The organism is Xenorhabdus siamensis, assembly GCF_037996745.1.
In the GTDB taxonomy this organism is placed as follows: Bacteria; Pseudomonadota; Gammaproteobacteria; order Enterobacterales; family Enterobacteriaceae; genus Xenorhabdus; species Xenorhabdus indica.
In genome coordinates, this window is record NZ_JBBMXE010000011.1 from 57,672 (window position 1) to 115,342 (window position 57,671).

The following is a 57,671-nucleotide window of genomic DNA, read 5'->3' on the forward strand; positions in this document are numbered from 1 at the left end:
TTCCGGTGCGGCTATTCGCATGGAAGGACAATTATCAGTTTTTACCTATCAAACAGGAGAACCTTGCTACCGCTGCCTGAGCCGGTTATTCGGTGAAAATAACCTGACTTGTGTTGAAACAGGTGTAATGGCACCACTCGTAGGCATAATTGGTTCGTTGCAGGCAATGGAAGCGATTAAATTGCTGACTCAATACGGTGAAGTGGCCAGAGGCAAAGTATTATTGTTCGATGCGATGACAATGCAATTTCGTGAGATAAGATTGCTTAAAGATCTCTGGTGTGAGGTATGCCAGCACAGCGAGTAACTGGCCCCGTTGTTAATCTACGGGGCCTGAAAAAAAGGGGGAGTTACTCAACAATCCCCTGACTTCTTAGATACTCATCATAAGTACCTTTAAAATCAATGACCTTATCGGCTTTAATTTCCAGAATACGGCTGGCCAATGAGCTGACAAATGCGCGGTCATGAGACACAAAAATCAACGTGCCTTGATAAAGTTCCAACGCAAGGTTTAGTGATTCAATAGATTCCATATCCAGATGGTTGGTTGGCTCATCCATCACCAGAATATTTGGTTTATGCATCATTAGCTTGCCAAACAACATCCGACCTTTTTCTCCACCAGACAATACGCCGACTTTTTTCCTGATATCATCCTGAGTGAACAGTAAACGTCCCAGCACGCTACGTACTGCCTGCTCATCATCACCTTCACGCTTCCACTGACTCATCCATTCAAATACAGTCAGGTCACCATCAAAATCACTGGCGTGATCCTGTGCATAATAGCCAATAGCGCTATTTTCAGACCATTTAATCGTACCGCTGTTTGGTTCAGCTTCACCAATCAAAGTCTTCAGCAATGTTGTTTTACCGATACCGTTCTCACCAATCACCGCCATTTTTTCGCCAACTTCTATCAGCAAGTTCAGATTCTTAAACAGTACCCCATTGTCATAACCTTTAGTCAGACCTTCTAATTCCAGCGCATTACGGAACAGTTTTTTCTCCTGTTCAAAGCGGATATATGGATTCTGGCGACTGGAAGCTTTTACTTCTTCTAGCTGAATTTTATCAATCTGACGGGCACGTGAAGTGGCCTGCTTAGATTTAGAAGCATTAGCACTAAAACGGCTGACAAATGCCTGTAATTCAGCAATCTGGGCTTTTTTCTTGGCATTGTCTGCCAGCAAACGTTCACGTGCCTGAGTGGCTGCCACCATGTATTCATCGTAATTGCCGGGGAACAGACGCAATTGACCATAATCCAGATCAGCCATATGAGTACACACTGTGTTCAGGAAATGGCGGTCATGGGAAATGATAATCATCGTACTATCGCGCTCGTTCAGTACTTGTTCCAACCAACGGATAGTATCGATATCCAGGTTGTTGGTTGGTTCATCAAGCAGCAAAACATCAGGATTAGAAAATAGCGCCTGTGCCAGCAAAACACGTAATTTCCAACCCGGTGCAACTGCACTCATCAAACCATAATGCTGTTCTACCGGAATACCAACGCCAAGCAATAATTCTCCGGCACGTGCTTCCGCGCTGTAACCATCCATTTCACCATAAGCGACTTCCAGATCAGCAACACGATAACCATCTTCTTCGCTCATTTCTGCCATGGCATAGATACGGTCACGTTCCTGCTTCACTTGCCACAATTCCGTATGCCCCATGATGACTGTATCCAATACAGTGTATTCTTCAAAGGCAAACTGATCCTGACGCAATTTACCTAAGCGTTCATTCGGATCAAGACTGACATTGCCGGAGGTCGGTGTTAGATCTCCCCCCAAGATTTTCATAAAAGTTGATTTACCCGCTCCGTTGGCACCAATCAGGCCATAGCGGTTACCGTTACCAAATTTGACAGAAATGTTTTCAAATAGAGGCTTACTGCCAAACTGCATAGTAATGTTGTTTGTACTTAACACAACGTTTGCTCTTATAGTGAATAAAAAAGGAATTTAGAAAAATCGTTAGTTATCTATTATGCCACAACAAGCAAAAAGTATCGCCAGTATGCTTCTATCGCTACTTCAAACAGTCATTTCAAAAAGATTGTGTTTCAATGTCATTTATGTTTGAAAATCAGGTTCAGAGAGTGGGTATCTGGAATTTTGTTGCCAGCTCTCGTGAAGATAAAGTAGAAATCGTTGGTACAAAAGGCAAAATAACCTTTGCAACATTCGGTGATTCCCCAATTTCATATTACGATGAAAACAATACACTGCACCAGTTCCATTTTGAAAATCCCACACACATTCAAATGCCATTAATCCAGACAATAGTGCATCAATTACAGGGAGAAGATATCTGCTCTTCTAATGGCATATCTGCTTCACGAACCAGTTGGGTTATTGATAAAGTTCTAAAAGAATATAGAGCTGAACTACACCCTAAAACCAAATAATCATTATTCTATCCGGCATGATCTAATCTAATTAAATTACGGAGCCATCAATATGAAAATATTAGTAATAGGAGCAACAGGAAATATAGGAAAGCACATTATCAGTAATATCAAAAAATATCATCCATTACTGATTGATAACCCTACAGATCTTGAAATTCTTCAAGCCAGCCGTAATTCATCTGAATATCTGCTTGATATTTTCGATACTCAACAATTAGATCGTTTTTTATCTAAAAATAAAATGTTTGAAGCTATTGTCTGTGCATTCGGTAAAACCCACTGGACGAAACCAGAAAAGCTGAGTGACTATGAGGAAAGTCTCAGGAATAAAGCACTGGGTCAAATCAACGTTGCACTCCGTGCCTTGCAATACGTTAAACCCGGTGGCTCAATCACTTTAACATCCGGTATTGTCGGTAAAATAATGTCGCCTAATGGTTCACAAACGGCTGTAACCAATGGTGCTATCGATGCTTTTGTCCGCTCGGCAGCAACTGAAATCACCAATATCCGAATTAACGTAGTTAGCCCAAGATTACTGGATGAATCATTTACCAGTTATGCCAGATTCTTCCCCGGACAGGAAACTTGTACAGGAGAACAAATAGCTAAAGGTTATATACGTAGTATTTACGGTAAAGAAACAGGAATGGTTATTGAAATATAAACTCTTCTCTATCTGTCGTCTTTCAAATTGCAGTTTCGTTGTCTGTATTTGAAAAATCCATAAAGTATATTATTAGCGGTTTTTATAACCGCTAATAATCGATACTATTTAGCATCAAGCTTCTCATTTTTTCCAATTACTATCCCCAAAATCCCCTGTATCCCTAGAATAATGAAAAGCATCCACATAACGATACTCCATGAGGAAGTTACATCATGAATATAACCAGAAACAACCGGGCCACAAAACGCAATCAAATAGCCAATTGACTGTATCATTGAGTTTGCTCTTGTAACATTGGCGGTATGATTGAAACGCAACAACGGCAGTAAGAATGCAACTCCTGTACAAATGCCCGCACCGATTCCCATGATCATAACGGCAACAGGAATTAGGCTCTTCTGACCATAAACGAATAGTACAATACCCAACATACCAATAATTGGGTTAATGATGAACATTATTTCCTGTCTTTTTATCTTATAAATATAAAATGCCGTTAGTGTTGCAAAAGGTATTGCAATCAATGAGAACAGTGCTGCGTAGGATGCTGCCTCAGTTTGGTCTAAACCATAAGAACTGATAATTTCGGGGAACCAGGCAGTAATGATATAAAAATTAAGCGATAAAATAGAAAAATAAACAGCCATAACCCAACATGGAATACTTCCCCACGGGTTAATAACCTTATCCGGTTTATCATCATAATTACTAGGGGAATGCGGGCTACTGCCTGAGGACTGAGATTTTTTATCAGAAAATAATAAAATCAAGAACAATGAAAATATCGGGATTAAGATCCAAATCCATGATACTCCGTTCCAGGAAAGCCCGAAAATATGCTTAACAGGTAAAGTGAGGCCCGTTGCCATTGCTGGCCCCAAATACAGAGAAGCCGTATAAGATGATGATAAAAGAGCGACCCTGTTACTCCCCAAGCTCTTAAAAAATGAAGGTAATGCAATATTTCCCAATGCAATGGCAAACCCAAACATTACTGTAGAAGTCAACAGTAATACCAAAGAGCTATTTAACCTTAAAAGATAAGCAGCAATAGCAACAATAAATGTCATCAATAAGGTTTTATATAAACCTATTTTACTTTCAAAATAAGGAGTTAAGGGAGAAAATAGAAAAAAACATAAGGGTGACAGCGATGTTATCAACCCGAACGTAGAATGACTTATTTTTAAATCGTCGATGATTTCCTGTGACATCGGTGGGATATAAGATATTGGCACTCTCAAACCCAAACCAGCAATCATAATAAACAATAGTAATTTAATAATAAAACTATTACTAAAGTGTTTCCCTATTTTCATTATTTCACCACAGAAGTTTGGAGGTTTATCATATTTTGATTTAACGAGATTGAGGATACACCAAATAAACTTACTGCCATATTTATTTTAAATTCTGGCAGACAAACATTCTTTTAGCAAGCTCCAGAATTATTCATTTACCTATAACATTTGTTAACAATGTTAATCATATGGGAAATATTTTTTCTCTTTGATGAGTAACTCAACTTCCTTTTTTACAATGAGCTCCGCTAACATTTCCTCATACTCATCACAATAACCCACTTCGGTAAAACCAAAACGCTGGTAGAATTTTCGGTGTCGCTCACTTGTTTCATCATAACAAACAGATAGTTTATGACAATCTGTTTGTTGTTTCATTTCATCCAGCAATAATTGCATAGCAACACTACCTATTCCCTTATTTTGATACGATTTGTCGATCATCATGCGATAAAGATTATATTCATTTGGTCTTCCTTCATTTACACAACGTTCGTACATAACGAAACCGACAATTTTTCTACCAAAATATATTACTCTTGTCCTGCAATATTGGTTGAATTTTGATTCAGCAATTGACTCCGCATTCGACGCAACGAATTTTTCTTGCCCTACTTCAACTTCAAGAGACATAACATCTCGATAATTATCTTCATCCACTTCAACTAGCAAAATTTGCAACTGATTTCCCCAAATCACAATGTAATAGCCATTAATTTGCTAATTTCTTTATAGCCTTCCCTTTCATAAAGTTTCGTTGCTGCAACATTTTTTGATAAAACATTGAGTTCCAAATGGGTATAGTTATTTTCCTTCGCCCACCTTTTCATTTCTGCTAATAATTGCTGACCAATACCCTGACTTCTGACATCCTGACTGACAACTAAATCAATAATATAGGCATAATTTCGCGGTATCAGACAGTTAAATGGCGGTGTCTTATTTTCTTGTGCAATGCAAAAGCCTTTAATATCGCCATTATCATCTTCTGCAACTAATAAATAGAATTTATCATCATTTATGCTGGAAATAATAAATTCTCTATCCTGCTCCACCCCTCTCAATCGGTCTGGCTGCAATGCAGCCATTTCACTGAATAATATATTGTAGAGTGATGAAATAGCATCAAGATCCTGCATAGAGGCTGTTCTTATTATCATGCCTGCACTCCTAACATCAGAATTAATTGTAAGTTTTTATTGAAGGCACTACATAGTGATCAAAACGGTCAAGTAATACCGTAGGATTTTTCTCAATAATTGCCATATTGCGATATTTTTCCTGCAAAAACCGCTCGTCCGCCATTTTATTAATCATAGAGATCAAAGGATCATAAAAATTATTAATATTCAGAATACCACATGGTTTACTATTAAGGCCAATCATACTCCATGTAAAGACTTCACTAAATTCTTCTAATGTACCAAAACCACCAGGCAATGCAACAAAACCATCAGCAAGTTCAATCATTTTATTTTTACGCTGATGCATGGTTTCCACAATATGAAGTTCGGATAAATTCTTATGAGAAATTTCACGTTCTTCCAGCAATGCTGGAATTACACCAATAACTTTACCTCCTTCATGTAATACTGTATCTGCAACTGTTCCCATAATTCCTACACTGGCACCACCATACACCAAAGTAATACCTCGTTTAACAAGCTCTTTTGCAAAAATAATGGCATTCTGTTGATAAATTCCAGATGCTCCCAAACTTGAACCACAATAAACCGCAATGCTCTTTATTGCCTCATTTTTTTTTGATGAACTTTTCAATACAGTCTCTTTCATGTCTAAACTCCACATTATTATTTTTTTAATTTCTGATTATACGTTAGCTTAATAAACATACAACACATAATACAGTTGAGTTCTGATTATTTCGCTGCGAAGATAACACTCCTAAACAACATGTTGTCATTGAGGTTTTCTGCAAATGTCTCTTTCCAAACATCGGGCGGCATCTTTTCCTCTGCTTCCTATCATTTTATTATTGTTTTCAATGATATCAATTCAAACTGGTGCATCATTAGCCAAAACAATATTTCATGTCATTGGTGCACCTGGTGTTACAGCTCTGAGACTCGCACTGGGAACAGTGATTTTATTCCTGATCTTTAAGCCCTGGCGTTTGAAATTTCAGCGGTCATCAATCATTCCTCTTCTTGCCTACGGTATTTCACTCGGTGGAATGAACTATTTGTTTTACATGGCACTTTCCAGAATTCCTCTTGGTATCGCCGTTGCGCTTGAATTTACTGGTCCTCTTGCTGTTGCCATGTTTTCCTCACGTCGTCCACTGGATTTTCTCTGGATCGCTTTGGTCATTGCCGGATTAGGGTTTCTGTTACCTATCGGGGACGATGTCAGCACACTTGATCCTATAGGTATTTTGTATGCATTAGGAGCCGGTTTTTTTTGGGCGCTCTATATTATCTTCGGTCAACGTGCTGGTGCGGGCTATGGTGCTGCAACAGTTTCAATTGGTTCATTAATTGCTGCCTTGATTTTCTTTCCCGTAGGGTTAATTCAAACCGGCCCCGAACTCCTGTTTGATGTTTCATTGTTGCCCGTTGCTTTAGGGATCGCCATTTTATCGACTGCATTTCCCTATACACTGGAAATGATTGCGCTTACCCGCTTACCTGCCAAAACATTTGGTACTTTAATGAGTCTGGAACCTGCATTAGGTGCCTTGTCAGGTATCATTTTCCTGAACGAGCACTTAACTACGACGCAATGGCTCGCCCTTTTATGCATTATCTGTGCCTCAATTGGTTCTACTTCCACCATGAAACAGAAAACCAAAATTGAAAAGGTTGAATAAACTGCTTTAATCATATTACATAACTCATCAAGGCCGGACAAACTTAATATTATCCGGTTTTGATTATTACCATTATTGATTAATGATATTTTTATCAACTATCAATTTGATAGAATAAAGCAATATGACTTCTGATAAATGATCAGCTACTTTTAATATACGCAATAAGATAATTCATTATGCCTTTTGGATTTCAACATACAGCCAGCGGGGCTGTAACCTGAAAGACAATAGGTATAAGTTTAAATTAAGGAAGCATTACGATGAGTACAGCAAAATTTATCAGAAAAAATCCCTCTAAGCTGATTTATACCCGTAATAATATTAATGAGGGTATTAAGCAAAGTTCTATTTCTACCCTGAACCATATGGTGATCCAATTTATTGACTTGTCCCTGATGACCAAACAAGCTCACTGGAATATACGCGGCAAAAACTTTATTGCTATTCATCAAATGCTGGATGATTTCCGTACCACACTTGTTGAGCATCTCGATACTTTTGCAGAACGTGTAGTGCAGTTAGGCGGCACTGCTCTGGGAACAACTCAGGATGTTCATAAAGGGACTCGGTTAGAAAGTTATCCAACAGATATTCATGATGTACAAGATCACTTAAAAGCATTGGCAGATCGTTATGCCATCGTTGCCAATGATATCCGTCAGGCTATTGTTGATGCAAAAGATGAAGATACAGCAGATATGTTCACCGCCGCTTCCCGTGATCTCGACAAATTTTTATGGTTTATTGAAGCAAATATTGAGCAATAATATAGTGAGAGTATCCTTTCATGATATTGAGGCCGCTACGACCTGTCTCTTCTACACAAATCCCTCGATTGAATCGAGGGATTTTTTTGAACCTTTTTCTACCTGGCTGATCTCAATAAGAAATACTGGTTATGCTCCCAATGGTTAGATATTGTGATAAACTCCTTACTTTTTATTCTGGGTGAGATATGGCTAAAGTTGATGTGGTTTGTCGTTACTGTCATAAAACAGACGAGGTTAAAGGGCATGGAAAAGGGCGTACTGGGCACCCCCGCTATCACTGTTATGCTTGCCGTAAAACCTTCCAACTGAACTATACCTACCAAGCCTGCCACCCCGGCATGAAAGAACGAATTATTGATATGTCCATGAATAACGCTGGTGTCAGGGACACGGCTCGGGTTCTGAAAGTCGGTATTAACACGGTCATTCGCACATTAAAAAACTCACGCCAAGACAAGTAACTACGCTGCCGCTTTCGGGCAGTGAAATTCATATTGTCTGTGAAATAGACGAGCAGTGGTCATTTGTCGGTAATAAAAGAAATCAGCGCTGGCTCTGGTATGCGTGGGAGCCGAATAGGAAACGGGTAGTGGCACATGTGTTTGGGGATCGCAGCAGGAAGACGTTGAAAAAGCTGCTGGCACTCCTATCTCCTTTTACTATCCGGTTTTACTGTACAGATGATTATGCCGTTTACGATTACCTGCCTAAGAAAAAACACCTCACGGGAAAGAAATTTACCCAACGTATCGAGAGAACGAATCTTACGCTTCGTATCCGGATAAAGAGGTTGAATAGAAAGACAATAGGTTATTCCAAATCCGAAGAAATGCACGACAAAGTGATAGGTACGTTCATTGAGCGTGAATACTACATCTCATCACCGATCTAACCATTGGGAACATGACCATGTTGAGTAACTAGGACTGGGCCAATGGCCGGTGTCGAGATTTCGTCATGGGTCTGGGTGTAAGCCTGCTTGTCAGCATCGAGGAACTCAACATTGCCCTCAACCGGCTCATCCATAAACTCCATGCTCTGCGAAACCTCAATGGTAGCGCCTTTCAAACGACCAGTGAGGCAAGATGCAAACTTGAAAGCAAACGTCTTGCTAGATTTGCCCAGCGCCCGCTTGGACTAGCGGGAGCATTTGTGCAAAAACTTACGGTTTGAAATTTTAATCCCTCTATGTTGCGTAATTCTTTTGCAAAAACGGGGTTATGAGAATCACTAGAGTGGTGTTTTTCACTACACTCAGGCATTAGAAGTAGAGCCAACAGTTGTATCACCCGCCGCCATTTAGTGAATCGGGTTCTAAATTGTATTCACACCTATTCCAGAACTTAACGAATAATTGCCCATTAAGCTCTGGAATTTAAATCTCTTTATTGTGTCGATGAAGGGTCAGGTAACTGCTGTGAACCCTTTCCTAACTGCTTGACCTCGGGCTGGCCAATCAGGGAACGCATCTGAGTGATGCCGATTGTATCCAACTAACTCAGGCGTTCCTGTGCAGAGAGTCTCTGATGAATTAAAACGGCATTGATACTTTCCAGATTAGACAGCTGCCATAAATAGATATAGCAGAATCAAAACAATATGACATAATATCTGAATTCTAATGACAAGGCAGAGCAGTCAGATGGGTTACAGTTTAGATTTCCGAAAGAAAGTACTGGCATACAAAGACAAGCATTCGTTGACGTTCGAACAAACGAGTGCCCACTTTGATATCTCTATTCGCACCCTGTTTCGGTGGAGTCACAAGATAGAACCTTGTGTGACTCGTGATAAACCGCCCACTAAAATCAGTGATGAGGTGCTCATCATTGATGTACAAAATTACCCCGGTGACTATCAATGGGAAAGAGCAAAACGCTTGGGGGTCACGCAGTCTGCTATTCATTACGCATTGAAACGGCTTCGGATCACCCAGAAAAAAAACGCTAAAACACCCCAAAGCTGACGCTCAGGCTCGTCAGGCGTTTGTCGAGCGTATCCGCCACTATGAACACGTGGGCAAACCGATTGTTTATCTGGATGAAAGCGGTTTTGCGCAGTCTATGCCACGTACGCACGGTTATTCGGCGAAAGGGCTGCGTTGTTTCGGCACACACGACTGACATGCCAAAGGTCGCATTAATGTCATTGGTGCTATCATCAAAAAGACCTTCGTTACCTTAAGCTTGTTTGCAGGGAGTATTAATGCGGATGTTTTTCATGCATGGATGACCCAAGATTTGCTGCCAAAGCTCCCAGGTAGTGCAGTGATTGTCATGGATAATGCCTCATTCCATAAACGAAATAATGGGATGGACGCCCCATTTAAGCGGCATCAGTGTGCCAAAATGGAAGTGTATTCAACACAGCCAGTTAATAATGGGAGCCGTCCACCATGAAGATTACAACAGTGGGTATCGATCTGGCAAACCAAATAAAGTCGCCATCATTGCTTGTATGCGTAAATTACTGGTCATTCTTAATGCAATGATAAAAACAAATAAACCGTGGGATGAATCTTTCCACACGGTTTAAAGTGAAAGACAGATACTGTGTTTCCTGTCAAACACAATGTAAGCTTTGATCGAAGCTTTTTTCTGTTTTAAGAACTCCAAACGCAACGTGGATGAGCTTACGCATCATTGCCCCGATTATCAACTTTGGTGCCTTTCCGGCAGCGGTAAGACGGGAATAAAAATGCTTTCCCCACGCCGTTCTAAAAAGTGTTGTCATTGCTGGCATATAAAGAGATTTACGTAAAAATGCATGCCCCGTTTTGGATAATCGCGGTCGCCCCTTCACACTGCTGCCAGATTCATTAAGTCGGGGATCAACACCCGCATAAGCAGCTGCCTGCCGCGCATTGACAAAACGACCAGGATGAATACCAAAAGACAACAAGACAGCCGCAGTTTGCACACCCAGCCCTGTGGGATGCTTTCCAGGAGTTTTTTCTGATGTTTCATCTCTGCATTTCCGTTAATCAGGAACAGAATGTCGCCCTGCAATATCTCGATTTCATGATTAAGCCATGTGATATGGTCTGTAATGTTTTTGGTTACATTCTCTTTCGCTACATGGAGGCGGTTGCTCTCCTGCGTTCGCATCTTTTGCAACGATTCCAGTCTTAATACCAGAGCCCGTAGTCTCTGTTCCGACACAGAAGGCGCCAGCCATGCTGCCGGTTTCCGTTCGAAACAAAAATCACTGATCACTCTGGCATCTCCCCGATCAGTCTTGCTTCTGACCAGTAAAGACATGCTGAACGCTTTGATTTGCGCAGGATTAATAACGCTGACGGTCAAACCCTTATCTGCCAGATATTCAGCAAACGCTTCCCAGTAAATCCCCGTCGCTTCCATACAAATATGGACATGATTGAAACCATGATGAACCAGCCAGTTGATAAAAGTGTTAAATCCTTCAGGTTCATTTTTGAATACTTTATCTTTATACTTCCCATTATTCAGGCGAATTGCGTAATCAAACTTGTTTTTAGCGATATCAATACCACAATAATAAACCTGTTCCATAAAGCTCCTCCGGTTATCAACCTTGTTAATGCGGGCTACCCGTACAGCCGGTGCCAGAGATACTGTTCGATAGACTGAGGATGAATGGCTGCTGCAAAATCTGTCTTACTGGCTCATGGCCAAAGTTGCTCCTGTCATCCAGCCATCCGGTACTACACTATGTAACGATTTTAAAAGCAAACCGAACATACAAGTTGCTTATCTGGTGCAAGTACCCGCCATTCTCGGTGCACCAACAATAAACCGTGGGACAAATCGTTCCACACGGTTTAAAGTGAAAAATAGTTGCTTATAATAGGCTTCAGACAATAGCCTAACACCAATTATTTTGTTAAATAGAATGATATTACAGTAGTAATATCTCATTTTAGTTTCAAACTTAAAGAAAAAACGCAGCTTAATTTCTTATACTTTTTGTTTCCCCATTAACCAACGGATCAGAGGCGTTGTAATAAACGTACTCAAAATAGCCATAATAACGAGTATGGTAAAAATATTAGGCGGTAAAATTCCCAAATCATAACCAATATTGAGAACGATAAGTTCCATTAGCGCTCTTGTGTTCATTGAAATACCAATAGTCGCCGCAATACGACGATTTTCACCTAATAATCTACTTGCAATGTAGGTTCCGCCAAACTTTGTCGCAAATGCCACTAAACAGATCAATAGACATATCATCCATTCATCTGAGCCGTTCAGGCTGCCAATGTCTGTACGAAGTCCTGTGTATGTAAAAAATATAGGGAGAAAAAATACATGAACCAAGCTACCAATGCTTTCTTTCCAGCGTACCACAAACTCTCTGTTGTCATGTAATATGATACCAATAACAAAGCTACCGATTAGAGCAAAGATCCCAAAGTAACTTGTTACAGAGGCAGATAAAAACAGAATAATGATCATGTAAGCCATAACGGGATGACTGAGCCGCTTTTCTTTTTTTAACCTCGAAGAAAGCCAACGACGCAGAAGTGGTCTGACAATCAAAAATATCAGTATGATATAAATAACTATGCCAAACATGTTAAACATAAATTGATCAAACTGATAATTGGAGACAAAGAGTGTCAGTATAGCGCCCAACAATATCCAGCCGATGATATCATCAATTGCGGCGGCTCCGATGATTAAAGCGGCTGTTCGCGTGTGAGCCAATCCCAGCTCCATAAAAATCCTTCCCAGCACGGGAATAGCCGTAATCGATAGTGCTAAAGCAAAAAATAATTGGAAAGCTGTTTTATCGGGACGAGACGCTGCAATCGAGTTCCATATCCATTCAGCAGAAAAGAAACCCACCGTAAAAGGCAAAACAATACCCGCAATGCTTATTACAGCGACCGAAAATCGACTCTTCTTTAGTTTCTCTCCGAATTTAAATTCAAGCCCTATTTCAAACATTAATAAAATGAGTCCAATCTGGGCAATACCGATAAAAATCGTTGAACTTTCTTTTGGAAAAATACTTCCCATCAGTTCCGGAAAGAATGCGCCCGCCACACTTGGTCCTAAAACCAGACCTGCTAATATTTCTCCTGCAACGGCGGTTTGCCCTAAAAAAGAGCGGCTAATCCAAACAAAGAGTCGTGTAACAATAAAAATAATAATTAACTGATAGAGCAATCTAAATAAAATATCTTCAGCTGAAGAAGGAACAACCGACGCCCCCTCATTGACCAATGTGTCAATGAGTGTATTACTTTTTTCATTCATATCAATAAATTCCATTTAATGTTAAATAAAATGAAAGACCCAAGGCCATTCATTCATAAATAAACCATTATTGAAGACATATAGAAACCCAGCCAGCGCTTGTAACTGTAATTATTCGCCTCTCTTTTTTAATAAACAGAGCCACACCTAATAAATAAAATTAATTTGGCATTAAAAATGCATGCCACATTTAGATTATTTATATCGTTATCAATATTTATCTATACAATTATCTCTGATATTTATTAAAGATTTCTTTCTTCCTAATAAACTTAACTTAGCCATTAAAAAAGTATATTGGGGAGTGTCTTAATATATTTCAATTATGATGACTAAGGATAAATAATAATTAATTATTTTTAAGTTAATTATCTCAGGCAACTTTATTATAGTTGCCTGTGTGCATCTTAGTAAGAGAGATTATCCCTGTAACATACAGAAGACATTCAATTTATTACCGTCGAGATCTCTAAAATAGGCGGCATAAAAACCATGCTCGCCACGAGGTCCCGGTTTTCCTTCATCCGTTGCTCCAAGAGCAATTGCTTTGTTATACACTTTATCGACCTTCTCCTGACTGTCAATATTGAGCGCGATCATTCCCCCATTACTCACCGTTGCCGGATTGCCATCAAAGGGCTTAATAATGCACAAATTCGTCATGTTAGAATTCGGGCCCCAGGCGATAAAAGCCGGTGTTTCCATGACACGCTGGGCACCGAATTCGGCAAGCAGCTCATCGTAGAATGCGGCTGCACGGGAAAAATCATTCGTACCCAATGTGATATAACCAATCATTTTTACTCCCCCATGTTCTATTTTTACAGATATCAAAATTTATTTTATTAGAGGCCAGCAAAAACCGCAATTAATTACTCCACTCTATAAATTGATGATGAAAATAGAACAGGGATAATCTTAATGTAATATCTGATTGATATAATCACTATAAGTCTAAATTACACTATTGTCATTTATGTCATCTTTACCCCATCCAATCTGATTTAAGTCCAACTTTCCGTTTTTATTCATCGGAAATTCCACAACGTTTGCTGTAAAATCAGGCAGCATATAATCAGGAAGGTATTTTTTTAATAACTGTCTGATCTCTTTATGCTGAATATTATCAGCGGTGTTAGATTGATATAACACAACAATTTTTAAGTCATTAGAGTCCTGTCGATAGGTTGTGGCAATAGCATCTTTTACAAAACTTAATTTTCGCATTGCGGACTCAATTTCACCCAATTCAACCCGAAAACCTCTAATTTGAATCTGATTATCGATACGCCCAAGATAATATAGCTCTCCATTTTCCTTATATCGGGCAAGGTCACCAGTGCGATATAAATTTGAAGATGATCTTTCAAAGGTATTAGAAATGAATCTCTGACGACTTAACTCCGGACGATTTAAATAGCCATTGGAAACGCCTAAACCTGCAATATACATTTCTCCAGCCTGATTTTCTTTTACGGGCTGGCCGGCTTCATTTAATAAGTGGATGATCATTCCGGGTAAAGGCAATCCAATCGGACTGATATTACTGACCAAATCATCGGGTCGTACCTGATGAAAAGTCACATGCACTGTTGTTTCTGTAATGCCATACATATTAATTAATGCAGGCTGTTCATATCCATACTTATCTATCCATTGACGGAAGCTCGATACATTCAACATTTCTCCACCAAAGATAACGTATCGCAGGCTAAGAGGTTCTGTTTTGTTTGACATATAATCATCCGTTTGAATCAGTAACCTAAATGCCGTTGGTGTTTGATTTAATACCGTGACTTTTTCACGTACCAATAATTCGTAAAACTTGGGTGGATTCCGACTGATATTATAAGGCACCAACACCAGCGTTCCTCCTTTCAAAAGCGCGCCCCAAATTTCCCAAACGGAGAAATCAAATGCTATCGAGTGGAAACAGGTCCAAACATCTTTATCCGAGAAATCAAACAGCTTCTCTGCCGCACGAAAAAGATGAACCGCATTGTAATGTGCGATTGGCACGCCTTTGGGTTCTCCTGTTGAACCCGAGGTATAAATAACATAAGCCCATTGTATGCCTTTAACCTCTTTCTCCGGATTCACTGCCCATGAAGGTAAAAGTGCCGGATAATCACTATCAAAACAAAAAGTCTCAACCGAAAAATCAGATAACGTTTTCAGATATAAACACTTTGTGATAACAATATCCGGTTTTGCATCATTAAGAATGGATTTTATTCTCTCATCCGCATTATTAATATCCACTGGCAAATAGGCGTAACCCGCTTTTAATATCCCTATAATACTGATCACCATTTCAAAGGAGGGTTCTAAAAAGATACCTATACATTTGCTTTCCGGTGCTTTTTCAATTAAATAATGGGCAACTTGATTTGCTCGCCTATTCAGATCACCGTAACTCATTCTCTCCTGATTTAATACCAATGCTGTTTTTTCATCATGGTGTTCAGCGATTGATTCAAACCATGAAATCAGTGAAATATTATCCAAATCATGCTGGGTTAATCGCTCATCCAGATCCTCAAAATCATTCCGAGCAGAACTTAAACCAAGTAATTCCGATAATACTTTCTGTTGATGTCTTTCAGACATATTCAGAAAATTTTCTTTATCCATTTTTAACCTTTTAATGAATGCTAGATACCGAAGAAATAGATGAATTTCATTCCAATATAACTTTCATTACGGAAGCCATATAACAGCTCTTCGGCATTTAAATTTTCAAAAATGGCGCCATTCAATGATAATTTGAAATTATCTCCCAGTCGGCGACTGCCATTAAATGTCCATGCCCTGGAACCGTAGTGCATATCCTGAGTTACACCTAAAAACAAAACTGAGTCCTGTTCATCATTGGCAGAAAATTGAACACCGGCAAAAACATCATTTTCAAAAGGCGTATCTGAAAATTTATTACGCGTGTCTTTCATATATTCAAGAAAAAAAGTCAAATTAGCACTGCTTCCCAAAACCCCATAATGGGTATATTCCAAACCGCCCGAATAAACTAAAAATGATGTTTTAGGGCTTCTCGAAAAATGAGGGTCTTTTTGCCGATAAGCCCCTTCCCATTTAACAATCAAATTATTAACGTTCCATTGGTATTCCAATCCAATCTGCTGAATTTGCCCATAATAGGGAACCAATTGATGATGGTTATTTAAAACAAACTCCGGTGTACGTTCAGTGCCATTAAAGTAGGATAATCCTAAATCAACATTACCGAATGTATGATGGCTGCGTACAGCAAAGTCCAGCTTTGATTTTTTATTCGCATACTGATAAACGGTATTGCGCGTGTCAATATCTAATTCGGCACGTAACCTTGCTTTGTGACCGGGAAACGTTCTCTCTCTGAAGCCGGTAAGCAGAAACAGATCAAAAATACCCCAGTCATTTACTTTGGTTAAATTAATCATTGGCTGACCAAGTTTTTCATTTCCAAAAGGATCATCGACCAAATCTGACTGATTAATGATATCTACCGGGTGATTAAATTCTGTCACGCCCCAAAATACTTTCCTGAAACCCGCATAAAGTTCCCACGAATTATGGATATACCCCCAATATAAATCTCGTGGCTCAAAAGGTTCTCGGTTATTGCTGCTGGAGTCTTTTCGATACAGCGCATCCATAACAACGTGCTGTTTACCGTCATCCCACTCTGTAAAGTATTTGCCTCCTGCCTGAAAGGAATGGCTTTCCCTTTCCTGCTTATCTGATAAGCCCTTCTCAAAGAAAATCCGCTGTTCCCATCCGACAGAGACATCGAGTTTTCCTGCGGATACATTCCAACAAATGAACATGGCCAACGCACTGATCAGCTGTGAAATAACGCGCCCCTTTATCCTTATTATTGACCACATCAAAATGTACCTCCGGGCACTATCTCGTTCTCTTCAAGGCAGCAATATCAAAATCCCGATCGGTTAAGCCAGCCTGAAATTGGATATTTCTCACAGATAATTTCGTTATTTTGTTCGATTGATGATTCTTCATCGTAACGTTCAAAGAACGCCAGTACTTATCCATATAAAGTTGATAGTCGTCGAATGTTCTTGTTTTCAATATCGCATTACGGCGGTCGTAATAATCAATTCTGATAAACCGGTAGAACTCTTTGTCTATCCACACGATTTGCCGGACATAGCCTGATTCTTTATCAACGGGTTTTCTCTCAACAATAAAGCAGGTTTGTTGTCCACACGGTTTTTCCCCCAGATAGTTGTACATTTTGTATTTCTCTATCTCTTCAGAAGCCAAATCTTCATAGGCAAATTCGCTTCCCATAAAAGATCCCGATTTATTGCTGGAAGAAATACGTTTTACCCGTCGTGACGCCGGCAAATATATCCATTGCTCATCATCCCGGTCTAAATGTGTAAAGGCCAATAAGGCGGTTCCTTTTATATCTCGGGGTTGCTCAAAAAAAGTTAATAATTTATCTCCATCCCCTGCCACTTCCAGCGTATTAATCTTTAAATAACGATGACTTTCCTGGCCTTCCGCATTTAGTAGCGTCATTTTGAGATCAGTGATCGTATCACCGAAACCATTATCTCTGGCGATAGCCTCTTGCAGAATTTCTTTTCCCCGTTCTTCCGAAGCCTGGGTGGGGAAACTGAACAAACCTAAAATAAATAGAGTGGCCAGCGAGAATCCTTTTATTCCGACAAAGCATTTTTTCATTATATTTTCTCCTAAAAAAAGCTTAATTATTCGCTTAATATCCACACCGTCATATCGTTATATTTTTATCATCAATGGTTCATCAGGAACGACGGGTTTATTTTTCGTAGTCTTACCATCTATTGCTATCAACAACGTTGGCAATAAAAAGAAATCAAGCAAGAGGGCAAAAATCACCGTCATCACAGTAAAAATTCCCATTTGCGCATTCATTAAGAAATCTGAATGCACCATCGAGCCGAAACCACAGATGAAAATGATGCTGGTTGATAGCAGAGCAATACCCACCGTTGAGAAGGAATAACGTACGGCATCCTCTGGCGTCATGTTGTGTTCACGACGTGCGCGAAGGTATTTGTAAACAAAGTAAACGGTGTCATCGACAACAATGCCTAATGTCATGGTTGCGATGGTTGCCGCAGCAAGCCCCACCACCCCGTCAATAATGCTCCATAAGCCGAAGGCCATAAAAATGGGTAATATATTGGGCAGCATGCTAATCAATGCATATTTCGCACTACGGAAAACAATGCCTAAACAAAGCGTAATAATCAGAAACGAGATCACAGTGCCCACCAATAGCCCTTTAATATTGGTGTTCATCAGGTAGGTGTACATTAACGATGCGCTGGCGGCATGGGTATGCATGGATGAAGGTGCATTATTGATCAGCCACTTTTCATGGGCCTCTTTTGTCCTTTGCATTTCAAAGGTACTTAAATCAGAGAACGTCACTGTCATTTTGGTTGCGGAACGCCTGACATCAATCTGGTCGTTAAGATCCAGCCCCAAAGGAAGAGACATTTCATAAAGCAAGAGATACTGAGCAATAGCTTCTCTGTCTGTCGGCAACTTATAGTAAGCGGCATTATCCCCATGCATACTCCGGTTGATGCGTTTCACGGTGTCAGTGATCACATTGACATTCATGATGCCCGGCTGAGCACGTGACCAATTCGCAAATTCATCCACTTTTGCCATATATTCAGGCTCATTGATTCCGCCTTCTTGCCCGGCACCTAACGAAAACTCCATATTGAAAAGTCCGGTTAAATGATCCTGGGTAAAGTCAGAGTCATCCCTGATTTCAAGCCCTTTGGCAAAGTTTTTGACAAAGTTTTCATCAACCGTCAGTCTCGGTATAAAGGCCAGCATGACAAGCCCGAATGCCACCGTACCAAACTGTAGTTTTCGCCTGTTATCGATAATCCAATTCGCCAGAAATTCAATGGAGAACTGCGTTTTCTGTCCACAGGGTTTCACTCTAACCGGTAAAACAGCAATCAGCGAAGGCAGTAAAAATAAGGCATAAAATAGCGCGGCTCCCATGCCTATTGCCGTCATATTACCCAAATCATGAAAGGGTGGCGCATCACTCAGGTTCAGACCCAAAAATCCGACAGCCGTGGTCACACTGGTAATCACAACCGGAGAGAGATTAACCCGTAAACTTTCCCTTATTGCGTCATGTTTGCTATCACCCTGCTTCATACAGTGAATCACGGTCACTAGAATGTGAATACTGTCCACAACCGCCAGCGTCATGACAATGATCGGCACATTGGCGGAAACCTGAGTCAGTTTTATGCCTATGTATCCGGCTGTACCCAATGCTGCAATGATGGAAAAAATAATAACCAAACATACGACAAAAGTTGCGCTAAACGATCTCAGCACCATAAAAGTCAGAATAAGTACAATCAGAAATACAATAGGTATTGTTGTTGACATTTCCTTAATGCTGATTTCAGGAAAGGCATTTGACATCATTGCCACACCCGTTAGGTGGATATCAATATCTGGATATATTTGTGTGTACTGGTTTTTCAGTTGACGCACATACCCTGCGACTTCAGCAACAATTTTGTCGTCTCCATCTGGCAAGCGCACAGATACATTTACTGCGGTCACATCACCATTTTCAGAAATGATGCGTTTGACTAACAAAGGTTCATCCAGCGCTGTCTTTTTGATCTCCACCAAGTCATGTTTTGTTAACTTTGCCACATCAGGAACCAGTTTCCTGATTTCCAGATTGTCATCATCTGCTTTAGTGATCTGAAAATTAGTTATAGAGTCAACACGATACGCATTTGGAACTTGCCAGGCATCTTCTGTTAACTTTTCAACTATAGAAAGAAACTGTTTACTGAAAACATTACCATCCTTTGGTGCCAGTACAATCAAAGCACTATCACCATTACTATAAGTTTTCTGCATTGACTCATACGCATTCAAGAATGGGTTTTCCCGGCTAAAAAAAACTTTATAACTACTGGTAAATGCCAAGTTTTCCATTCCCTTGAAGGTAAAAAACACGGCAATGCAGACCAAAATAAGATTAAGATAACGCTTTTTTACCACCCAACGTGCATAACCTGATGCAACGTTATCTACCCAGTTAGAAGATTTCATGCGCTGTCCTTATATAAACGCAAAGGTTAATAAATCGCCACACAACTAAATCGTCACTGCTTTCCCTGTAAGCAATCTGCCCACAGGGATAACAGCAACTTAATAACAACTACCTAAAGTGTAATTTCGTATCTTTCCCGAGATGTCGGGGTCGAAACGGCAGCCACGGCCTTCTGTTTTTTCGATTCGGCAGGCTGCCATTTTTCTGGCGGCCGTGAGTTATGGATCCAAACCTCGGCCAAAATGAGATGAATCGTAAATCCAATCCACAGCGACAATGACAGCGCTTCACCAATGTCTTTTCCACCGATCTGGATAAACAGCGGAATAAGGGCATGCATTGTGGCGGGGCCCATTGAAATCATATAACTGCGGATCATCCATTGGCGATGAAGCTCGACCCTCCTCTTTAAAATCATTACGATAGATCTTAAGACGCAGAAGATCATGACCAGAGAAAATAAAATCGATGAAGACGTTTCTGATGTCCCTCCGACTGGAAACAGAATTCCCATTAAAATCCCGGTCACCCCCACCACCATAACGGTGATAAAAAAACAGTATCCTGACCACTTATGCACTTTTGGCCATTTTCTCCTGACACGATCAACGAACTGAAGAGGCCCTAAGATATAGAGCACAATGCCGGTAACCAGATGCATATAGGACATAAGGTGATGTTTTATATACCCCATATCATTCGCCTGATTCGGGTTTAACAGGTTGGGTTGTATATTGCCGCTTGCCCCTTCTGCCACCCACCAAATCCGATAGATACCGTGGATTATCGTGCCCAGGCACACTATCGCGATCCATGACCAACAAAATCGAACCAGTACCTTGTTGTGTAATTTCATATCTATTCCCTCTTAACGTTTTGCCAATCACCAGTGGTTACAGGATGTTGGGATCAGCGAAAGTAGGTTGGTTGGGTCTGAGCTGCTCAATCACATCGGCTACCCGTTCTGGATAGGTAGTAATGAAATAGTGATGACCCTCGTCTAATGTGATCAAACTGACGTCATGAGCACACTGTTTCCATTTCAGATACTGAGAGGCGTATTTTTTGGTTAAAGGATCTTGCTGACTCACTAAATTCACCAACGGCGTTTTTATCCGCCAATTGCCCCGTTGTTTCTCGTATTGATAGGCCAGCTTTGCATCTTTCCTGAAACGGGAGACTAAAAAGCGGGCAACAGAATCCTCCAGCTTCCCATCAGTGGGAATACCCCACTTTTTGAGTAGCTGTAATAAGGATTCATCGCTTTTATGTTTCCAGCGGTCATTGAGGGGCAGATAGCGAATAATTCGGGGTAACGGGAACGCCGCCGCTGTCACTAAAAATTCGGCAGGTTTTCCCTTTAATTCCAGTCTCCGGGCAATTTCCAGTGCCAGATAACTGCCAACGCAGTGACCATAAATGGCGACTTTCCCTGAAACTTGCTCCATTATCTCTCTGGTGCACAATTCAGCGAGCATGTTGTAGTCCATGCCGGTTTCTTCATTCCTGCTGCCAAATGCATTACCGGGGACAGTGACGCCACAAACTGAATAACCGGCGTTCTTTTTCGCTAACGCCTGTGCCAATGGCTGATAGACCGTGGCTGCCGCGCCCGCATAAGGTACACAGACCAGCGTTATCTGATTCTCTTCCTGACTGCTGTGCAGCAACGACAAAAGCCCCTTTTCTCCGCTTGCAACTTCTGCTCTTCCCGTGCCGGATAAATAGGGCATCATTTCTGTGATCGTGGGCGCTTGATAAAACGGGATTAAAGACAGCTTATTTTCAGGAAAGGCATCCTGAATGCGGGACAAGAGTGTGATTGCGGTTAACGAGTGCCCTCCTATTTCAAAGAAATTATCGTTAATACCAATTTGTTTCCGATTGAGAACCTCTTTCCAGATATCCGCCAGTTGTTGCTCAATGGCAGAAGATGGCGCAACAAATGCTTTCTCGGACAGTGGGGTTGTCTCTAATGCAGACAGTGCCTTTCTGTCGAGCTTTCCATTACTTGTGACTGGCAATTCATCCAATATATTCATCTGCGCGGGAACCATAAAATCCGGTACGCGCTGTTTCAGAAAAGCATTCAGTTCCTTGATGGAGAGTGTCATGTTTTGGTGTAGCACCACATAAGCGCTAATGAAATTACCGGTGTGCGCATCTTCCTTTAAAAGAACGGCGCAGGCTTTAACGCCATCACAGCTTTTCAGGCATTCTTCAATCTCACCTAATTCAATACGGAATCCTCTGACTTTGACCTGAGTGTCAATTCTGCCCAAGAATTCAATATTTCCATCCACTGACCACCTGGCGAGGTCGCCTGTGCGGTAGACTTTTTCTGTCGGATCACAGGAAAATGGATGGGGAATGAAACACTTCTCTGTCAGTTCCGGTAAGTTTAAATACCCTTTTGCCAGACCAGCACCGCCAATTAATAACTCCCCCGGCGCGCCAACCGGCAAAAGATTCATGCGATCATCGACGATATAGAGTTGCGTATTAGCAATGGGTTTCCCTATCAGCGTTTTTTTATCTTCCCGTTTTTCGGCTTCCCAATAACTGACATCAATGGCGGTTTCGGTTGGGCCATAGAGATTATGGAGTTTGACCTGCAATTTTTGGTTGACGCGCTCCAATACGCTATACGGCAATGCCTCTCCGCTGGTAAAAATACGCGCTAATGAAACACATTTATCGCTGCCACGCGTATTGATGAAAACATTCAGCATAGAAGGAACAAAATGGCAGGTCGTGATCTGCTGCTCACAAATCAGCCGGATAAGATAATCAGGATCTTTATGGCCTTCCGGAACGGCAAAAACCAGTGTCGCGCCTGACATCAATGGCCAGAAAAATTCCCATACCGAGACATCAAAGCTATAGGGTGTTTTTTGCAGGACGTTATCCGTGACATTCAGCCGATATTTATCCTGCATCCAGCGAAGCCGGTTGACGATAGCGGAATGCGGTAACATGCAGCCTTTGGGCGTGCCTGTCGAACCTGATGTATACAATACATAACAAAGGTTCTCCGGCGTGTTCCCCACAGGATTAGGTAACGCATGATGAGAATGCAACTCGGAGCGCTGGGCATTTAAAAACACCAGCTTCCCATTAAAGTGGGTAAAAATCGATTGATGATGCTTCTGTGTTAATACAACGGAAACACCCGAATCTTTCAGGATATAAGCCAGACGTTGGGAAGGATAGCCGGGTTCAAGCGGCACATAAGTACCTCCAGCTTTTAAGATACCCAATAAACCCACAATCATTTCCACGGAACGCTCCAAGCAGATACCAACCCGTGTTCCTGCCTGAACACCCAGTTCCTGCAAACAGTGCGCCAGTTGGTTTGCTTTCGCATTGAGTGACTGATAAGTCAGGGTGATATCTTCAAATACCACGGCCACGGCTTCCGGCGTTTTTGCGGCCTGTTGTTCAAACAATTCATGAACGCAGCACGCCTCTCCCAGATTGACGGCGGTACGGTTCCATTCTTCAAGGATTTGAACAGACTCTTTTTGATCTATCAGTGGAAAATCAATCAGTTTCCGTTCAGGCTGTTCAACGACTTCCTGCAATAATCGTTCTAAGTGTTCAATCACGCTCAGCGCGGTTGATTGGCGATATAAAGAAGGGTTGTATTTGATGTTTAATGTGAATGTTTCTGCTGCTTCAACGACTTCCAACATAAACTCATATTCCCCGGTCTGAGAATATTGCGTTAAATGTTCTGCCGATATCAGCTTACCTAAAGCCTGAGAGCCCTTTTGCGGCATGGCCGGTTGATAAACAAAAGCCATCTGAAACAGAGGAGCATCATCCATGCCCTGAGACAGATTTAAGGTTCTTGCCACCACAGGAAAGGGTAAGGCATGAGCTAAACCATCCAGTACTGTCTGTTGTAACGTTTTCAGATACTCTGGATAGTCGATATCCTGCGATAGCTGGCTGCGAACAGGGATAGGATAAACAAAATAGCCAATCTCTTCCCGCTGCTGTTCTTCTGTTCTGGCATCCGTCGGCATACCAATGACAATATCGTCCTGTCGGGTAAAACGATGGATAACTAACTGAAACAGGCTTAAAAAAACGGATGACGGGTAAACAAAATGCGTGCTGGCGAAGGCTTTTAATTTTGAGGAGAAATGGGTGGATAACGCCCGTGTCAGTGTTTCGCCTTTATATTTCTCAACGTTCAGATATGAACTGTCCGCCAGTAATTTAGTGGAAACAGGCGCGCCCGCCAGTGTATTCTTCCAATAATCTAACCGACGTTTTCCTTCGTCACTTTGCAAAAGCGCCTGTTCGTGCATCACAAAGTCATACCAATTGTCCTTCCCTGTCTCAACAACAGGAGGCTGATTCACTGATAATTGATGATAAAAGCCGAATAACGCAGAAACCATTGGGTTAACAGAAATGGCGTCCACAACAATATGGTGGGCACACAATAAAATGACGGTTTCTTTTTCAGACAGGTACAGCAAATTGACCCGTAACAAGGCATCGTTATCAAAATCAAAAGGCTGGTTTATCTTCTCCGACAGATAAGTTTCAAGTTCCTTCTCAGTCAATGACAGTTCTGTTTCAACATTCACCCTTAATGCACTTTGGGGATTATTGAATATTTTGGGGTTATTGAATAAATAAGGAATTCCTTCCTCTTCGAAAACCGTTGTTGCCAGTATGGGATAGCGCCTGACCAGTAAATCCAACGCCTGTTGAAATAATTGCGGATCTATCCGGCCATCGACCCGGAAACAGACCGGACAGTTGTAGGCACTATTTTGAGGCGCGTGTTTATGGAGAACCCATAATCCTTTCTGGCCTTCGGATAGCGGATAGGTTTCCGGTTTTCTTGTCTGTTTGACAGAAGCACTTACCTGTTTGGCAGAAGTAAAAGTATTGATCGCCTGAGCCTGTACGGTCTGAATGAGTTCCTTAAGTTCGGGTGTCGTGCTGTCATTCCCCCTTATTTCGCCATACTGCATTTCACCATACTGTCTTTCACCATATTGCTCGGTCAGATAGTCCGACAGCTCAGTCACTGAATTTTTCTCCAGTAGGATCGTAATCGGAAGACTCATGCCCGTCTGTAATTCCACCATCCGCACGAATTTGACCGCCTGAGATGATGACATTCCCAATGCAAACAGGCTCATGCTGCTATCAATTTGCGCTAAAGGCTGTTGCAAAATGCGGGCAATCAGAGAAAGCAAAAGTTCTTTTATACTGAGCGAACGCTCATCGGCGGCCTGTGCGGGAGAAAGGCTATTCGCTGGCAGGTGATGGCTAATCGCAGACTCACACAATTGCGTGTTCATAAGGGATGAATCCTGCTGCGATTGATAAAACGGATAAACAGGCAGTGGCATTTTGGGAAGCGGTTCATCCCGGTGAAAATGCTGCCAGTTCTGCCATTGACCTTTTACCCAGGCATCCGCAATCTCGTGATTCTGTTCTGCATTGAAGATCAAACTCTCTTGCCCGGCGGTGTCAGAATCCGCAACACCACCCTGATAAATATCGGCTCCCGCGCCGTCTGCAATCCATTGTTTTAACTTGGTGAGCAGCACTGATACTGAACTGGCGGGAATGGCTAAACGCTGGTTAAAATGCTCCCGTCCTGACTGGGTCACGGCAAATAAGTATTGCAGCGGTATTTCCCGGTTATTTTTCAATGTCGATTCAAAAAAAGTTACCCAACGTTCCGCATAACGTCGCAGACCGTCCGGTGATTTCGCCGACAGAACAAACAATTCCGGTAGTCTGATATTGGCGCTCGCCTGCAAAAATTGCGCTGACGGATGATAGCTTTGCAGCAGCAGATTGGCATATGAGCCAGTACTGCCAAAGCTATTCACCATCGCCAGTTTGGGGTGTTGCCGGGTTCCTTGCCATTGACGCGGTTCAGTCACAACACTGACCGGGCTGTCATCCAATTTTATCAATGGACTCAGAGTGTTATAAGAAATAACGGGTAATAAATACCCGTACTTCATTTGCAGCAGAACTTTCGTTAATTGTGATATCCCGGAGGCGGATTCAAGATGCCCGATATTCGGCTTTAGCGTACCAACAAACAGAGGCGAATGACGCTCAGCAAAGGCAGTCTGTATCGCGCGCATTTCTGAAGCATCACCGAATACCGAACCGGCAGCCGCAGCTTCGATATAATCTACCGAGTCTGCATCGTAGCCTGTTTTCTGTAGTGTGCTTTTAAGCAGTTCACTCTGCTGTTTTGTTGAAGGGACACCATAGCCCGATACTCTGCCGCTATGGGCAATACTGCCTCCTTTGATCACTCCCCAAATATGATCTTTGTCGGCTTCCGCCTGAGAAAGTGGTTTTAACAGCACAACGCCAACGCCCTCTCCCGGAATCATTCCCGCCGCTTCTTCTCCAAATGCCTGAGCATTGCAGCGTTCGGAAATCATGTTAAATCGTTTTAGGTTCGTAAAATGGGTAGCGTGGGCAAAAAGATTGATTCCACCTGCAACAGCCACATTGCAGTCACCCTGCGCAATCGCCTGACAGGCAAGATAGATCGACGTTAATGAAGACGAACAACTCGTATCTACGGCAATACTTGGCCCTGTCCAATTGAAAAACCAGGATACCCGGTTCACGATGGATGAGAAGGTAGAGCGACTGACTGACTCCGCAGATGCCCCGGTTCCCTCGGCTGAACCGGCAGGATCATTCCACATCACGCCTGTGAAGACGCCCACACGCTGCCCCAGACTCCGCAAATTTTCGCCGTTGTATCCTGCACCGTCCAACAGCTCGTAAACACTCGTTAAAAAACAGGCTTCTTGAGCAGAGATCCGTTCCCGTTCCGTTGCTGAAATGCCAAAAAAGTCCGCATCAAAATCCGTAATCGAATGCGAAAATCCTCCCCAATGTTCAAAACATTCCTTTGTTCCCCAACGGTTATCAGGTACTCGGGAGAAGCAACTTTTCTGATCTTTGAGGTTATTCCAGAATGTTTCAATATCCGGCGCATCAGGGTATTTCCCCTGTACGCCAATAATGGCAATATTCTGCCCCAACGCCTCAGCACTGCTGTTTTCAGGTTCCTGAAGCTGTGCTTTCTCCACCAGCCCAAAAGCCATGCCTAACAGTGTTCGCTGGCTCTCCTTAAGCTTCAGTACGCCAGCTAACGCGTTCTCATCGACGCCGGATAACGGGCAGGAACCAATCGGGTAATACGCCTGTTTTTGTGAAAGTAGCTGGACAATGGCACCGATTTCAATCGCCGCAAAAAAATCACTTTTCTCTTTATACAAAGGGCGAATACCGTCGTACTCAACCACAAAATATAAGCAGCAGTGCGCATTGTTATAATAGGGGCGGTTATAGTAAAAATGGCTGTTAAGAGGCAATTCATCCGATGAAATTTTATCCAGCTTGTGTTCAACCGGATTATAGTAATAAAACCCGGTTGATAACCCCCCGACTCTGCCGGGTTTTATCTCGACATAAATCTGAACACTGTAAGTTCCGCCCGCCGACGGATAAAGATATCGATGGCTGCCATCAATCAGCATGGCGTTGAGTGCACTCAGCCAGCCTAATACACTGTCTTTTGGCATTGACGCATCATCAAATGTCCTGAAAGTACGCCGAGCGTTATAGTGACGCTGGAACTGCTCAGGTGAGAGTGTTTTGGCACGGACAGTGTCAAAATTGCTGTCTAATTGACGAATGTTGAATTGTTTTTCTTTGAATACCTGTTTTTCTGATAACGATGACAGGACAGACAGTTCTTTTTCTTCATCCGCCACCGGAAAAACAGGTTGTTGATCAATCAGCGCGGCCAGCGTCTCTAACGTGGGCTTTGAGAGTAATGCCTCCAGTTCAATATCGACATCAAACTGTTTCTTTACGGCCAAAACCAGCTCCATGACATTCAGCGAACTAAAGCCATGTTCAAACAAATCCTGATTTGGCTTGAGCGCCTTGTTTTCCATCAGTTGCTCAAGACGTTGTAAAGTCTCTGAATGTTGAATAACAGGCTGCTTGTTCTCAATCTGCCTGCTAATCAAATGACTCAGGCGCGCCATTGTGGGGGTATGCAAAAACTCATCAAGGTCAAGATCAACGTCAAAACGTTCCCGAATACGAATCAGCACCTGCATGATTGATTTCGATGTCATTCCTTGATCAAACAAGTCATTACTGAAATCAACCGAATGCTCAACCATTAATATCTCAATGAATTCATTGAGATCGCTCACATTACATTTTCCGCCCATAGAAGTTCCCCTGTTTCTCCTCATCATGATGGCACTCCGTCCACGGTTGCAGAGTTCCGCACATCATAGTCAGTAAGGTCTTTCCCCTGATGCCCAAAATTGAGCATTTCATCCGTAAAAAAACATTTTTTGAGACAGGAACAGTATTGTTGGAAAACAGCGGAAAATTCATTCCGGCTGCATTCCAGTACGTCCCACTGGAGGCGGAGAGAGGAGGTATTGAGTACGGTGGGAATATTGTCCAAGACAACCCCCGGCGTTTGGGAGACGCTATATATGGGTTCGGGGAAATCCGTGCCGTAGGCCAGCAGGCAAGTGTAAACAATAGGGAAATGTAAATCGGGATAATGCGCCGCCATTTCCAGTTCATCAATGGCGTCATGTTGCCGATCGTTATCCAGCTGCGCCTGAACCCGGAGAATAAGCTGTTCTGGGGTTTGGTCAGATTCAGGAAAATGAGTCTCAGAAAAACTGACCCAGCTAAGACGGGTAAATACCCCCGTTGTGGTTTCAGGCACGCCAGCATATCTGTCCCAGGAAACCACCGCGATGGTAATTGGCCCATGTTCCCCCGTTTTTAACCTGTTCCAATTTAAAAGCGTTAAACCGAAAGCCGCCAGCAGGATACTGTCAACAGAAACCCCCAGCTTTTCAGCCCGCTCCTGTATCTGACGGTAATAAGGCAATACCTGCGTCAGTGGTGCGGGGAGTGATGCCTGATGGGCTAATGGCGATAATTCATTAAGCCCCTGCTGCATCTGGGAGAATTTATCCTGCCAATAGTCCCTCGCCGCTACGCAGTCAGAGGAATTCTGTTGATGCTTATAATGCAGGACAACATCCTGAAATGTGATGTTCTGTGCCGGTAATCGATAGGTTTCTGATTTATACCGATTAAACAACTGGCTAAGTATCAGAAAAATACTTTTTCCATCAATCAGAACAAAATCAAAATTGACAAACAGGCGGTTTTTCTGCCCTTCAAGCGTACACACCCGAATGCGATACCCCGGATATTCCCCCGCTGAATAACGTGTCAGCAACATTTCATTGCGTATTTCATGACACCGCTGATGAAATGTTTCTTCTGTCCCGATCACACTGTCCGTCAGGATAGGATCATCAGGCACGTTATCCAGAACGTCCTGATGCAATGAAGCCAAATAACGTGTTCTCAGAACTGGATGATAAGCAACAATATCATTCCAGGCTCGGGTTAACCGGGAGATATCGAGCACATCAATATCAAACTCAAGATGGCAGCAACAGGTTTTTCCGCCCAGTTTTACGGGCATCATTTGCCCCGCATATAAGGCTTTTTGAATGCCCAGCAGGGGAAAAGAGGCGTTATGCGCTTTCTCTTTATCTAAATTCTCTAAACCGTGCCATTGCTGCTCGTCTGAAATAGAGGATTCTGAAATAGGTTGTCTTGAAATAGATTGCTCTGAAATAGACTGTGCCCGGGCAATCAGCTTTTGACGATAAGCGTCAAACAGAGCAACGACAGAACCTTGTTCCAATAACGCATGGGCAACATACCAACGGTAGACCAACCGCCCGTTAACCTCGAAAACATGATGATCCAGCGCCACTTGAGGTGTTGTATTCATCATGTGTTCAACAGACCAGCCCTCCTCGGGATTGGGTTGTTGAAATGCAGCAGAGATTAAATTCGTAAAAACCACGGGCAAGCGTATGCCTGCACGTTTAGCCGGGTTCTGTCGCAACTTTCTGAGTACATTGACCGCCCCCACAAAGCTATGATTGGCATCCCTATCCAGTTGTTGCTGGCAGGCAATGACCCGGGATTGAAACGTGTTTTCCGGTTCCCATTCCGAGACAAAAATATTGCTATTGGCCAGCAATCCAACCAGCCCGTTGATCTGCTGATTGATGGCTAACCGATTGAAGTTAGTCAGATTGAGACTAAAACGCGGTTGTTCCGTAAGCTGATGAAGCACTTCACAAAAAATACTCAGCAACACCGCGCCGGTTGAACAGGACAACATGTCGGCCTGTGTCTTTATGGCTGACCACAATTCGGAATCCAGTTCCGCACTCAAACAATGCACCGTCTGCGGCACAGGATATTGCGCCGGAAGATGTTTCAGATCAGGCCCGGGCAAGATATCGCCTAATTTATCAACCCAATACTCCATGCTCTGTTGAAAATGCTCACCGGTGCGAATCTGTTCAACTAAGGTGAGGTATTTCCTCAAAGAATAGGTTGCCGGCAACCGATAATCAGGATCTTCTGACAGATGACGTAACTGTTCTACCAGCAAAAAGACACTGGCGGCATCGGCAATCACTTCATCCAGTGCAATTTGCACAACGGTATGTTCAGCATCCAATATCAATGCGTTGATGTCGAAATACGGCCAACACGCTAAGTCAAACACCTTACAATTCAGCGTTGCCCGGCTGTTTGTCAGATAATCGGCTTTTTCTGAGTCTGAATATTCCGTTAGGTTAATGACCGGAAAAGAATAATAGGCATAATCTTCCAGCACCTGTTGCTGAAAATCGTTGTTAACCACCGTATGTAGCGCTTCATGATGATCAACTAAATGATTCCAGGCTGACTCAATATGTTTAAGCGGTATGGCTTGTGCAATATGAAGTTCAAAATACAGTGTGCTGCCCACACGTTGACCATACGTCGAGAGCGCCCGTCCAATCACAAATGACTCTTGCAGTTCAGAAAGTGGGAAGGTTTGCGCTGCGTTTTCTTCTGTTGAAGGGAGCAAAAATTCTGCCGCTGCTGACAATTGTTCTTCTGTCAGCCGCTCACTGGTAACCAAATCATCAACCAGCGCTCTCACATTTCGTTGTTCATAAAAAATCGTAAATGGCAGGGATACCCCGAAAACAACCTGCCAAAAATCCAGAAAACGGACGATATGCAGCGATGTCAGATGCAAGGCTGAAAAGGACGTGTTCGCCGACGGGACTTCATGACCGATAATATTTTCCAGTGTCCTGATAACAAATCGTTCGGCTTTTTCCCGAAACTCCATCGTCCGATTGGCAAGAAAAGCAAATCCATCTTCACCGGATAAATGGGCAGTCTGTACGCTGACCGGCAATGACGGTACGGTTTCAATCGCCTTTAATTCGATTTTATGACGTTCAAAGGGGTAAGTTGGCAGGCTTATACGTTCAGGAAGTCGATCCCGATAGAGCCGATACCATTTGATGTTTGCGCCTTTGCGCCAGACATTGAGTAACTCACGCTGGTTATTTTCCACCAGCCAGCCATTAATTTTCTCTTGCCACCCGCGTTCTTCAAACTGATCGATACTGCTGAGTACGATGATGTTTTCATTATTGCACTCACACTGTTTAAGCTGCTGGCATAAATCCTCCAGACTTTGCACCAGAAAACCTGCACGAACCGGCATATCTTCTCTACCGACCTGTAAGGTCAACGCCAAACGCGCCAGCAAAACCTCAGTTTCATGACCACGGTTTTCAGATTGATGGTTCTCAGATTGATAGAGCGATAAAAAGTCATACAGCTGTTTCACACGTTCTTGCAATGCGCTAACGGTTTTTGCCGAAAGAAGAATGGTACAGGGGAGGTTTATCCCGGTTTCTGGCGATTCCGACTGCTTGCTCTCTTCCAGAATAAGGTGGGCATTGGTTCCGCCAGCGCCAAAACAAGAGATGCCGGCGATTCTTGGCATGTTCACCCCTTCCCTGTGGGGCTGTTTCCATTCCATTAACGTTGAATTTATTGAGAAAGGTGTCTGTTCGAAAATAATATCGGGATTCAGCCTTTCACCATAAAGTGTTGGGGCAATTGCCTTATGCTGCATTTGGAGCAGGACTTTAATAACACTGCCCACCCCTGCCGCCGCTTCACAATGACCGAAATTCGGCTTTCCCGATCCCATCAGGCATGCAAGGTCATGGTTATCTGAGCGTTTCTGAAAAACTTTTGTTAATGCACCAACTTCAATCAGATCACCATATCGCGTGCCGGTACTGTGTGCTTCGACGTAACTGATTTCATCTGCGTTAACCTTTGCTTCTGTCATGGCCTGCTCAATCACCACCTGCTGTGCTTTCGGGTCTGGAGCACCAAATCCATTTGATCGTCCATTTTGATTCACCGCGCAGCCCTGAATCACACCATAAATGTGCGCACCCTCATTCAAGGCATCCTCTAACCGTTTTAATACCAGAACACCTATCCCTTCTCCCGGGATATAACCCTGGCTGCCTTCACCAAAACTGTTAAGTTCAGGCGATGAAGACAGCATTTTCCTGCGGCTAAGGGTTAAGTATTTATTGGGATGAAGCGTCAGATTAACGCCGCCGACGACAGCAGCATGAGTACGTCCTTGTTTCAGATCCTGACACGCAAGTTGCATCGCAACCATTGAAGACGTACACATGGCATCCAGCGTCAGGCTTGGCCCGTGAAAATCCATGAAGTAAGAAAGTCGGTTAGCAATACTGGCCTGACTGCCGACTAATCCAACAGGTTGTTCCCGTTCATCGGATGTCACGTCATGCAGTTGATACTCGCTGTACATTGAACCGACATAAACACCAACCGCGTTTATTCCCTCCTTTTCGCTCTTTCCGTCAACAGCCAGTGTCTCAGGTGTGTAGCCGGCATCTTCAATGGCTTTCCACGCTTCCTGCAAGAATAAGCGTTCCTGAGGGTCCATTGCTGCGGCTTCACTTTCAGAGATATCGAAAAACGCAAAATCAAATTCATCAACGCCGTCCAGAAAACCGCCCCACTTGCTGAGGTGAGTACGTTGACTGTCTCCGTGATAATAACGCCGCCAATCCCAACGATTCTGAGGGATCTCGCTAATACAGCGCTTACCTTGTTTCAGGTTGTCCCAAATCTGGTTGGTATTCTCTGACTGCGGGTATTTTGCACTTATTCCGATGATAGCTATATTCAGCCGATGATCAGCGATATTCTGCCCTTGATTAGCAGCGTCAGATTCTTTTTTCTGATCCAAAGAAAAAAGGGATTTATCTGCCTGATGCGTGACCGTTTGAGCCAGATACTGAGCGATATCAGCAATACATTTGTATTCATAAAATAAGGTCTTAGGCAGCGAACCAAATGTTTTTTCCAATACAGCAACCAGTTGTACGGCAATCGCCGAATCAATACCGTATTTATCCAAAGGTTCAGAAGCGCGCAACTGCGTGGGTGATATGCCTAATTCCTTACCTATTAGCGCTTTTAGCTGTCCGATTAGGGTCTCGGGTACTGGCTGATTTTGCGCATGTTCTATCTGCGAAAAGTCTGTTTGCAAAACGTCTGTCTGCACCGCGGCATGAGGTGTGACAGATACCCGCGGTGCCCGGGTTGAAAATCCTTTAATCTCAACACAAACATCACCGTTGTTGTCACAAATGACGATATCCATCTTCCTGATGGACGAGAGTGATACAGACGATGCAGCACCTGTTATCCATGCCCATGCTTCGCCTTTAACCGGCCGAATAACCCGGATTTCATCAACGGCAAAAGGAATCGGTGTGACTGCACCTTGTTTGAGATCTTCTGTTGTCAGTAACCCCAACCAGGCAGCCTGTAGCGCGCCATCCATCATGGCAGGACAAAGCGTGAACGGTATCGCTTGATGGGAAAATTCATAGACAGGGGCGTTATCGGATACAAATGCCAGCTTCGCGAGTACAACGGTGTCTCCGTGACTGTTTTTCCCTATAGTGATTTCCTGAATAGCCCGATGTTTCTCGCCTATCTGAATGCCAAGCAGCTCAAGCACGCTGTAACATTGTTCGGCGATTAACCGACGCTCCTGACAGGAGCGCTGACACTGTTCAATATCCAGAGAGATGCGGTGTTGTAATGACGAGAAACCGATACTGCCGACGGTCAACGAATCAGGATGCCTGTTATTGGCTTCTTCACACGTTTCTGTTCCTAAAGCGATATCAAAACAAAAAGCATTTTCTTCTGTCGGTGACGTCTCAGGTTTAATATTCACCGTCAGCGTCAATGCGGTTTCTGCTTCCGCCTTGATAACCGGTTTCACCCAACCTACGTTGCGTAAACTCAATGGTTTTGTTGCGGCTCTGTCTGACAGCAATAACATGGCTGCATGCCGTACAAACTCAAGATGAACCACCCCCGGAAGCATCATTTGCCCATTGACCACATGTTCACGCAAATAAGGCTCAGCCGCGCTGACCCGGAATTGATAGGATTTCAGCGCATCATTTGATGGTGTAGCCGATTCATCAACGGAAAATGGTGGGTGATGAATAGCACCTAAAAATGCACGAACCGGCAAACCGGATAGGCGAACCGGATATTTATTTTCCCATAAACATGACCAGTCTGGTTCCTCACCCCTTAACCAACGCAGCATCAATTCCGTGGTCATCCCCTCCATCAGGGAGGAAGGTAATACCGACCTTAATGTCTCTTCCTGCCGAGGTTCCTCGACATTCTGAATACTGATATCGCCATTAAGGACACTGTCCAGCTGTGATATCAGCTCAGATAAACGGGATACACCCAAAATGACCCGATATCGCCGTGCCTCACGGGACTGCAACGTGAATGCCAAACGCGCTAAATCAACCTCCCGTTTCTGTAAATCCTGCTCCTGTAAATAGCGTTTTATCTGCACGATATGATCGCGTAACGAGGCTTCCGAGTGCGATGACAGCGGGATTAACACCGGTATCATTGTTTTAATATCAGTGTTTTTTTGCCCGATAAACTCCTTAATCACGACATGAGTGTTATACCCACCTCCGGCAAATGAATTGATGCCGGCAATTCTGGGTAACGTGTCTCCTTCCCGCGTGGTGGATTCCCATTTTTTATGATGATGATTGAGATAAAGCCCGGAACCTTCGATTCCCAAACTGTCATCAATCTCGCTGAGTCCCTGAGTGCCGATAATGGTCTGATGGCGCAATTGCAGCAGAACCTTCACCAGTGCCACCAGACCGGAAACCGCTTCAGTGTGCCCGATAGCGCCTTTTACCGTGGATAAATGAATATGCTGATCGGGCAGAAAAACTTTTTTCAGGGCGGTGATTTCTGTGAAATCCCCTGCTCTGACGCCAGACGCATTACACTCAATCACGGAGAAATCATCTGCCGATACCCCCGCATTCTGCCAGGCTCTGCTGATGGTTTTGGCCTGTTGTTCAACATTGGCTGAGATGAGAGAAAATGTCCTTCCGCTATTATTTGCCGCGCCGCCGGCAATAATGGCATAGATATCATCCCCATCTTGTTGCGCTTTCGACAGCGATTTAACGATCACAGAGACGACCGCTTCTCCCCTGAGTTGCCCCTTGCTTCGCTTGCTGAACAATTCAGATGCCGCCGCCGGCGACAGAATTCCATCCTCACGCGCAATAAAACCGTAAGGATGCAGGAAAAGACTGGTTGCACTGACAATGGCCTGATCGACCTGCCCTGAGCGAATCAAATCACACGCCCCAAGCAATGCTGTCGTGCCTCCCGTGCATTCGGTATTAATAAATTGGGTCGGGCCTTGAATATCAAGAAATCGGGCTATCCTGCCCGATGACATGGCCGGTTCATTACCGGCCCAATAATAGAAGTTTTCTTCTACGTCCTTGTCCCTTAACAGCTTTTCATAGTCATTCGCTAAGGCCGCAACAAACAGCGCGGTACGATCGCCGCTCATGTCCTGGTTAGCATGACCGCTGTCTTCAATACTTTGAGTAATGATTTCAAGCAGCAAACGATGCTGGGGGTCCATGTACTGTGCGACGGCGGGCAGGATCTGGAAATATTGTTCATCAAACCGGAAAATATCATTAATAAACCCGGCGGAACGAATTATCGTTCCCGCAGATAACCACGGGCGATCTTCAGGAAAGGCAGAAAAACCCGATTTGCCTTCAAGCAGGTTTTTCCAGAACTGATCCACAGAATCCGCCTGCGGAAAACGCCCTGCAATTCCAACAATGGCGACTTGCTCATTCTGAACAACGTTGGGTGACGACGGAGTTTTTACCTCTGCATCATGTTTTAGCTGAGATTTTGTCTCTAATGGCAGCCTATTTCCGCGAAAAAGCTGCTTAAGGCGCGTTTCATGCTGCAAAAAATCAATACCCAGAAAAAACAGATAATTTTCAGGATACGTTTGAATTTTCGTAATGCGGTACTCGTCCATTTCAAGCTTTAACACACAAAACATGCCATTCAAGCGGGATAAGACAAAGGGAGACGCTTGAGTTAACTCCATTCGGACAAATAACGTTAAAGCGTTTTTGTCGCGAATAAATAACTCATCAAATAGCGTGACTCCCTCCTTTCCTATCGCCGTCCGTAATGCGTAAATAAAACTTTTCCATTCAGCAATTCCATGACCGGTAGTATCGCCATTATGAAATACCAGCTCCGGGTGTAGCAGGTTGTCAATTTGGCGTAACGAACCCTGACTAAAAACACAATCAACAAGCTGTTTAGCCCGTTCACTCATTCGTACAGACTGTTCATCACAGGCTACATGCAGACCCTCATTTGCTTCGTTAACCAGCACTCGCTGTTGCCAGGCCGGGTAAGACAGACATTCTTCAGAAAGCGGCGTACCAAGCAGAAAAAGAAAGTCCTGCACCTGTTGCCATAATTCAACAATTTTGCCGTCACTGATACGGATTGCGATCTGACAAAAGTTCGAATATTCGCCACCGGAAATCACCTCATCATGCCAGCGATCCGCTTTCCAACGGTGAAAGAGATGCAGAATATCATCCTGAACAATCACGCTTTCCGGGATCAGTTTTAAATTGGCAATGTTCAGCCTGACAGACTGAATAAATGCCTGAAACTCCTGAGCGCTATTTAACTCATTACCCTGCATATGGCACACACAGGTTTGAACAAACAGATTATTAAAAGCGTAAGAAGAAAAGTCATCTTCCCATACCGCTTTCAATCCCAGAACAAACTCCGCGCACGGATGTTGTAATAGCCAAGTCGTTTTATCGGTCATAGAAATGCCATCCATCACATAATCATATGAATAATTGAGGTTTTTCCTGTCTTACTTTGCTGTCTTTTAAGTAAGGCAGTCGTACCTGATGTTCCATTGACTTCAACTGCATGAGCTTCTGGAATATCAAATCCGTTTGTTGTTGACGATCTTCGGGACGGGCATGGGTGGCGATCTGTCTTAGAAAATCGAAGTATTCCTTATCAATGGCGGTATTCTCCTGCCAAAGCTCACGAGCCACTGTTCCGCTGGTTTTTCCCTCTATTTCATCAAGCAGGAAGAAAGACGTGATGCGACTTCTTGCCTGTTCAACCACGCCGCTTAAAAACTTAAGCGCATCCACGGCGCCAATGTTCGACTCCATGAAAACGTCATAAATCGTCTGTGTTTTCGCAAAACCGCGGACATGCGTGGTGTAATAGTCTCCATAGAGTTCCGGGGATTGAATGATTTTTGACGCGATTGAGGACATCAGGGTCGCGATACTTAAATTTGAACCGGAGGTAAACCACGTACTGATTCCACTTCCGCCAACCAGCGCCCAGTTCTTGCCGGTAACTCGTTCATACATGAAATGTTGGGTCGGGAGACTGACGATTTCCCGGCGGCAGGTGAAATGTGCTGAGTAATCTAATCCCCGTCTCTGGTAGGCTTTTGTCAGCAAAGCAATAATTTCTTCCGCCGTGCGATCTCTCACATCTTCAGGCAACATGCTGATACCAACGGAAACATAATCGCCCAGCGGTATCAGCCAGGAAACGCCTTTTAGCTGATCAAACTCTTCATCTGCACTCAGCAATGAGGTCGCGTGCATCCAGGGAAGTTCATTGGAATCACAAAGCTTGCTGCCCGCTTTTTGATAATAATGGGTAAAAATCACTTGCCGGCGGCTGTCCAGCTCGGTATAGGGAATCCCGATTTTGCGCCCTAATAAACGGATGTAGTTGGTGCAATCCCACACATAAGAAGGTTGAATAATTTGTCCATCTGACAGATGAAGTAATGAAACTTTGTCGCTGTCCTCAGAATATTCAATATGTTCGACTAAAGCTTCAACCCAGATGCACTCAGGGGCGGCAATAACTTCCTCATACAGCGCCTTATCAAATCCGAGCCTGTCGATATGAATAAAATACTCAGGAATATCTTCTTCCATAAAAAGCGAAGCCAGCGATTCGAAAAAATGGAACCGCAGCCCGGCAACTAATTCCCCCATAAAAAATGGCGTGAACTCTTTGGGGTAGAAATGGCGGGACAGATTTTTAAAACGGCGGGCAAATTCAATGCTCACCACTTCCGTCATTGATTCACCCAGTTTTGGCATATCACCGATTTCCGGCTTACCAACGATAATATGCGGGATCTTCTCCTGAATAAGCTGATAGCTGATGAGCATACCTGCAATGCCACCCCCCATAATCACCGGGAGGTTTTGTTCTATACCTCGGGTCATTCCCGCCATATAGGTGGGGTCGTCCGTATTTTTGGAGCAACAGGTTTTCTGACAGGTGTTCTCATTCCCTTGAGAAACACACGCCTTTCCCGCAGTTAATGTTTCCTCTGTTAATGTGGGTGAGGATAAAGCGGTCAAAAACCGCTTCGCTGCTGATGTCTGATAGATCATGAGATAATCAGCAAATTTATCCAGCGTGGTGAACTCAAATAACACACCGGGATGTATTTCTTCATCCAGAACACCGGAAATCTTATCCGTAAAGATAACCAGCGATTTGGAATCAAATCCCAGATCCTGAATATGTGCCTCAGTGCTGATATCACCGTTCTGCTGCAATATTTCTTTCGCTATGGTTTTCAGTGATTCCAATAACTTATTTTTTTCATTGACTTCATTCATCTCTTTACTTCCTTTTTCAATTCCGTACGTTGTGCCGTTATCTTGGATAACGGCGTCAATTTGCGTGTTTATGGTTCTAAAAAATGATGCTAAAAATGGGTTCATCAAAGGAACCAATATCGCTGTTCATCAAACGGGTAACCGGGAATATCAACGTAGACCCCGTGACCCTGAGCAAAAAACCGCCAGTCTATACAGGCACCTGCGACCCAATCGTCCGCCAGTTGTTTCAACACGGGTAATGTGGTGGAAAATGAAACCTGTTTTTTGTCAGAGCGGCTTTTTGGAGCAACGATGCCCGTCGCAACCGCACCCGCTGGTGGTGTTCCGTTTTCTCCTGCGATAATCCATTCCAACGTCGCGATGAGTTTTTCTAAATCATTGACAATGATTGCCGTGCGGAATGGCATATCCCCACGACCGGTTTGGGCGCTGTAAGCCAGATTCCTTAATGTCATGGCGTTATCATGGCGGGCTGATTTTTCCTGACGCACATAATCCAGCCACTGATTCAGATACGCCTTTAAGGTTTTCTCGGATTTTGCCGAGATAGGAATGAGAACGTGTTCTTTCCTTTGGGAAAGCACCGGCACCGCGGGTTGTTCAGGAGCTTCCAAAATGACATGCGCATTGACCCCCGTGATCCCAATCGAGTTCAATCCGGCTCGTCTTGGCTGTGTTTTGTCTGAACTGGCTTGCTGCCACAGAACCGGCTCACACGGAAAGAACAAGGGTGTGTTCTCAATAAAAATCGAAGGGTGTAATTGAGAGAAAGAAGCAATCGGTGGAATGACCCCATGCTTCATGGCCAAAATCACTTTAATCAGGGAGGCCATGCCAGAAGCGGCTTCCAGATGACCGATGTTGCCTTTCACTGCGCTGACGGTACAACGATGTGAAACGGCCTGATTTTCTGAAAAAACCTTTTTAAAAGCCGCAACTTCACTGACATCATTAAATTGAGTTGCAGAGCCGTGAGCTTCAATGTAGTCAACGGAACAAGGATCGAGCCCCACGGATTGGTAGGCCTTTCTGATATTTTCTTCCTGTTTCTCAACACTCGGTGCCATCGACGAGAAGGCACTCCGGCCATTATGAGAAACCCCGACACCCCGGATGATGGCGCGGACAGGATCATGTGCCAGACGCGCTTGTTCCAGAGGCTTAATCATGACGGCGCCTACGCCTTCCCCCCGGATATAGCCATCTGCCGTGTAGTCAAAAGGCGCCATTTTTCCTGACTGGCTGAGAATGCCGCCCTGATCCCGGATATAAAACTCCATAAAATCAAGGATGACTTTAACTCCCGCGACAATTGCCACGTCGCAATCACCCTGTAGAATCGCCTGTCGGGCTTTTTGCAGCGCGACAAACACACTGGCACAGGCGTTATCCACCACTTCACTCGGGCCGGTAAAATTGAAGAAATAGGAGATCTGATTCACCATCATGCCCAGACTGAGACCCGCCTGTAATCCACCACTTTTTCCGGTGTTGTTGATCAGAGAATGGTCTTTAATCAGTGACTTGTAGTCAGTGGAATCAACAGCAACAAATAACCCGACTTTACGCTGTGTGAGGTCTTCTAGGTCATAACCCGCGTGTTCAACACATCGCCAGATACACTGCATAAGCAGACGTTGCTGCGGATCTATCTGTTTTGCCGTTTCTGCATCAATTCCCCAGAATTCAGCATCAAATTGATCGATATCCTGTAAAAAACCGGATGACTGCATGCGTTTTACCGCTTCTTCCTTATCGGAAGGGGTGAGAATGTGGCGTTGTTGCCACTCTTCCTGCGTGATCCCTTGAATAGAAATGGCTTTTTGGACAATGTTCTGCCAATACGCTTCCGCATTTTTAGCCCCCGGAAACGTACAGTCATAACCCACAATGGCAAAAGAGGGCACGGTGACAAGGGCTGGAGGCATTGCTGCTAACAGTGGCATGTCGGAAGATGACGTGTCAGAGGGCAAAATGTCAGACGTGGCTGAAAGGGTCGGTTCTGGCAACAGCTGTATCAAGTGTTCTGCCACACGGTTTAATGTGTTGAACTCTAAAAAGCTCGCCTGTGACAGCGTGACCTCAAAGCGGGAATTAATATATTCAGCCAGCTCAAGTAGCCCGACAGAGTCCATGCCATAATCACCAAACTGCCGGTGAATATCGATGGCCTCGCTACGCATACCCAATAGTTCGGATAATTTGCCGGCAGTAATATCGGCAACAATATCCGCAATAGTATCTGCCGAGTTATCTGACTCACTTTTATCTGATGCATTCGGGCTGGCAGAATCCATACCCTCATCACCAAACCCGATATCCAAATCTTCGTTATCTGATGCGGACAGCGGTGTAACAGGAGAAGAACCATCAGAGAATCTCAGGTAATTGCCAATCTTTTGAGCATCGCCCTTCATCACACCAAACTGAGAGAACGGTGAACGAAGCGCGATTTCCAGTGTTTCCAGCGCGGTTTGTGTATCCAGAGGGACGATACCAAAGGTATCAAACATGTGTTTTTCTACTCGCGGCGTCACGTTCATGCCGCCTTCCTGCCAAAGAGGCCAGTTAATTGACAGACTTTTCCCGCTTCTTTTTTTCCGCTGAACTAAATCTTCACGATACTCAGCAAACGTATCCAGAAAGGCGTTTGCCGCTGCATAGTCTATCTGGCCGATATTTCCCAGAGAGGCGAGTGAAGAGAACATGACAAAAAATGCCAGCGGTTCGTGTTGGGTCACTTCATCCAGCAGACAGGCCGCCGATACCTTAGTGGCGATTACTCGGTCAATCTCTTCCTCTGTTTTATTGATAATCAGAGCATCATGGATAACACCGGCACAATGAATAACACCATGCAGAGCACCAAAACGTTGGCGAATAAGCAGGATGGTTTTTTCCAGTGCTGCGCGGTTATTCACATCGCATGGCACATATTCGGCTTTTATTCCGCGTTTTCTTAGCGCATTCAGTTGCGCTGCTTTATCGGCATCGAGGACGAAACGCCCCGATAACACCAGCTGTGCGCCCGTTTTTGTACCGATATATTGCGCAATCTGGTATCCCAATCCACCCAGACCACCCGTAATCCAAATCGTCCGGCATGCATGATTAAACAAAGACGGGAGATGCATTAAGGCGGTCGGTTCTACCGCTTTTTGACGCCAGACAAAGCGCTGCCCTGTTTCCTGATAGCACACCGCTGAAGAAAGTTGATTTGACGAAAATTGATCTGAAGAAAGAAGTTCTTTTTCCACATGTCGGCAGAAGGTTTCACCGTCTGCATTGTCCAGTGCGGCATCCAAAATAAGTTTCGTCTGTACCGCAGGAAACTCCATGCTGAGGGTTCTGAGTGCCCCCAATAAAGCGCGATAAGGCAATCCGTTATCTTCCCACGGGGCGAAAACCTCGATGCATTCCGGTAATACCTGACCAGCGCGAATGCGCTGCTGACAATAATCCACTAATCGTAAAACAAGGTCAGATAAAGAGACTGAATATTGCCTATTGGGATGCAGATCAGGCTCTGCGCGAAGATAATAGATATTTTCCACACCCGCTAACGAAGTCAGCTCTGTCAGTGAGGTTTCATTGACGTTCCCAATCACAAATAAGTCGGTGCGCTTGGGCTTCATTGCATACGCCGTATTCTGACGGATATCGCATCGTTCCCAACCCGATGTATAAAACACCGTTGAGGTCATTTCTTCCGTTGAACTAGTTTCTACCACTGAGGCAGGAAAAACCGCTGCCTCAGTTTCCGATTCCGGTATCCAGTATCTTTCCCGGGCAAAAGGATAAGTCGGTAAACTTAAGCGATTTGTCCGTACAGGAAGGGATTGGTAATACCCCTGCCAATCAATGTGATGCCCCTGAGTCCAGGCGCTGGCGATCTGTTTTAATTGCTCATATTCCGCTTCATGCTGATCTTTCCCGGCATAAACGGGCGTCATTAACTGTTTTGTGGATTTAGATTTTTCTACTCGTCCCATCCAGAAAGGTGTTGAGGGTAAACAGGACAGGGAAAATGCTTTTAAGCTATCAATCAGGGCAGAAAGGGAATCGACCATAAAGGTGACTCTCTCTTCCATTTCTTCCCGCCCTGTCTGCAAGGTATAGGCAAGGCTATGCAGATATTCTGCTTTGGATGTTTCTGAGCACCATTTCGCCTGCTCTCTAAGGTACTGTGATAAGGTTTGCGCCAATTCACGATGCTGTTCGTGATTTTTTGCCGATAGAGGGATAACCGCCCATTTTGGCCAGTCGGTATTCTTGATGGAATTTAAGTCGTTAGCCGGAATGTATTCCTGCACAACCAAGTGAGCATTGGTTCCTCCGGCACCGAATGATGAAATTCCTGCCGTTCTGGGGTGCTCTTGGGCTATCTCACCCAACAGCGGCCTTTTCCAATCTGCAAGTTCACGCTGCACATAAAATGGCGAGGCGTCAAAATCGATATTGGGATTTAATTCACGGCTGTGTAAAGAAGGTACTAATTGACGGTGCTTGATTTGCATGAGCACTTTGGCGACGCCCGCAATACCCGCCGCACTTTCACAGTGACCCATATTGGATTTTACGGAGCCGATGGCACAGAATGCGTTCTCCTGTGGGTCATTATCTTGTCTATCGTTCCTTTGTAAAAATGGCTGAAATGCCCGATTGAGACCAGCTATTTCAATAGGATCCCCCAGTGAAGTCCCGGTTCCATGCGCTTCAATATAGCTAATGGCACGCGGATGCACCCCGGAAGACTGGATGGCCTGAGAAATCACGTCGGCTTGTGCGATAGGATTAGGGACAGTGTAACCGTTGGTTTTACCCCCGTGATTAACGGCGATACCTTTGATAACGCCATAAATGTGGTCACCATCTTCAATCGCCTTCGTCAACGGTTTCAATAAAACCGCACCCACGCCTTCTGACGGAACATACCCGGTTCCTCCCTCGCCAAAACTCTGGCATCGTCCCTCATCAGACAAAAACTTAGACTGTCCCAGAATTAAATATTTATTAGGATGAATAGAAACATTGACGCCTCCCGCCAAAGCCATCTCAATATCACCCTGTCTGAGTGCCTGACAGGCAAGATAAATTGACGTCAGTGAGGAAGAACACATGGTATCGACCGCAAGACTGGGACCATTGATATTAAAGAAATGCGATACCCGATTGGCTATTGAGCCAAAACTGCCTGTCACGATAGACTGCTCAAGCACATTCCCTTTTGCCAATTCCTCTATGCTATAAAACTCGTATTCTCCATACATGACCCCCACATATACGCCCATCTTTTTGGGTAGCCGTGTCCAGTCACGGGAACCTAATGTTCTGTGGCTGTATCCCGCATCCTCAATGGTGTCATAGGCGCATTGTAAAAATAGCCGTTCCTGCGGACTCATTACACGAGCATCGCGGGGAGACAGGTTAAAAAACAGCGGATCAAATTCATCAACACCCTCAATAAAACCGCCCCATTTACCATAGGTTTTGCCTCGTTTGGTTTTATCCATGTCGAAATAGCGTGAATGATCCCAGCGTTCAGAAGGGATCTCGGTAGTGCAATCTTGCCCTTCTCTCAGGAGCTGCCAGAAATCACGCATGTTTCTTGCCTGAGGAAAACGTCCGGCCAAACCAACAATGGCAATGTCATCTGACTCGGTTGTGGTATCCGTCACCTTGCCTGTCTGAGAAACAGCAAGGTCTTCTGTTCTGCTGGTAACCGGCTGCACTGGCAGGCGGGAGCCCGCTGCCGTTGATGTTGGCTGCATGTTTTGTGGAATGTTTTGCGACCGCTCCAGTAAAACAGGGTGATGATGCTTAACAAAATAAGCCGCCAGTTCCCAAATGGTGAGATATTCAAAAAACAGGGTCTTTGGAAGGACACCGAAATTCTGTTCCAGTGCTTCCGTCATCTCGATGGATAAAATGGAATCTATTCCATATTTCTCCATACCAGTGTCTTCATCAATTTCGGCTAAGGGAAGGCTTACCGCCTTGCTCACAACTCGCTTAATCAAATCCACCGCGGTAGATTTGAGATCCGATGATGCCTGAGACTGACTGGCCTGAGTGACGAATGAATTGGCGTTATTTTCTGCATTCGACGGGAAGTTGGGTTCATAATAGGGACGAATGCCCAACATTTCCGCTCTGAAACGCTCTATCACGCCCCCTTCCATCAGCATCAATTCACCACTGAATTTCTCATGCAGTGCCTGATACAAAGACTGAAGCGTCATATGGCGAATAAATTCCTCCTCATTTGCTCCGTCAGATTGAGGCAGGATCAATGACAGTGTTTGTTTTTGAGACTGTGCTGATTCAGGATTCTGTTGGCGGTGACGAACAAAGTGATTGACTGCGGCACAATAGGCAGAAAACAGAGGATGTTCAGCACAGCCTAATACGCCATCCCGGTAAGTCAGTACCGTGAAGAAATCAAGCAATGCATCCTGAGTCGCGTTTTCCAGCAGCGACAGTCCCTGATAACGTTCAAGTATTGAACTTAAGGTTTGGTTCTCTGCATGCTGAGAACGTTGACCCAAACAGAAAAATACGCCCCGCAGTGCACCAAAATTTTGCTCAATTCGGCTAACAAGCGCCGCTAATGTGGCTGCCTCAAGACAAATAACGCCGTCATTAATCGTGGTCGTCTTTGAGGCTATTGTGATTTGGTATTGGTTCTTTTCAGCTTCACTCAAACCTGTTTCACTTAAAACAAGAGCAATGGCTGAATCGGTATGCGTTGTAATATCTCTGGCAATCACGCGCCCCATACTGCCGTCTTCATCAACAATTAAGTAAACCGACTTTTCTTTCCACGGCGGTGTTAACTTTTCAGGAGAACCGTTTTCAGGTGCCCAGTGAGTCCAATGCGGGACCCAGCGTTCCTCCGATTGCCACAGGACGGTGTCATATTTTATCTGTGAAGTTTCCGCTGACAGTTTCTCAGCCAGTCTCTCTTTATCATCACCATCACAATAAATCGTCTGGCTAAGCAGATTGGCATTGTCCTGATAGGCTGTTTTTAATAGCGCGGTCACAATGGCATATTCAGGAAGGGCTTCCGGCAAGACCAACTGAATAAGCACGGGTTCTGCAGGGGAATGATGAATAATCTCATCAATTTTTTTACAGAGTGTGATGACATTTTGTTGTCTTTTTAACTGTGCTTCGTCATGGCAGGGTTTTGGATCACAAATAAGTTTTGGCAATACAATATATTCACAGGTGTCGGTATTTGACATAACCGGCTCAGATTGAAGATTCTCTAATTCACACAGGAACACGATGCGTTTGATGAAAGCACGTAACGCAGTATTAGAAGGCAACGTCTGGCTTTTCCATTGGGGCTGTAATAAATAAGGTTCAGCCTCTGCCGGTGGTGCAGACTGCGCACCCAATCCCCGACAACTGAAACCTTTAAACCGGATACACACCTTGCCGTTAATATCACAACAATCGACATCAACTTTCGGGAAAGGATCCGAGGCGCTGCTGTCCGCACTATAACTGATCCACGCCCAGTGTAATTGGGACTCTTCATCATGAAATTCGATTTCATCAAGTGCAAAAGGGATTAAACATTTGGGTGGAATGGGTCGATTGAGATCACCAAAACGCATTAAAAGCCCGACGGATGAAAGAAGAGCACCATCCATTAAACAAGGATGCAAAACAAACTGCTCTCTGGTTGGCGCCAGAGATTCAGGCAGCGACAGTTTTGCCAGGACGTGGTCCATTCCCACATAAAGCTCCTCAATACCCTGATAGTCTGGAGCCATGTACAAGCCCAGCGCGTAATACATGTCATAGTATTGTTTAGGAGAATAGGCGTTTTGCAGATACCGGGATTTCAGGCTGTCGATATCATAGACTGGGGCCGGTGTAAGTGCTTTTCGTGTCGCGACGCCGGTGTTATGGATCGTCTCTTCTTCTGCACGGCTGTATAACTGATAGCCTGCTTCGCCATTGCCATGATTGATAAAACGAATATGTACCCGCTGAGGTTCATCAATGACACCGATAATCTGCGCCCAAACGACATTTTTCAGCGTCAGCCCGGTTTTTTCCTGCTCTGCTAACGAGGAATTTGGTGTTGAGCCGAAAGAGTGATGTGCAGCCACGCGGGCCAGCTCTAAATGCCCGACTCCCGGCAGCACGCGAATACCGTGAATCACATGCCCCTTCAGGCAAAATTCCTCACCGGAAAATGTGGTGCTAAAACGTTGTTCCGCAAAATCAGAGGTATTTTGGTGGACAAACGGATGGATAAATTGGCTGGCCCCTTTCTGAGACGATATTTCCTGTGGCGATAGCCTGCTGACTTCACCTTCAGGCACCCAATAACGCGCTTTGGCAAGCGGATAGGTAGGTAAAGGAATACGCCGCCATTCCGCACCGCCCCAATACCGCGTCCAGTCAATATCAACACCGGCAACCCAACATTTCGCGACGGTTTCTAATGACTCGGTCGGAAACCCATTATTTGCTGCTACGTCAAATTCAGCGTGTTGAGCCGTTAATGCCTCTGCCCGTGCATTTTGTCCCAGATAAATTGTTGGATATTGTTTTTCTGGGTATTGTTTTTCTGGAGATGCAATAAACGCGTCTAATACACACCGGAGTTGTTCTATTGACGAAACCAGCGTGGCCCAACGATGCGTAAACGCTTCTCGTCCTGTGCTGAGTGTCCAGGCAAGTTCATGCAGATTGAAGTTCTCGGTAAAATCCGGCTTACTGACCGTTTTACATAGGTTGGCTGCCTGTTGGTAAAGCTGCGCATCACTTTTTGCAGACAGACAAACCAATACCGGCTTTTCTGTTACTGTTTCTGTCAAAGGGCTTATTTTGGCGGCAGGCGGGTTATCGGGTTCCCGCAGGACGATGGCCGCATTGACGTTACTGAACCCATAACTGCTGAAAAATATATGCCGGGGTGTTCCTTCCTGAGATTGCGGCCAGTCAACTGTCTCTGTCAGGAACCGAATTCCCTGAGTATCGGCTGGAACATCGGCATTTAATTCCGCTTTATCCAGCCCGCGAATCAGGGGGATCTGGTTATACCTGAATGCCATAAGCCCCTTGATGATGGCGTAAAACCCGGAGCTGGCATGGTTATGGCCAATATTGGGTTTGACCGTACTCACATAGCAGGGTGCAGCATTCTGTGAGCGGGCGAAAACATCCACTAAAGCATTCGCTTCAATCGCATCTCCCATTTGAGACGCAACACCGTGCGCTTCGACATAGTGAATTTGCTCAGGTAAAAGGTTCGCTCGTTTTAATACGGTCTGGAACAGGTTGATTTGTTGTTCTTTATTGGGTTGGGCAAAGGAATTGGTTTTACCGCCCGAATTATGGCCGCTGGCCTGCACTATACCATAAACATGGTGGCGTTGGTTGACTTCATCGCTGTTTCTTTGCAACAGTAAAGCCGCACACCCTTCTGAGGTTCGGTATCCTGAAGCCTTTTCAGAAAAACTGTGGATATCCTCTCCGCTGGTTTCAAACGGCGTCGCCGTGGTTTCTCCCGCTTTCCAGGGAGTTAAAAACAGCGAAACGCCCCCGACAATAGCGTAGTCACAATCGCCATCTTCCAGTGCCTGACATGCCATATCCAAAGCGACAAAAGCGCTTGAACAGGTTGTATCAACCACAATGGATGGGCCATTGAAGTTAAAAAAGAAAGAGACCCGGTTTGCCAGAAAACAGGGATCGTTCCCCGGCACAATAAACTCCTGACTTTCCTTATGTTCATCTGGAATTCTGTCAACATAAGAATTTAAATACCAGCCATCTTGAGCAACAAATACCCCCACTTTCTTGCCTGCCAGCGTTGATGCGGCTAACCCGGCATCTTCAAGAAGTTGCCAGCAGGTTTGTAGAAACAATCTCTGCCGTGGGTCTGCAAACATAATGGCAGAACCCGATAGAGGAAAAATATGTCTGTCGAAGCTATCAATATCTTCAAGAAACATACCGCGTATCTTTTCCCTAAGCCCCCATTTAACCGGCGTTTGGCGATTATTAAGTTGATAGCGTTCTTCGTTTATAACACCCATCAAAGAGCCGCCTTCAACCAACGTCTGCCAATAATGAGACAATGACAAACCTCCACTGAATTGTGCAGCTACGCCGATGATAGAATATTCCATCAATAACACTCCTCTTTGTATTCTGGCAAACAATAAAAAATCTTTTCTTTTAAACGAAATGTCTTTTAAACGAATAAATCCAGCCCATTCGCACAAAGTAAAAATATAAACCTCTGTGCAAATAAGCGTTTTAAGAGTAGTGGTCACCGTGATAACGAATTAATTTGTTATCACAGATAAAATTAAATTTATTTAATTTAAAAAATGAATTAATTCATCAATGTAATATGCTCACCTAATGTTTTTTTGGCTAATGGCCCCACTACCGGCTTTGGCCCATATTCAAAACCAATAATAGGTTTATCGGAATAGATTTTTTCCATACATTGTTGCCAGAGCACAGGGTACGATAATTGTTTAACTAATAAATCGATGAATTTCTCCCGATTATTCAATGGATAATAATCCGCTGTCACATTTGATAATACCGGGGCTTTCAGTGAATAAATCTCAGCTCGTTCAAGAAAGTTTTTAAATTTCTCAGCAATACTTGTCATTCTTTTCGAATGAAATGCACCATTCACCTGCAAAGGATGAAAAATACCTTTCGCCTTTAATACATTTTCCTGAAATTGAGATAATTCAGATTGATCACCTGAAATAATAAATTGGGTGGGTGAATTAAAATTGGCTATGGTTAAATCATGCAATTCAGAATCCGCTAATAAAGATTCTACCTGCTCCAATTTAAGGCCAATAACAGCAGCCATCGCTCCCTCAGAGCAAAGAGCCATACATCGGCCTCGTTCCTGAACAATCGATAACGCCGTTTCAAAACTAAACGCACCCGCGGCAAACAAAGCACAATATTCACCCAGACTATGGCCCACAAAGATTTCAGCGCCTGTCCCGTGTTTTTCCAGGCTGTCTAAGTAATGGAGAATATTAATGACAAACAGAGCTGGCTGAGTGAATTCAGTTCTGTTAAGCACCAGGGGTTCACCTTCACATACCTGAACGAGTGAATACCCCAATACCTGTTGTGCGAGCCTCATGTGATATTCATATTTATCAAACAGGTTGCGTCCCATGCCTTGAAACTGGGCCCCCTGTCCGGGAAACATTGCGACAGTACATGTTTTCATTGTTTACATCCTGTTTTCTAAATGCAGTTGTTATCTTTTTTTCCTCAACTTATAAGTGAGTGACATTTCAATACATATACTCAGCTCATTTGTTGGTAAATCGTTTTCCGGGTCTAAAACAATGGCCCGATTCTTTGAATAAGTCAGTTCGGGAAAAAGGGTTCTGAATGTATCAACCAGTGTAGTCTGGCAGTGAAAAAAGATAGCCACATGCGAATGACCGAAACGATCTAACCGGACGGTGGTTCCCGATCCTGTTTCGAGAGTCAGATAGCTGGGTTGCCCCCATTTCAGAGTCTCAGTAATTGAACCAACGCCTTCCGTTTTTGCTGCGACGTCAAATATTAATTCTCTTATCGTCAATAATAATTTTTGATATCGCTCAGGATAATGATCAAATACTGAGTGAACGTCTTGACTCTGAAATTCTTTCATAAGATTGCTACCTTGTTTGTTAATTTGTGCATTGTGGCTATCTCACACAACACGGTCTTTGGATTAAGAATAAACCTTATGATATTACGGTTTATGACTTTTATCCAAAAGACAGGTCACTTTTAGCAATCAATTCCCAACCCATCCCATCTCTTTATAAGAGACATATTTTTTACGTAATTCACTGTCAGGGACAACAACATCATTATCAGACATTTGCTTCCCTTCCAACGTTAGTCTTTCCATTCTTTGAGATTGAACAAATTCATAGAGCGGATTCTGATGTTGGTAAGGCATTTTAATCTTCCAGCGGGAAGCAATGGCAATGGATACAGGCGGTTGATTATTAATTGCATGCCACCACCACGGCGGATTAATTAACATATCCCCCGGTTCTAATGTAATTCTCAGTTTAGGAATACGGTTATAAAGAGGCTGATGTTCTTCTAAATATCTTACCGGTGCATTATGTTTGACAAATGAACCCACAAAGATCCCTTTATTAAATATGGAGCTATACATAGCCGCAGAATATTTAGGGTGAACAAATATCCATTCTTTACGGCCATAAATATTCAGGAAGCAATTCAGCTCATTAGCACAATGGTAAACCGCACCAGTACCCGAACCGCCGATGAAAAGCTGGGCAATTTTGTGATATGAGGCAAAATCACCTAAGAAGTTATCAATACGGTCAATCCCAATTTGTTGATGCAGGATCGGATATTTATTAAAGATATCACTTAAGTTTTCAAGATAAGCCCGGCTGATATCCCCCTTTAATACGCCATTGATATAATCACGTAGCGAGGTTCCATCTTCTTCAAACAGTTTTTCTGTTGTCGAATACCACAGTTGAAAATCGCCGAAATTATCCCGGAAATATTCTGGCGTCCATAGCTGCCCGCAAGGGAAAGAGGAGGCAAATCCTTTAATGACAATAGGACGAATATCTTCCGCATAGATCTGAGCCAATTTCTGCCAGGTTAGCTCCCCCGGTTCATAGGTTTCTATTTCTGAATAGCCGGATTCTAAAGCCGGTAATGCAAATGCCATATTTTGTTCAGCTTGTTTTAATTCGTTCTGAAACAAATCCGGCTTTAAGAAAAAGTTTCTTAAGAAAAAGATGCGCTCATATTCCAGACGTTCTTTTTCAGGCAGATCCACATAATCATAATTTGAATATAATGTTGTCATGATACTTTCTCCTCAAGTATGGAGTGAATAAAGTTAGCTGCCTTATTAACGCTCTGATACGGTAAGATATCCTGTACAGAGAGTTGAGTCAGAAATTGCTTATTAATGTTCACCACTATTTTTGCCAACGTGATTGACTCCAAACCATAGCTTGAAAATAAAGCATCCTGATCTAACTCATCGGCTGTCATATACATCGCCGTCATCACTTCCCTGCTGAGAAAACCTTTAATTTCTTCTAACAATATTTCTTCTAAATTGGCCATATCAAAGTCTCGCTTCCGGAAGTTGAGATATAACTTCTTTATACAACGGGAGTATTTCATCGGCTGATTTCTCTATTCCCGCGACGGTCAGAAAGTGATTTGTCGATTCATATAACGACATTAATTTCGATACGATATCGACATTCTGATCATCCAGAATGCTGACCTGCATTTTATTTTCAGAGCATGACAAACCGAACATCACGGCTTTTGCCATCATCTCTTTGAGTATATTTATGACTGAGTCTTCGACTTTATCCATAACTTACGTTCTCCACAGTTATTTATTGCTAATAATATGCCCTTCTGAATTATTTTATTTTTCATTCAGTCCAGCATTTTCCCTCGTTGGCACAATATAAAGCGGTGATGAGTGATCGAACGGATATTTCGGCCAGAAACTCCGTTTATTCATGGGGGGGATGATCGCTTCATCACCGCTTTTTTTCTTTAACCATTGATGTAATGCTTCTGGCAATGCTGCCAGCATTTCATCATCCTGACCGTTCATAGAGGTCTGTAATTCATCCACATTCTGCCCTGCCAAAAATGCCGCCAATTTATCAAGCAGTTCTTCATAACTGCTGACTTTCACCACCAATCGCACATCTAAATGTTTACGATAAAACCGTAATGTCGATATTAGCTGAGGGAGTGGTGTGATATGGCGATATTGGTGGATCTGTTCTATGACTGAATTCACATACCGTTTTAATGACTCAATATTATTGGCCGACAGACAGAACCAGTGTTCGTTATCTTCAATAAGTCGGTTTTCAGCGTGATCGGTAACAGGTTCTAAAAGGACAAATGCTGAAACGCCGCCTAATCCATAGGAGAGTAAACCCACTAATCCTTCAGGCTGATTAAAGGGCTGACTGGTATTTTTGATGTGTAGCCGGTTGCTATCAATATCTTCATTCAGCGCATGTAATTCAGAAATACCCGGTATCTGTTGGTGTTTCATCGCCAGTATTGTCCGTACAAATCCTGCAATACCGGAACACACCTCAAGATGCCCCACGTTCGACTTCATTGAACTAACCACACAGGATGCGCGCGCTGACTGTGATAAAAACGCGGCAATGGCATCGGCTTCACTGAGATCACCGACATGAGATGCAATACCATGCGCTTCAACATATTGCAGTTTTTCGATATCCGCCTGTGCCGCTTTAAACGCGCTTTCCATGACATTCATATGGGTAGAGGCGTTTGGTGCAGTGAAGGAATCCCCCTGCCCTCCGTGCCAGCTTGCTGCACTTTTTACCTTGACTAAGACTTCGTCGCCATCCGCCACCGCTAATTTCAGATTTTTTAGCAGGATACAGCCTACTCCTTCGCTACGAACAAACCCGTGCGCATCTTTATCAAAAGGCTTAACCATACCGTCCACACTCAGCAGGTTTCTTTTTTGCAATGCGGTAAAACGAGAAGGTAATAAGTTGATTTGCGCAGCGGCGACAACCGCTTGATCCACAACACCTGAACTGATTAATGCTTTCGCTTTTTCGACAGCGGAATAAACACTCGCGCAAGCAACATTCAGGGTTTCACTGGGCCCTTTGAAATCAAACAAATGGGATAATCGATTGGCAGACAAATAAGGTGTTGATGCACCCACTGAGAACTCATCGATTGATGAATCAAATTCAGCAATTAATGCGTAATCATTCGCATCAATACAAACAAAAACAACCGTCTTTCGTTGGTTAAATTGTTCAGGTGAATAACCCGCATCAGTGATGGCAGACCAGACACTTTCTATCAGTGCTCTATGTTGGGGATCCATCAACATGGCTTCCCGGCGAGACAGGCCAAAAAATTTATAGTCGAAGGCCAGACTGTCCTTCATGAAATATCCCTGTATCTTTTCTCTTTCGATGTTTCGGGTTAATTCATCCGGTAACATCTGCCAGCGTGATTCAGGATAAATGTCAGGCGCCAGGATTTTCTGGCTGAACAATGGCCAGGAATCACGCCACTGCTCAGTGCCACACAGACGTAAGTCAATGCCAATGACGCCCACATCCTTTTCATCAACGTCTATTTGTGAAGAGGTATGATGTTCAGGCTTCTTCTGTAGAAGATCGTCGTCATTATGCGGTTTTTCAGCGTATTGGCTCAGATACGCTGCCAAAGCATGTATGCTAGAATATTGCGCCAAAACGACGCTGTTTATCGTCAAACCCGTTACCTGACTGAGTTCCCGTGAGATCCCCTGCATCGCAATAGAGTCAATGCCCATATCAGAAAAGCGCGTTTTGAAATCCCTATTTTCTGGCTGTAACCCGGTTATCTCCGTAATCACCGACAAAATGGCGGAAATCCGCTCTTGCTTGTCTTTCAATATTAACTGACGTACAGGCCGGCGATTAAGCACTGCATCGATTTTCTTACCCGCACCCGCCACAACACAGAGTTCTGCGGGCTGATGCATCAGCGCGTGATTAAAAATCCGGATGCCATCATCGATTAACAAAGGATCAGTACCCGTTGTATCCTGTAACATAGACACGGCTGATTGATTGATTCTCATGCCGCCATCCAGCCAGTAAGGCCAGTAAATCACCGTCGTTCTCCCGGCTCGCAGCCCTGCCGATTGTTGCTTATTTCGGTTATGCGCAAACGCGGTGAGATAATGATTCGCGGCGGCATAATCCGTTTGCCCGGGGTTCCCGAACAGCGCCGTTATTGAGGAAAACACAATAAATTGTTTAACGGGCAGTGAAGCGGTGAGTTCATCCAACAATTCACACCCAATGACCTTACTTTCAACAATGTTCCTGACATGCTGTTCTGTCTTTAAAAACATACTGCGATCATCAATATTTCCTGCACTGTGTATGATGAGATCGATGTTTTTATATTGAGTGACAATGTGTTCAACGGCCGCGGTGAGTGCCTGACGATCACAACAATCCGCCTGAATATATTCAATCGTGCCTTTTTCTGATGTTTTATAATCCGCAGGCAGTTCACTACGCTTTCGACGACCCATGATCACAACATTTGCATCAAACGTATTGGCTAAATATTTGGCAAATACTTGCCCGAGACCGCCGGCACCTCCGCTGATTAATACTGTCGGTTTAAAATCCAATAGCGCTTCACAATGTTGTAGTGATTGTTGTGCTGACTCTGACGGAAATGCACTTACGTGATAGTGTAAAGCTTCTAATCGAAGAGTCGGTGATCCCTTTTCATCATGATTCAAACGTCGGCAGAAAGAACTCGATACCGGCATTTGCAACAGCGTTAAACATTGTTTTATATGTTGTGAAACAGTGACATTGTGGAGTTGATACCAGCCACAAGGTAAACCGAACTCTTTTTCCAATGATAGGGCGTGCGCATAGAGTGTATTTGCCCAGATGTTTTCTCGATCAGATAATAATATCCATGAGCCAGGTCTTGTTAATTCAATGGCTCTGATAAGTTGCCCCAGAAAATGTAAATACCAGTTAATCCAATCACTCCCTGACGCATCATTGGGTAATTGGGGCAGTTCAAAATATCGCTCAGGTGAAACCTGTTTTTTCAATACGGAAGATTGCTTTTCATCCAGCATAGAGAAAATAACAGGTGCCCTGTTTTTCTCATGATTTAGCTCATCATCAGAAGAGGCAATGGAGGAAAATAACGGTTCAATCTGGTACAGGTCAGTGGCGTTATTCTGTTTTTCATCTCTGATGATTTTATTTTCAACTATTTCATTTTGTGTCGTTTTAAGCTCATCAGGAAAATAGGCATTGTGCTGAAAAGGATAAGGCGGAACGTAAGTAATATGGTCATTACCTGTTGAAAATAAATCTTTTAGACTATCCCGTTCTCTGTTCAGCCAGGCAGCCACGTTTTCATATTCCGGATATTCGTTGGCAGGGAGTGTTTCAGCCGCTAATCCATTGGCAAAAGCGATCATTTTCCCCAATAACTCTTGCCGGGTGTGATAGATAAAAGCGACACGGTGTGGCAGATTCGTTCTTCTGGCTAAGGTGTAAGCACAATCACTCACTGAGGCGGTCGGTGTGTTTTGAAGAAACGTCGAAATCAACAACGCATAGGCTCTTAATGACTTATCTGAGGATGCTGAAAATGCAAACACAGGTGTCGTCGGTTCCGGCTTAAAGACTTTCTGATTCTGATATTCAGAAACAATTGCATGAGCGTTGACACCACCAAATCCAAAACTACTGACACCAAAGCGCCGCGTTTTTCCTTCTGCTGGCTGCCAGTCACACTCTTCCGTCAGGATACGGAAGGGACTATCCTCCAAATCAATTTTTGGATTTAATTCAGTGAAATTCGGCATCGGTAATAGGCGTTTTTTCTGAATAGAAAGCAGGCCTTTAATCAAACCTACCATGCCCGAAGCCGATTCAAGGTGTCCAACATTCGCTTTGGAACCTGATAATGCACAATAAGCGGTACCTAATGTTTCTCCACACTCTTTAGCATGGGCGCGGAAAGCACGTTTTAATCCGTTAACCTCAATCGGATCGCCTTTTGGGGTTCCCGTACCATGAGATTCAATGTAGGAAATTGAATTGGCAGAAATATTGGCTTTCTGAAGCGTTTTTTTTATGACATTCGCCTGAGCATAGGCATTAGGGGACGTGATCGTCGCAACACTTCCACCGTGATTAACGGCCACTGCATCAATCACACCATAGATCCGATCGTTATCCGCTAACGCCTTTTCGAGCGGTTTTATCAGGAGCATGCCTGCGCCTTCTCCGCGAACATAACCATTCGCTTGTTTATCAAACGTTTTTAAACTTCCGGTTCTGGACAACATCCCGGCTTGGGAAAAGGCAACAAAGTAAGTGTGGCTAAATAGGTAACTCACTCCCCCGACAAAAGCCGCTTCACAATCACCCGTCTGAATAGATTGCACGGCGTAAGAAAGTGCCACCAAAGAACTTGAGCATGCGGTATCAATAGGAACACTAGGACCTTTTAGATCCAAATAGAAAGAGATTCTATTGGGAATTAACGTAGTATACGTTCCGGTTGAAAGATGCCCTTGAATATTCGTTATGGAT

At 43.8% G+C, this 57,671-nt stretch carries 32 protein-coding genes and 1 pseudogene (2 of these 33 cut by a window edge); 9 read left to right on the plus strand and 24 right to left on the minus strand.

All coding sequences use genetic code 11. From position 1 onward, the window contains the following. Positions 1-307, plus strand: partial view of a molybdopterin-synthase adenylyltransferase MoeB gene (moeB, locus tag AAC852_RS12010; RefSeq protein ID WP_340621248.1) — the end only. The gene continues 452 nt to the left of window position 1, outside the view; only the last 307 of its 759 coding nucleotides appear in the window; its start codon lies off the left edge, out of view; it ends in the stop codon at positions 305-307. A gap of 43 nt (positions 308-350) precedes the next feature. Here moeB and AAC852_RS12015 read toward each other — a convergent pair whose 3' ends face one another. Further along, a complete protein-coding gene (locus tag AAC852_RS12015; RefSeq protein ID WP_340621249.1) occupies positions 351-1,946 on the minus strand; it encodes an ABC-F family ATPase in 1,596 nt (531 codons plus the stop codon). Positions 1,947-2,083: 137 nt separating this feature from the next. On the opposite strand from AAC852_RS12015, the gene AAC852_RS12020 reads away from it, so the two are divergent. Both AAC852_RS12020 and AAC852_RS12025 read left to right on the plus strand, forming a co-directional pair. After that, positions 2,084-2,425: a hypothetical protein gene (locus AAC852_RS12020; protein WP_340621250.1), complete on the plus strand. Its 342-nt coding sequence runs from the start codon at positions 2,084-2,086 to the stop codon at positions 2,423-2,425. A 52-nt stretch (positions 2,426-2,477) separates the two neighbouring features. Continuing rightward, positions 2,478-3,095 (plus strand): short chain dehydrogenase, encoded by a 618-nt coding sequence (locus AAC852_RS12025; RefSeq protein WP_340621251.1) that lies wholly within the window; start codon positions 2,478-2,480, stop codon positions 3,093-3,095. Between the two features lie 104 nt (positions 3,096-3,199). On the opposite strand, the gene AAC852_RS12030 is transcribed toward AAC852_RS12025, so the two are convergent. The 4 genes from AAC852_RS12030 to AAC852_RS12045 all read right to left on the minus strand — a co-directional run bounded on the left by AAC852_RS12030 (position 3,200) and on the right by AAC852_RS12045 (position 6,193). Continuing rightward, positions 3,200-4,417, minus strand: a complete 1,218-nt coding sequence (locus AAC852_RS12030) for an MFS transporter (RefSeq protein WP_340621252.1) — start codon at positions 4,415-4,417, stop codon at positions 3,200-3,202. A 162-nt stretch (positions 4,418-4,579) separates the two neighbouring features. After that, on the minus strand, positions 4,580-5,080 hold the full coding sequence (locus tag AAC852_RS12035; RefSeq protein ID WP_340621253.1) for a GNAT family N-acetyltransferase: 501 nt from the start codon (positions 5,078-5,080) through the stop codon (positions 4,580-4,582). 14 nt (positions 5,081-5,094) lie between these two features. Beyond that, complete coding sequence (locus AAC852_RS12040; protein WP_340621254.1) at positions 5,095-5,559, minus strand: GNAT family N-acetyltransferase; 465 nt, start codon at positions 5,557-5,559, stop codon at positions 5,095-5,097. 22 nt (positions 5,560-5,581) lie between these two features. Continuing rightward, complete coding sequence (locus AAC852_RS12045) at positions 5,582-6,193, minus strand: LOG family protein (RefSeq protein ID WP_340621255.1); 612 nt, start codon at positions 6,191-6,193, stop codon at positions 5,582-5,584. A gap of 145 nt (positions 6,194-6,338) precedes the next feature. Between AAC852_RS12045 and rhtA the strand changes: the two genes are divergently transcribed. The 6 genes and pseudogenes from rhtA to AAC852_RS12075 all read left to right on the plus strand — a co-directional run. Then, positions 6,339-7,229, plus strand: coding sequence for a threonine/homoserine exporter RhtA (rhtA, locus tag AAC852_RS12050; protein ID WP_340621256.1), 891 nt, complete (start codon positions 6,339-6,341; stop codon positions 7,227-7,229). 263 nt (positions 7,230-7,492) lie between these two features. Continuing rightward, a complete protein-coding gene (gene dps, locus AAC852_RS12055; RefSeq protein WP_340621257.1) occupies positions 7,493-7,999 on the plus strand; it encodes a DNA starvation/stationary phase protection protein Dps in 507 nt (168 codons plus the stop codon). A 188-nt stretch (positions 8,000-8,187) separates the two neighbouring features. Next, positions 8,188-8,894 (plus strand): IS1 family transposase gene (locus AAC852_RS12060; RefSeq protein ID WP_340620646.1). Its coding sequence is split into 2 segments (ribosomal slippage): positions 8,188-8,437 and positions 8,437-8,894, totalling 708 coding nucleotides; the frame shifts between segments, so codons are not numbered across the junction. A gap of 750 nt (positions 8,895-9,644) precedes the next feature. Then, complete coding sequence (locus AAC852_RS12070) at positions 9,645-9,968, plus strand: IS630 transposase-related protein (RefSeq protein ID WP_340621258.1); 324 nt, start codon at positions 9,645-9,647, stop codon at positions 9,966-9,968. Positions 9,969-10,188: 220 nt separating this feature from the next. Further along, entirely contained in the window at positions 10,189-10,401 is a 213-nt protein-coding gene (locus tag AAC852_RS20000; protein ID WP_422824292.1) for a hypothetical protein, read from the plus strand. Positions 10,402-10,426: 25 nt separating this feature from the next. Further along, a pseudogene (locus AAC852_RS12075) lies at positions 10,427-10,537 on the plus strand (IS110 family transposase); the annotation flags it as partial. Between the two features lie 27 nt (positions 10,538-10,564). Here the strand turns inward: AAC852_RS12075 and AAC852_RS20005 are convergent. The 19 genes from AAC852_RS20005 to AAC852_RS12165 all read right to left on the minus strand — a co-directional run. After that, complete coding sequence (locus AAC852_RS20005; protein WP_422824293.1) at positions 10,565-10,903, minus strand: transposase; 339 nt, start codon at positions 10,901-10,903, stop codon at positions 10,565-10,567. Beyond that, positions 10,801-11,535, minus strand: coding sequence for an IS110 family transposase (locus AAC852_RS12080; RefSeq protein ID WP_422824294.1), 735 nt, complete (start codon positions 11,533-11,535; stop codon positions 10,801-10,803). The genes AAC852_RS20005 and AAC852_RS12080 overlap by 103 nt, the downstream gene beginning before the upstream one ends. 405 nt (positions 11,536-11,940) lie before the next feature. Beyond that, positions 11,941-13,248, minus strand: a complete 1,308-nt coding sequence (locus tag AAC852_RS12085; protein WP_340621259.1) for a cation:proton antiporter — start codon at positions 13,246-13,248, stop codon at positions 11,941-11,943. A 420-nt stretch (positions 13,249-13,668) separates the two neighbouring features. Continuing rightward, positions 13,669-14,046, minus strand: coding sequence for a VOC family protein (locus AAC852_RS12090; RefSeq protein WP_340621260.1), 378 nt, complete (start codon positions 14,044-14,046; stop codon positions 13,669-13,671). A gap of 156 nt (positions 14,047-14,202) precedes the next feature. Continuing rightward, a complete protein-coding gene (locus AAC852_RS12095; protein ID WP_340621261.1) occupies positions 14,203-15,882 on the minus strand; it encodes an amino acid adenylation domain-containing protein in 1,680 nt (559 codons plus the stop codon). A gap of 20 nt (positions 15,883-15,902) precedes the next feature. Further along, entirely contained in the window at positions 15,903-17,132 is a 1,230-nt protein-coding gene (locus AAC852_RS12100) for a hypothetical protein (RefSeq protein WP_340621262.1), read from the minus strand. 19 nt (positions 17,133-17,151) lie between these two features. Beyond that, positions 17,152-17,955, minus strand: a complete 804-nt coding sequence (locus AAC852_RS12105; RefSeq protein WP_340621263.1) for an outer membrane lipoprotein-sorting protein — start codon at positions 17,953-17,955, stop codon at positions 17,152-17,154. A gap of 57 nt (positions 17,956-18,012) precedes the next feature. Beyond that, positions 18,013-20,370, minus strand: a complete 2,358-nt coding sequence (locus AAC852_RS12110) for an efflux RND transporter permease subunit (RefSeq protein WP_340621264.1) — start codon at positions 20,368-20,370, stop codon at positions 18,013-18,015. Between the two features lie 113 nt (positions 20,371-20,483). Then, on the minus strand, positions 20,484-21,227 hold the full coding sequence (locus AAC852_RS12115; RefSeq protein ID WP_340621265.1) for a DUF2306 domain-containing protein: 744 nt from the start codon (positions 21,225-21,227) through the stop codon (positions 20,484-20,486). Positions 21,228-21,264: 37 nt separating this feature from the next. Continuing rightward, positions 21,265-28,635 (minus strand): amino acid adenylation domain-containing protein, encoded by a 7,371-nt coding sequence (locus AAC852_RS12120; RefSeq protein ID WP_340621266.1) that lies wholly within the window; start codon positions 28,633-28,635, stop codon positions 21,265-21,267. A gap of 23 nt (positions 28,636-28,658) precedes the next feature. Next, positions 28,659-37,625: a beta-ketoacyl synthase N-terminal-like domain-containing protein gene (locus tag AAC852_RS12125; RefSeq protein WP_340621267.1), complete on the minus strand. Its 8,967-nt coding sequence runs from the start codon at positions 37,623-37,625 to the stop codon at positions 28,659-28,661. 22 nt (positions 37,626-37,647) lie between these two features. Continuing rightward, positions 37,648-39,480, minus strand: a complete 1,833-nt coding sequence (locus tag AAC852_RS12130) for a phosphopantetheine-binding protein (protein WP_340621268.1) — start codon at positions 39,478-39,480, stop codon at positions 37,648-37,650. A gap of 104 nt (positions 39,481-39,584) precedes the next feature. Continuing rightward, positions 39,585-49,643: an SDR family NAD(P)-dependent oxidoreductase gene (locus tag AAC852_RS12135; protein WP_340621269.1), complete on the minus strand. Its 10,059-nt coding sequence runs from the start codon at positions 49,641-49,643 to the stop codon at positions 39,585-39,587. Between the two features lie 209 nt (positions 49,644-49,852). Next, positions 49,853-50,728, minus strand: a complete 876-nt coding sequence (locus AAC852_RS12140; RefSeq protein ID WP_340621270.1) for an ACP S-malonyltransferase — start codon at positions 50,726-50,728, stop codon at positions 49,853-49,855. Positions 50,729-50,758: 30 nt separating this feature from the next. Next, the gene (locus tag AAC852_RS12145; protein WP_340621271.1) at positions 50,759-51,163 is read right to left on the minus strand and encodes a DUF1801 domain-containing protein; all 405 of its coding nucleotides are present in this window, start codon (positions 51,161-51,163) and stop codon (positions 50,759-50,761) included. A 129-nt stretch (positions 51,164-51,292) separates the two neighbouring features. Beyond that, complete coding sequence (locus AAC852_RS12150; protein WP_340621272.1) at positions 51,293-52,360, minus strand: cupin-like domain-containing protein; 1,068 nt, start codon at positions 52,358-52,360, stop codon at positions 51,293-51,295. Further along, entirely contained in the window at positions 52,357-52,626 is a 270-nt protein-coding gene (locus tag AAC852_RS12155; protein ID WP_340621273.1) for an acyl carrier protein, read from the minus strand. The genes AAC852_RS12150 and AAC852_RS12155 overlap by 4 nt, the downstream gene beginning before the upstream one ends. A gap of 1 nt (position 52,627) precedes the next feature. Further along, complete coding sequence (locus AAC852_RS12160; protein ID WP_340621274.1) at positions 52,628-52,888, minus strand: hypothetical protein; 261 nt, start codon at positions 52,886-52,888, stop codon at positions 52,628-52,630. Between the two features lie 54 nt (positions 52,889-52,942). Then, positions 52,943-57,671, minus strand: the 3' portion of a protein-coding gene (locus AAC852_RS12165; RefSeq protein WP_340621275.1) for an SDR family NAD(P)-dependent oxidoreductase. The gene runs 404 nt beyond the window's last position; the window shows 4,729 of its 5,133 coding nt (coding positions 405-5,133); its start codon lies beyond the right edge, outside the window; the stop codon is at positions 52,943-52,945.

Bases quoted from the DNA above. Each gene is read 5' to 3' on its own strand.
- AAC852_RS12020 (WP_340621250.1), top strand. From the start codon at position 2,084: ATGTCATTTATGTTTGAAAATCAGGTTCAGAGAGTGGGTATCTGGAAT.
- AAC852_RS12025 (WP_340621251.1), top strand. From the start codon at position 2,478: ATGAAAATATTAGTAATAGGAGCAACAGGAAATATAGGAAAGCACATT.
- AAC852_RS12030 (WP_340621252.1), bottom strand. From the start codon at position 4,417: ATGAAAATAGGGAAACACTTTAGTAATAGTTTTATTATTAAATTACTA.
- AAC852_RS12040 (WP_340621254.1), bottom strand. From the start codon at position 5,559: ATGATAATAAGAACAGCCTCTATGCAGGATCTTGATGCTATTTCATCA.
- AAC852_RS12045 (WP_340621255.1), bottom strand. From the start codon at position 6,193: ATGAAAGAGACTGTATTGAAAAGTTCATCAAAAAAAAATGAGGCAATA.
- rhtA (WP_340621256.1), top strand. From the start codon at position 6,339: ATGTCTCTTTCCAAACATCGGGCGGCATCTTTTCCTCTGCTTCCTATC.
- dps (WP_340621257.1), top strand. From the start codon at position 7,493: ATGAGTACAGCAAAATTTATCAGAAAAAATCCCTCTAAGCTGATTTAT.
- AAC852_RS12070 (WP_340621258.1), top strand. From the start codon at position 9,645: ATGGGTTACAGTTTAGATTTCCGAAAGAAAGTACTGGCATACAAAGAC.
- AAC852_RS12080 (WP_422824294.1), bottom strand. From the start codon at position 11,535: ATGGAACAGGTTTATTATTGTGGTATTGATATCGCTAAAAACAAGTTT.
- AAC852_RS12085 (WP_340621259.1), bottom strand. From the start codon at position 13,248: ATGAATGAAAAAAGTAATACACTCATTGACACATTGGTCAATGAGGGG.
- AAC852_RS12090 (WP_340621260.1), bottom strand. From the start codon at position 14,046: ATGATTGGTTATATCACATTGGGTACGAATGATTTTTCCCGTGCAGCC.
- AAC852_RS12095 (WP_340621261.1), bottom strand. From the start codon at position 15,882: ATGGATAAAGAAAATTTTCTGAATATGTCTGAAAGACATCAACAGAAA.
- AAC852_RS12100 (WP_340621262.1), bottom strand. From the start codon at position 17,132: ATGTGGTCAATAATAAGGATAAAGGGGCGCGTTATTTCACAGCTGATC.
- AAC852_RS12105 (WP_340621263.1), bottom strand. From the start codon at position 17,955: ATGAAAAAATGCTTTGTCGGAATAAAAGGATTCTCGCTGGCCACTCTA.
- AAC852_RS12110 (WP_340621264.1), bottom strand. From the start codon at position 20,370: ATGAAATCTTCTAACTGGGTAGATAACGTTGCATCAGGTTATGCACGT.
- AAC852_RS12115 (WP_340621265.1), bottom strand. From the start codon at position 21,227: ATGAAATTACACAACAAGGTACTGGTTCGATTTTGTTGGTCATGGATC.
- AAC852_RS12120 (WP_340621266.1), bottom strand. From the start codon at position 28,635: ATGGGCGGAAAATGTAATGTGAGCGATCTCAATGAATTCATTGAGATA.
- AAC852_RS12125 (WP_340621267.1), bottom strand. From the start codon at position 37,625: ATGACCGATAAAACGACTTGGCTATTACAACATCCGTGCGCGGAGTTT.
- AAC852_RS12130 (WP_340621268.1), bottom strand. From the start codon at position 39,480: ATGAATGAAGTCAATGAAAAAAATAAGTTATTGGAATCACTGAAAACC.
- AAC852_RS12135 (WP_340621269.1), bottom strand. From the start codon at position 49,643: ATGGAATATTCTATCATCGGCGTAGCTGCACAATTCAGTGGAGGTTTG.
- AAC852_RS12140 (WP_340621270.1), bottom strand. From the start codon at position 50,728: ATGAAAACATGTACTGTCGCAATGTTTCCCGGACAGGGGGCCCAGTTT.
- AAC852_RS12145 (WP_340621271.1), bottom strand. From the start codon at position 51,163: ATGAAAGAATTTCAGAGTCAAGACGTTCACTCAGTATTTGATCATTAT.
- AAC852_RS12150 (WP_340621272.1), bottom strand. From the start codon at position 52,360: ATGACAACATTATATTCAAATTATGATTATGTGGATCTGCCTGAAAAA.
- AAC852_RS12155 (WP_340621273.1), bottom strand. From the start codon at position 52,626: ATGGCCAATTTAGAAGAAATATTGTTAGAAGAAATTAAAGGTTTTCTC.
- AAC852_RS12160 (WP_340621274.1), bottom strand. From the start codon at position 52,888: ATGGATAAAGTCGAAGACTCAGTCATAAATATACTCAAAGAGATGATG.